This is a genomic window from Paenibacillus sp. FSL H7-0690 (genome assembly GCF_037980415.1).
GTDB lineage: Bacteria > Bacillota > Bacilli > Paenibacillales > Paenibacillaceae > Paenibacillus_AQ > Paenibacillus_AQ odorifer.
Genome location: NZ_CP150281.1, coordinates 6,859,790 through 6,914,259 on the forward strand (window position 1 = coordinate 6,859,790; position 54,470 = coordinate 6,914,259).

The 54,470-nt window shown below is 43.8% G+C and carries 52 protein-coding genes, 1 tRNA gene and 2 pseudogenes (1 of these 55 cut by a window edge); 4 read left to right on the plus strand and 51 right to left on the minus strand.

What is annotated here, in order from left to right; all coding sequences use genetic code 11:
• The 6 genes and pseudogenes from MHI32_RS30195 to MHI32_RS30220 all read right to left on the minus strand — a co-directional run.
• Positions 1-183, minus strand: a pseudogene (locus MHI32_RS30195) (HAMP domain-containing sensor histidine kinase) (its annotated part extends 656 nt beyond the left edge of the window); the annotation flags it as partial.
• Positions 180-326: pseudogene (locus MHI32_RS30200) on the minus strand (DNA-binding response regulator); the annotation flags it as partial. The pseudogenes MHI32_RS30195 and MHI32_RS30200, both read right to left, overlap by 4 nt.
• A gap of 95 nt (positions 327-421) precedes the next feature.
• The gene (locus MHI32_RS30205; RefSeq protein ID WP_340011667.1) at positions 422-2,665 is read right to left on the minus strand and encodes a DUF3656 domain-containing protein; all 2,244 of its coding nucleotides are present in this window, start codon (positions 2,663-2,665) and stop codon (positions 422-424) included.
• A 164-nt stretch (positions 2,666-2,829) separates the two neighbouring features.
• Complete coding sequence (locus MHI32_RS30210) at positions 2,830-2,970, minus strand: hypothetical protein (RefSeq protein WP_340011668.1); 141 nt, start codon at positions 2,968-2,970, stop codon at positions 2,830-2,832.
• A gap of 550 nt (positions 2,971-3,520) precedes the next feature.
• On the minus strand, positions 3,521-4,000 hold the full coding sequence (gene rlmH / locus MHI32_RS30215) for a 23S rRNA (pseudouridine(1915)-N(3))-methyltransferase RlmH (protein WP_036677839.1): 480 nt from the start codon (positions 3,998-4,000) through the stop codon (positions 3,521-3,523).
• A gap of 257 nt (positions 4,001-4,257) precedes the next feature.
• Complete coding sequence (locus MHI32_RS30220; protein WP_076124295.1) at positions 4,258-4,608, minus strand: helix-turn-helix transcriptional regulator; 351 nt, start codon at positions 4,606-4,608, stop codon at positions 4,258-4,260.
• A gap of 142 nt (positions 4,609-4,750) precedes the next feature.
• Here MHI32_RS30220 and MHI32_RS30225 point away from each other — a divergent pair, with 142 nt between their 5' ends.
• A complete protein-coding gene (locus MHI32_RS30225; RefSeq protein WP_340011670.1) occupies positions 4,751-6,163 on the plus strand; it encodes an MFS transporter in 1,413 nt (470 codons plus the stop codon).
• 98 nt (positions 6,164-6,261) lie between these two features.
• Here the strand turns inward: MHI32_RS30225 and MHI32_RS30230 are convergent, their stop codons facing one another.
• The 8 genes from MHI32_RS30230 to MHI32_RS30265 all read right to left on the minus strand — a co-directional run bounded on the left by MHI32_RS30230 (position 6,262) and on the right by MHI32_RS30265 (position 14,991).
• The gene (locus MHI32_RS30230) at positions 6,262-6,429 is read right to left on the minus strand and encodes a CxxH/CxxC protein (protein WP_063829780.1); all 168 of its coding nucleotides are present in this window, start codon (positions 6,427-6,429) and stop codon (positions 6,262-6,264) included.
• A 231-nt stretch (positions 6,430-6,660) separates the two neighbouring features.
• On the minus strand, positions 6,661-8,412 hold the full coding sequence (cydC, locus tag MHI32_RS30235) for a thiol reductant ABC exporter subunit CydC (protein WP_340011672.1): 1,752 nt from the start codon (positions 8,410-8,412) through the stop codon (positions 6,661-6,663).
• Positions 8,409-10,175, minus strand: coding sequence for a thiol reductant ABC exporter subunit CydD (gene cydD, locus MHI32_RS30240; RefSeq protein ID WP_340011674.1), 1,767 nt, complete (start codon positions 10,173-10,175; stop codon positions 8,409-8,411). Before cydD ends, cydC begins: the two co-directional genes overlap by 4 nt.
• On the minus strand, positions 10,175-11,191 hold the full coding sequence (gene cydB / locus MHI32_RS30245; protein WP_340011675.1) for a cytochrome d ubiquinol oxidase subunit II: 1,017 nt from the start codon (positions 11,189-11,191) through the stop codon (positions 10,175-10,177). Before cydB ends, cydD begins: the two co-directional genes overlap by 1 nt.
• Positions 11,178-12,581 carry a cytochrome ubiquinol oxidase subunit I gene (locus MHI32_RS30250; RefSeq protein WP_076105177.1) on the minus strand — a complete coding sequence of 468 codons (1,404 nt, stop codon included), beginning with the start codon at positions 12,579-12,581 and terminating at the stop codon, positions 11,178-11,180. Before MHI32_RS30250 ends, cydB begins: the two co-directional genes overlap by 14 nt.
• A gap of 222 nt (positions 12,582-12,803) precedes the next feature.
• On the minus strand, positions 12,804-13,031 hold the full coding sequence (locus MHI32_RS30255) for a cold-shock protein (RefSeq protein ID WP_036677829.1): 228 nt from the start codon (positions 13,029-13,031) through the stop codon (positions 12,804-12,806).
• 92 nt (positions 13,032-13,123) lie between these two features.
• The gene (locus tag MHI32_RS30260; RefSeq protein WP_019914582.1) at positions 13,124-13,324 is read right to left on the minus strand and encodes a cold-shock protein; all 201 of its coding nucleotides are present in this window, start codon (positions 13,322-13,324) and stop codon (positions 13,124-13,126) included.
• 419 nt (positions 13,325-13,743) lie between these two features.
• Positions 13,744-14,991 (minus strand): trypsin-like peptidase domain-containing protein, encoded by a 1,248-nt coding sequence (locus MHI32_RS30265; RefSeq protein ID WP_076124305.1) that lies wholly within the window; start codon positions 14,989-14,991, stop codon positions 13,744-13,746.
• Between the two features lie 388 nt (positions 14,992-15,379).
• Here MHI32_RS30265 and MHI32_RS30270 point away from each other — a divergent pair, with 388 nt between their 5' ends.
• The gene (locus MHI32_RS30270; protein ID WP_036677826.1) at positions 15,380-15,586 is read left to right on the plus strand and encodes a hypothetical protein; all 207 of its coding nucleotides are present in this window, start codon (positions 15,380-15,382) and stop codon (positions 15,584-15,586) included.
• On the opposite strand, the gene MHI32_RS30275 is transcribed toward MHI32_RS30270, so the two are convergent.
• The 21 genes from MHI32_RS30275 to rpsF form a co-directional block, all read right to left on the minus strand.
• Positions 15,555-16,361 (minus strand): MBL fold metallo-hydrolase, encoded by an 807-nt coding sequence (locus tag MHI32_RS30275; protein WP_036677825.1) that lies wholly within the window; start codon positions 16,359-16,361, stop codon positions 15,555-15,557. The two genes, MHI32_RS30270 and MHI32_RS30275, sit on opposite strands and share 32 nt — an antisense overlap.
• A gap of 14 nt (positions 16,362-16,375) precedes the next feature.
• On the minus strand, positions 16,376-17,116 hold the full coding sequence (gene yycI / locus MHI32_RS30280) for a two-component system regulatory protein YycI (protein WP_036677823.1): 741 nt from the start codon (positions 17,114-17,116) through the stop codon (positions 16,376-16,378).
• A 38-nt stretch (positions 17,117-17,154) separates the two neighbouring features.
• Entirely contained in the window at positions 17,155-18,447 is a 1,293-nt protein-coding gene (gene yycH / locus MHI32_RS30285) for a two-component system activity regulator YycH (protein ID WP_076124306.1), read from the minus strand.
• Positions 18,444-20,273 carry a cell wall metabolism sensor histidine kinase WalK gene (walK, locus tag MHI32_RS30290; RefSeq protein ID WP_340011678.1) on the minus strand — a complete coding sequence of 610 codons (1,830 nt, stop codon included), beginning with the start codon at positions 20,271-20,273 and terminating at the stop codon, positions 18,444-18,446. Before walK ends, yycH begins: the two co-directional genes overlap by 4 nt.
• Positions 20,273-21,004, minus strand: coding sequence for a response regulator YycF (yycF, locus tag MHI32_RS30295; RefSeq protein ID WP_076124308.1), 732 nt, complete (start codon positions 21,002-21,004; stop codon positions 20,273-20,275). Before yycF ends, walK begins: the two co-directional genes overlap by 1 nt.
• Before the next feature lie 191 nt (positions 21,005-21,195).
• Positions 21,196-22,743, minus strand: a complete 1,548-nt coding sequence (locus MHI32_RS30300; RefSeq protein WP_340011681.1) for a M23 family metallopeptidase — start codon at positions 22,741-22,743, stop codon at positions 21,196-21,198.
• Between the two features lie 316 nt (positions 22,744-23,059).
• Positions 23,060-23,704: a hypothetical protein gene (locus tag MHI32_RS30305; protein ID WP_076132908.1), complete on the minus strand. Its 645-nt coding sequence runs from the start codon at positions 23,702-23,704 to the stop codon at positions 23,060-23,062.
• A 190-nt stretch (positions 23,705-23,894) separates the two neighbouring features.
• Positions 23,895-25,181 carry an adenylosuccinate synthase gene (locus tag MHI32_RS30310; RefSeq protein ID WP_076105178.1) on the minus strand — a complete coding sequence of 429 codons (1,287 nt, stop codon included), beginning with the start codon at positions 25,179-25,181 and terminating at the stop codon, positions 23,895-23,897.
• Between the two features lie 211 nt (positions 25,182-25,392).
• Complete coding sequence (gene dnaB / locus MHI32_RS30315; RefSeq protein WP_036677807.1) at positions 25,393-26,754, minus strand: replicative DNA helicase; 1,362 nt, start codon at positions 26,752-26,754, stop codon at positions 25,393-25,395.
• A gap of 1 nt (position 26,755) precedes the next feature.
• Positions 26,756-27,202, minus strand: a complete 447-nt coding sequence (rplI, locus tag MHI32_RS30320) for a 50S ribosomal protein L9 (protein WP_036677804.1) — start codon at positions 27,200-27,202, stop codon at positions 26,756-26,758.
• Complete coding sequence (locus MHI32_RS30325; RefSeq protein ID WP_076181714.1) at positions 27,199-29,205, minus strand: DHH family phosphoesterase; 2,007 nt, start codon at positions 29,203-29,205, stop codon at positions 27,199-27,201. Before MHI32_RS30325 ends, rplI begins: the two co-directional genes overlap by 4 nt.
• An 11-nt stretch (positions 29,206-29,216) precedes the next feature.
• Positions 29,217-30,134, minus strand: a complete 918-nt coding sequence (locus MHI32_RS30330; RefSeq protein ID WP_076124314.1) for a DUF2232 domain-containing protein — start codon at positions 30,132-30,134, stop codon at positions 29,217-29,219.
• Positions 30,135-30,140: 6 nt separating this feature from the next.
• Positions 30,141-30,443 carry a MazG-like family protein gene (locus MHI32_RS30335; protein ID WP_170914153.1) on the minus strand — a complete coding sequence of 101 codons (303 nt, stop codon included), beginning with the start codon at positions 30,441-30,443 and terminating at the stop codon, positions 30,141-30,143.
• 223 nt (positions 30,444-30,666) lie between these two features.
• A complete protein-coding gene (locus tag MHI32_RS30340) occupies positions 30,667-31,092 on the minus strand; it encodes a CBS domain-containing protein (RefSeq protein ID WP_036677795.1) in 426 nt (141 codons plus the stop codon).
• Positions 31,093-31,286: 194 nt separating this feature from the next.
• Positions 31,287-32,312 carry an LCP family protein gene (locus MHI32_RS30345; protein WP_076099795.1) on the minus strand — a complete coding sequence of 342 codons (1,026 nt, stop codon included), beginning with the start codon at positions 32,310-32,312 and terminating at the stop codon, positions 31,287-31,289.
• 322 nt (positions 32,313-32,634) lie between these two features.
• On the minus strand, positions 32,635-33,579 hold the full coding sequence (locus MHI32_RS30350; RefSeq protein ID WP_036677789.1) for a D-alanyl-D-alanine carboxypeptidase family protein: 945 nt from the start codon (positions 33,577-33,579) through the stop codon (positions 32,635-32,637).
• Positions 33,580-33,663: 84 nt separating this feature from the next.
• On the minus strand, positions 33,664-35,382 hold the full coding sequence (gene opp4A, locus MHI32_RS30355; RefSeq protein ID WP_076278205.1) for an oligopeptide ABC transporter substrate-binding protein: 1,719 nt from the start codon (positions 35,380-35,382) through the stop codon (positions 33,664-33,666).
• Between the two features lie 193 nt (positions 35,383-35,575).
• Positions 35,576-37,525 (minus strand): DNA mismatch repair protein MutS, encoded by a 1,950-nt coding sequence (locus MHI32_RS30360; RefSeq protein WP_340011685.1) that lies wholly within the window; start codon positions 37,523-37,525, stop codon positions 35,576-35,578.
• Between the two features lie 510 nt (positions 37,526-38,035).
• On the minus strand, positions 38,036-38,308 hold the full coding sequence (rpsR, locus tag MHI32_RS30365) for a 30S ribosomal protein S18 (protein WP_036651767.1): 273 nt from the start codon (positions 38,306-38,308) through the stop codon (positions 38,036-38,038).
• Positions 38,309-38,329: 21 nt separating this feature from the next.
• Positions 38,330-38,836: a single-stranded DNA-binding protein gene (ssb, locus tag MHI32_RS30370; RefSeq protein WP_036677780.1), complete on the minus strand. Its 507-nt coding sequence runs from the start codon at positions 38,834-38,836 to the stop codon at positions 38,330-38,332.
• Between the two features lie 48 nt (positions 38,837-38,884).
• Positions 38,885-39,169: a 30S ribosomal protein S6 gene (rpsF, locus tag MHI32_RS30375; RefSeq protein ID WP_036677776.1), complete on the minus strand. Its 285-nt coding sequence runs from the start codon at positions 39,167-39,169 to the stop codon at positions 38,885-38,887.
• Between the two features lie 217 nt (positions 39,170-39,386).
• On the opposite strand from rpsF, the gene MHI32_RS30380 reads away from it, so the two are divergent.
• Complete coding sequence (locus MHI32_RS30380; RefSeq protein WP_036677774.1) at positions 39,387-39,584, plus strand: YjzC family protein; 198 nt, start codon at positions 39,387-39,389, stop codon at positions 39,582-39,584.
• Positions 39,585-39,951: 367 nt separating this feature from the next.
• Here the strand turns inward: MHI32_RS30380 and MHI32_RS30385 are convergent.
• The 4 genes from MHI32_RS30385 to MHI32_RS30400 form a co-directional block, all read right to left on the minus strand.
• Positions 39,952-40,042: transfer RNA gene (locus MHI32_RS30385), tRNA-Ser, on the minus strand.
• A 43-nt stretch (positions 40,043-40,085) separates the two neighbouring features.
• Positions 40,086-40,298: a DUF951 domain-containing protein gene (locus MHI32_RS30390; RefSeq protein ID WP_036677772.1), complete on the minus strand. Its 213-nt coding sequence runs from the start codon at positions 40,296-40,298 to the stop codon at positions 40,086-40,088.
• Complete coding sequence (locus MHI32_RS30395) at positions 40,298-41,341, minus strand: mechanosensitive ion channel family protein (RefSeq protein WP_076181708.1); 1,044 nt, start codon at positions 41,339-41,341, stop codon at positions 40,298-40,300. The genes MHI32_RS30390 and MHI32_RS30395 overlap by 1 nt, the downstream gene beginning before the upstream one ends.
• 21 nt (positions 41,342-41,362) lie before the next feature.
• Entirely contained in the window at positions 41,363-41,608 is a 246-nt protein-coding gene (locus MHI32_RS30400) for a DUF3343 domain-containing protein (RefSeq protein ID WP_076124321.1), read from the minus strand.
• A gap of 119 nt (positions 41,609-41,727) precedes the next feature.
• On the opposite strand from MHI32_RS30400, the gene yyaC reads away from it, so the two are divergent.
• Positions 41,728-42,336, plus strand: coding sequence for a spore protease YyaC (yyaC, locus tag MHI32_RS30405; protein ID WP_036677770.1), 609 nt, complete (start codon positions 41,728-41,730; stop codon positions 42,334-42,336).
• Here yyaC and MHI32_RS30410 read toward each other — a convergent pair.
• The 12 genes from MHI32_RS30410 to rpmH form a co-directional block, all read right to left on the minus strand.
• Positions 42,308-42,808 (minus strand): DUF4446 family protein, encoded by a 501-nt coding sequence (locus MHI32_RS30410; protein WP_036677768.1) that lies wholly within the window; start codon positions 42,806-42,808, stop codon positions 42,308-42,310. The two genes, yyaC and MHI32_RS30410, sit on opposite strands and share 29 nt — an antisense overlap.
• Positions 42,809-42,844: 36 nt before the next feature.
• A complete protein-coding gene (locus MHI32_RS30415) occupies positions 42,845-43,990 on the minus strand; it encodes an aminotransferase class V-fold PLP-dependent enzyme (RefSeq protein WP_340011686.1) in 1,146 nt (381 codons plus the stop codon).
• 197 nt (positions 43,991-44,187) lie between these two features.
• A complete protein-coding gene (locus tag MHI32_RS30420) occupies positions 44,188-45,030 on the minus strand; it encodes a ParB/RepB/Spo0J family partition protein (protein WP_036677764.1) in 843 nt (280 codons plus the stop codon).
• Entirely contained in the window at positions 45,023-45,784 is a 762-nt protein-coding gene (locus MHI32_RS30425; protein WP_036677762.1) for an AAA family ATPase, read from the minus strand. The genes MHI32_RS30420 and MHI32_RS30425 overlap by 8 nt, the downstream gene beginning before the upstream one ends.
• 178 nt (positions 45,785-45,962) lie before the next feature.
• On the minus strand, positions 45,963-46,778 hold the full coding sequence (noc, locus tag MHI32_RS30430) for a nucleoid occlusion protein (RefSeq protein ID WP_036677760.1): 816 nt from the start codon (positions 46,776-46,778) through the stop codon (positions 45,963-45,965).
• 414 nt (positions 46,779-47,192) lie between these two features.
• Positions 47,193-47,918, minus strand: coding sequence for a 16S rRNA (guanine(527)-N(7))-methyltransferase RsmG (gene rsmG, locus MHI32_RS30435; RefSeq protein WP_094903359.1), 726 nt, complete (start codon positions 47,916-47,918; stop codon positions 47,193-47,195).
• A 3-nt stretch (positions 47,919-47,921) separates the two neighbouring features.
• Positions 47,922-49,808 (minus strand): tRNA uridine-5-carboxymethylaminomethyl(34) synthesis enzyme MnmG, encoded by a 1,887-nt coding sequence (mnmG, locus tag MHI32_RS30440; RefSeq protein ID WP_036677754.1) that lies wholly within the window; start codon positions 49,806-49,808, stop codon positions 47,922-47,924.
• A gap of 39 nt (positions 49,809-49,847) precedes the next feature.
• On the minus strand, positions 49,848-51,224 hold the full coding sequence (mnmE, locus tag MHI32_RS30445; protein WP_340011690.1) for a tRNA uridine-5-carboxymethylaminomethyl(34) synthesis GTPase MnmE: 1,377 nt from the start codon (positions 51,222-51,224) through the stop codon (positions 49,848-49,850).
• Positions 51,225-51,333: 109 nt separating this feature from the next.
• The gene (jag, locus tag MHI32_RS30450; RefSeq protein WP_036677749.1) at positions 51,334-52,068 is read right to left on the minus strand and encodes an RNA-binding cell elongation regulator Jag/EloR; all 735 of its coding nucleotides are present in this window, start codon (positions 52,066-52,068) and stop codon (positions 51,334-51,336) included.
• Positions 52,065-52,934, minus strand: a complete 870-nt coding sequence (locus MHI32_RS30455) for a YidC/Oxa1 family membrane protein insertase (RefSeq protein ID WP_036677747.1) — start codon at positions 52,932-52,934, stop codon at positions 52,065-52,067. Before MHI32_RS30455 ends, jag begins: the two co-directional genes overlap by 4 nt.
• Positions 52,935-53,020: 86 nt before the next feature.
• A complete protein-coding gene (gene rnpA / locus MHI32_RS30460) occupies positions 53,021-53,371 on the minus strand; it encodes a ribonuclease P protein component (RefSeq protein WP_036677842.1) in 351 nt (116 codons plus the stop codon).
• A 289-nt stretch (positions 53,372-53,660) separates the two neighbouring features.
• Positions 53,661-53,795 carry a 50S ribosomal protein L34 gene (gene rpmH, locus MHI32_RS30465; protein WP_036677745.1) on the minus strand — a complete coding sequence of 45 codons (135 nt, stop codon included), beginning with the start codon at positions 53,793-53,795 and terminating at the stop codon, positions 53,661-53,663.
• Positions 53,796-54,470: the final 675 nt, after the last annotated feature.

The following is a 54,470-nucleotide window of genomic DNA, read 5'->3' on the forward strand; positions in this document are numbered from 1 at the left end:
ATCGGTCAGTTGAAGCTTATCCTGCTGCAATAGAGAACGATGCTCGGAGAGCATGCGTGTCACCTTGTAAATATCATTCTTTAAGATGCTAAGCTCACCTTCTTGATTATCGCGAGGGTCAAGGGAGGCCTGGCCGCTGCTAATCTCCCGTAAATAGATGGACAGCTTCTCTAGCTCGTAATAGTGAACTGATCGATGTCTTCGGCGAGCACCTTTCGGGCTGAAGCGGCATTATGGCAGAGAACAGTCCAATAACCCTCTTGCTGCAGCGAATATTCCAGTCCCGACGCGATCGTCTTATCATCTTCAACTAATAATATTTTCATCTGAAGTTCATCCTTATGATTGGATTGAATTGCACCTGTCTCGGATTTACTTATAGTATTCCCCAAGATTTTAGAACATTTAATGAATTCCACGACTACACAATCTCTTTATTAAAATGTCCTCTTGTGTCTGTTTCCTGATTAAAGACAGCATTATTCATAGAGCCATTTAATTTGCCTGACGCCATATTAATGACTTTCACAACCTGCTCTTTTGATTCAACTGTGAAGTTTAATCTGAGCGCCTCGATTCCTTTGATGTTTTGTAGCTCATCTAAAAGATTAAGCGTCTTCCCATTAAGGAGAGTCGTTGTACAATCATTATGGGAAATTATAGGGAACGTTCCGTGCTCATCTTTTAACTCATAGCTCTTCGTTTTGCAAATTTTGCATTGATTCATTTTTTTCATCGGACAATATTTTGTAAACATCAAAGGAACCTTGCCATATACAATCATTTCCAGTGCAGGATAGCCGTCATTTTCTTCATAATAGGCATTCCTTAAATCTTCAATTTGGCTCTTATTCAATTCATAAGATAAAGTGACTCGTTTTGCACCTAATTTATATAATTCATAGCAACTAGTAGCATTAACAACATTTAGAGAATAGTCCGTAACAAACGGATTCGTTTCTCTGTAGTGATAAATTCCGCCATATCCTCCGATTAGTAGCTGCCCTTCTTTTTCCTTATAACGATTCTGATTTCTTCTAACAACATTTTCATAATAGATTTCCTTAATTCCACAGCTCACGCAAGCATCATACTGCTCCTTAGTCGTTACAGAGGCCGTAAAGTATGGTTTTTCAGGGGCAAAGCTTATTTTTTCTTTTGCTTCCAAAGCCTTGGTTCTTTTCTTCTGGCTGTTAAGCTTTAAGTCATATAAGCCCAGTACAATATCTCTTCTTGCTGCATTTAACAGTTTAGCTGGAATAAAAGCATTGCATTCCTCAAAATCCACATGATTAAGTTCGAATATCGTATCATTTAATCTTGAAAATTGCTTGATTACCTGGTCTTTTGTTGTTGGATTATTAATGGCTTCGCCTAGTATTTCCTCGCTTTCATATGAATAATGACAGCCTAAGCCCTCCGCATCTATGACAAGCTTTGAATCTGGACGTGCATATACTCTAATATCGAGGTTAAACCGCTTAAATTCTTTTTCCAGTGATAATTCTAATTCTTTGTTATAGAAATAATCCTTCGTTTTATATACTAAATCTCCCGTAGACATCTTTTCTTTGATTTTGATATAGCAGACATCCTCTGCTTTGTTGATTAATTCGCCCTCTTTATCGTACAGTTTTGCAACCGTTAAATTAACATCTTCATTGTTGTGACTTATTCGAATGGTATCGTTCTGATTTAAAGGTCGTGTAAGTGTTATTTCATACCTATCTTTAACAATCTTGCTGATTGTTCCAATTTCATAACCAAAGTGATTAGGTCTTAAAATGTTTGTAATATTTCTCCTATCTTCGTGAAACAAATATCCTTTAGTAAATGTTCGATTGAATGTTTTTTTCAGATTTTCTTTGTCTTCTTCGGTTATTTTATGATCTAAGGCCTTGCGATATTTGGATACAACATTAGCAACATACGTAGGCACTTTCATTCGGCCTTCTATTTTTAAAGAATCGATTTCTTTTAAATCCTCGATATAGTCGATTGTGTTTAAGTCCTTGGTAGATAGAATATGGTTTTTCCCTAAAGATGTACCTGTTGTCTTATCCATGAGTTCATACTCCTTACGGCATGAACCCACACATCTTCCGCGATTTGCGCTTCGATTACCCATTAATCCTGACATTAGACAGTTTCCCGAGTAAGATACACATAAAGCACCGTGAACGAAAATTTCTAAAGGTATCTCAGCTTTTCTTTTGATCTCTTTTACTTTTTCAATCTCAACCTCACGGGACAGAACAACTCTTTTGGCACCAAGTTCTTTTAATAATAAAGTTCCGTCTAAATCGTCTATTCCCATTTGAGTTGAACAATGTGCTTCCATATCAAGAAAGTTTTTAACGATATAATCGAACGCAGTCAGATCCTGGACGATAATGCCATCCACACCGATTTTATTTAATTCGTGGATCTGCTCTTTCATCTCTTCAACTTCGTTTTCAAAAACGATGGTATTCATTGTAACATAGAGTTTAACGTCCCTCAGGTGCGCATACGTAACCGCCTCTTGTAACGATTCTAGATCAAAATTAGATGAGTATGCACGCGCACCAAATTTTTGCATTCCTAAGTATATGGCATCACAACCATTAGAAATTGCAGCTTTTAAAGCTTCCATATTTCCTGCTGGAGCTAGTAATTCAGTCATTTCTTCCTCCTTATGACCCAAAAATTAATAAAATTTGTAGTTACTTGTGATACGGTTCAGCGCTTTGTCTGTAACGGCAAGTTTGCATGCTAGTTTGTCCAAAGGTGTTCTTAAAAGTACATCGTCAGGACTGCATGTTATTGAAGAACGGTTAAAGGTCGTTTTCACGCTTTTGTTATTGCTTTTCTTAACAGCAGGTTTCCGCTTGCCGTACTGCGTCCTCTCTTCTTCTTAGTCGCCTGCTTCATCCCAGTTAAGATGGATAATACGATAATAACTACTATAAATCCGATAAATGACGACATGGCCGCTCCCGTTTAAATTAATAAGATTATTAGAAAATCAAATTTCAGACTATTACCATTAATCATAAAATAAGAACTATACTTAAGCTGCAGCAAAACGCACAAGCCAATGGCTTGTGCGCTTGTTTTAAATGACCTCATTTGCTCTGAGGGACGTATCTCATAATAATTCTTTAAGTACATTTTTCGCCACGCGTATCTTCTCATCATTAGCGTCACGAAGCATACCTACAATATCCTGAATATCGCTCTCAGCTGAGGTAACCATAAACTCTTCACTCCTCATGTATAGAGAATTATTTGGCTCCTGGAGCCAAAATTGAGCAGGAATTATGGGTGCCTATCATTGCCAAGTAGCAAACATTTAATTTTACATAAGTATGAGCGAGCATCTGGCGCATTGATTAGCAGCCTTAAAAGAGCCTCCACTAAAATCGAAGTGGAGGCTCTTTTTACATTTTTGTTATTTCAATTGTATTGGCTTTCAACCGTTATGCCGTGCAGTTCAAGTCATTTAAACTAATATTGAGTTCTGTTCTCCGCTTTACCATCATTTGTGATAAGGTTCCCCCCGATTGATCTTCACCGCGCGATACACCTGCTCCACCAGCACCAGGCGCATGAGCTGATGAGGCAGCGTCATGCGCCCGAAGCTCATGCGCTGCTGCGCGCGGCGCATGACCTCGTCGGAGAGCCCGTGGCTCCCTCCGATGACGAACACGACATGGCTCGTCCCGTAGGTGCCGAGCCGGTCAATTTCTGCGGCAAGCTCTTCCGAGCTCCACAGCTTGCCGTCGATCGCGAGCGCAATGACATGCGCCTCGCTCTTAATCTGCGCGAGGATGCGTTCGCCCTCGCGTCCCTTCACCTGCACGACCTCTGCTTCGCTTAGAGAATCGGGTGCTTTTTCATCTGCCACCTCAATGACCTGAAACTTCAGGTATGGTGTCAGCCGTTTTGCATACTCCGCGATGCCATCGATCAAGTACTTTTCCTTCAATTTTCCTACGCCAATAATTTGAATAAGCATAAGTGCCTCCTGTCATAATCCTCTATAGAAATAGCAAAAGGACGCGCACTGGGCGTCCCTTGTAGTTTTAGTAAGTACCTTCTGTTCTATCACATATTTGGTGGAAAAGAAACGACAATTAAAACGGCCTACTCTTGCGCATTCTCTAAATGTCCTATTTTTTATGCAATCCCTGGATCTCCTGATCCCCAGTATTCCTAGATTTCCTGAATCTAGAATTTCATGTATTCCTCGTCCTCAGCAGGTTCAATCCATCCCTACTTACTTTCTTCCTGCTCCTCCATCACAAAATCCGGTTTCCCCCCAGCTTCATAAGCGCTCAATATAGAGTCCAGCAAGCCTGGGAAACGTGCATTAAGATCCTCAGTCCGCAGGGACAACATGCGCTGTGTTCCTTGAACTCGTGTAAAAACAACCCCTGACTCGCGCAAAGTACGGGCATGGTGAGACATGGTGGATTTTGCGATCGGGACGTTGAAGCAGTTGCAAGCCTGTTCTCCATTTAAGTGAATATCCGATACGATATGTAAGCGAATCGGATCGCTAAGTGCATACAATACGGAGGCAAGCTGAATGTCCTTGCGGTCCGGATGAAATAGTATTTTCACGGATGATTATCCCCTTTTGTCGTACGATGAATGCGAAAAAAATATTGGTGTTCCTAATTGCATTTTATATCAACGCATGCTATATTTCAATTGTTCGTAAGTAATCGAACTATTAAACAATAATAAAAGGAGTGCTTCGCACATGACTTCTGTAAATAACCTCTCCGCGAATGCGGATCATGAAGCCTCCGTTCCGGAAGCGCCTCTTCCACGAGAAGGCCTGCTGACCCTGCTGTTCAGTGTCGCTGTGGTTCTCGTCATCATGAATACGGCTATGTTCAATCTGGCGCTGCCTGATGTGACCGAAGCCTTTGGGATTACGGCTGCGTCCGCTTCTTGGATTGTCACCGGGTATTCCATTATGTTCTCGATTACCTCAATCACGTACAGCCGGCTTTCTGATTTTCTGCCGATTCGCCGTCTGTTGGTTATAGGCTTGTTGACGCTGGGCCTCGCGGCTGTTGCCGGCTTTTTCAGCACCAACTTTATCTTCCTGCTTATCGTTCGCATTCTCCAGGCCTCGGGCGCGGGCGCGGTAATGTCCTTATCTCTTGTCCTGTTTACCCGCTATATCCCGCAAGCCCGCCGCGGCAAAGCAATGGCGACAATTATGTCAGCCGTCTCGCTGGGTCTAGGGCTTGGTCCGGTCGCGGGCGGAGCCATCGTCGAATATCTCGGTTGGATTTGGTTATTCTCTGTAACGGCAGCTATTCTGCTTCTAGTGCCGCTGTTCCTTATTCTGCTGCCCAAAGAAGTACCCACCCGTGGCTCCTTTGATGTGCTTGGCGGGCTGTTCTTGGGCGTCGGCACGACCGGGCTGCTGCTGTTCCTGACCAGCGGGCTGTGGATTGCCTTGATCGCCGGAATTGTCGCCATTGCTTTATTTGTTGGCCGTATCCGCAGCACACCTGATCCATTCGTGATGCCGGAGCTTTTCCGTAACCGCTCATATCTCGTGTTGACTCTGATCGGAGTTGCCTCCTACCTGTGCAGCTTTGCCACGTTATTCCTGCTGCCGCAGATTTTGACTCACCGTTTCGGCTTCAGCGCAAGCCATGCCGGGCTTGTGATCTTTCCGGGTTCGCTGCTCGCCATCTTTGTCTCCCGCTCCGTGGGACGAATCATTGACCGTTATGGCAATGCGGGGATTTTACGTTTTGCACCATTGCTCGTATTGACCGCTACCATCCTATTCGCTTTCTTTGCTGGGCGGTCATGGATTGCCGTCATGTTCATCTATATGATTATGAGTCTGGCCTTCACGACACTGTCCAGTAGTGTATCCAATGAAATCTCTCGGATTCTGCCTTCTTCGCAAATCGGCTCTGGGATGGGCCTGTTCCAGCTGCTGCAATTCTTTAGCGGCGCCTTCAGCGTAGCTATGGCCGCAAGCGCTCTGGAATGGCAGCGCGGACTGCCGCTTTCTGCAGCCTACTCCAATATCTACTGGGGACTCTCTATTGCAGCATTGATCGCCATCATCTCAGCTATTCTCTACCGCCGAGGTAACCGAAGTAGCTCGCTGACCGACATAGTAGATGCAGCAGATGCATAAGACCTAATCGGCTAACACATATATTATTTCATGCAAAAAAACACCCTGCGGCCCATTTCCGGGACTGCAAGGTGTTTTTAATAAATTTTAACAGTCCTTTAGACCACTAAATATTCCGCATTCTTCTCACATTCCGCACATTTGGCCGGCGGGTCCCAGTCCGAGAACTCGGTCTCCTTCAAGTCCACAATATCAGGTGCATCCTCATACTCGTCCACAAATTTGTCGATGGCTAACTCTACATGTTCTTTACATACTACATACATTCAACCAAGCATCCCTTTCTGTGCCGCTGCGGCCTAATACTCCTTCTATTGTTCTACCATACTTCCCACGAAAATGGAACTCCTATCTATCCATTCCAGCAATCTGTTCATCCATTGTCTATATTCTTGCCCTACCGAAAAAAAAGATTCCTCCCACCCCAAACGGGCAAAAGGAATCTCTTCACTTATCTTTCTCTAATTTCTATAAATGTTATCTGCAAATTCTCCATCCTACCCTAGAAACTCCACTGGACGATCCAGCTCATACAATCTGCGGTAACGTGGTTCTTTTTCCATCAGCTCCGCATGGGTTCCACGCATTTCTACCGAGCCATTTTCCATAAAAATCACTTCATCCATCTGCTCCGCACCAACCAAATGATGCGTTACCCAGATCAGAGATTTACCGTCCATAGCTTCAAACATCGTCTGCAAAAGATCACGCTCCGTGCTTGGGTCCAACCCTACGGTCGGTTCGTCAAGAATGACGACAGGTGTATTTTGCAGCAAAATACGAGCTAACGCTATCCGCTGACGCTCTCCACCGGAGAAACGTTGCCCTGCTTCACGGACAAAGGTATTGTATCCATCTGGTAACGAGGAGATCAGCGTATCCATTTTGGCTAATGCGCCAGCTTCTTTAATCGCTTGTTCGGAAGCCTTCGGATCACCCATGCGAATATTGTTCGCTACCGTAGTATCAAATAAGTGTGGGCTTTGATTTAGCACCGCTATAATAGAAGGAATATTATCGCCATAGGCAGCAGCCGCGATTCCATTAATCATAGCCGAACCTGCAGAAGGTTGGATAACCCCTTGAATAGCCTTTAACAACGTCGATTTCCCTGCCCCGCTACGGCCAATGATGGCAATTTTTTTACCTTGTGGGATGTCGAGGCTGAGATCACGAACCGACCAGTTATCCTCTGATCCATAGCGGTAACCCACATTTTCGAGCTTGATATGAGCACTTTTTATGGCCTGAGGTAGAACATCGACTACAGATGCCTGTTCGGAAACTATATTCTGCTCTTCTCCGACCACTCCAGACAACCGCTCCAGCGAGTTACGGTACTGCGGGATTTTCTCCACCGCTTCGGATACTGGCAAAAAAGCATCTGCTACAGGAAAAACAACCAAGACAAACGCCGCAATCAACGTACCTGCAATAGCACCATCCGCATACTCCCCGGCGGCCCAATATAACATCGAAAGTACACCAACCCCAACGACTGCTTGCCCGATGAACGCACGTAGACGCGCCCAGCTGCGCAGCGCTGCATCAGTTTTGGCCACTTTTTTCTCATCTGCTTCATAGGTCTCCACGAACTGACTTTGCCGTCCACTAATGACCCAATCGCCCATACCAAGAACGGCGTCCGTCAGCTTTTGATAGAGGCGATTACGCTCTACCTTCACTTCACGTTGACGTTTCTGGGTGAACAACAAAGATATAAGCGGCAATACCACGACCAACACCAAAATATACAAAGCCATTAATAACGCAAAACTGATATCAAAGGTGCCCATCGCAATCACTGCAACCCCGTAGATCAATAAAGCAATAACACTTGGAAATACGGTTCTCAGATATACATTTTGTAAATATTCGATGTCATCAGCTAACATCCCGAGAATATCCCCAGTACGGAAACGCGACGACAGGAACAAGGCCTGTGGCTCCAAAATATTGTACAGGCGCACACGCATTTTAGAAAGAATCCGTAAAATGGTGTCATGCCCAATCAGCCGTTCCACGTAGTGAATGACTGCCCGGCTTGTTCCGAACGTACGTACACCAACAATCGGCACGTAGATCATCAGGATATTTTCGACCGGTGTAGACGCTTTTGAGATCAGAAATCCTGAAGTATACATCAATGAAGAGGCAGTAAAAATCGTCAACGCCCCAAGCACAATAATTAGCACAAAACGCCAAAAATACGACGATACATAGGGAGCAAACCATCCTTCACGTTTCAATGGATTCCCTCCAATTGCGACCCAATCAACTCATAATACGCACCCTTGCGGGCAAGTAACTCCTGATGGGTACCGATTTCTGCCACTTGGCCTTGCTTCATTACTACAATAATGTCCATATCGAGCATCCAGTGCAGGCGATGGGTAGCCAGAAAGACCAGCTTTCCTTCAAAAAGCGGCACCATCGTCTCCTTCAGCTCATATTCCGTTTCAATATCCAGATGCGCCGTTGGCTCGTCTAGAAGCATAATCGGACGGCTGCTAAGCAGTGCCCGTGCTAATGCCACCCGTTGCTCCTGACCACCGCTGAACGAACGGCCGCCGCTACCAATCATCTCATCTAAGCCATGCGGAAGAGTATCCACCAAACCCGATAAACCAGTAGCTTTCACTGCCGCGGCAACAGCCTCCATAGAAGCCTCAGGGTAATAAAAACGTATATTATCAGCTAACGTACCGCTAAAAATATACGGATGCTGCGGGATATACGAGGTCTGTTTTCGCCAAGCCTCATCCGTTAATGCACTAACCGTAGTACCGTTAACCGTGATACTTCCTGAAGTAGGGTGTAAGAAGCCCCCTAATATATCCACTAAAGTAGATTTACCGGCCCCGCTCTCTCCGATAATCCCAATTTTGCTAGCTCCTTTAAATTGCAGGTTCAGCGCTTCCAGCGAAGAAAGCCCTGCTTCCTCATACTTCAGGCTAACGTCATTTAATGTGAGCACGCTATTCTCATGCCAAGTGAATATTTGTTCCGATGTTTTTGCTGCAGAACCGACAGATAGATCACCGTTAGGGACGATTACTTCAGCCTTCACCTCATCTTGATCTATAATGCTCTTCATTGCTTCAGCGGCTTCTTTCCCATCCAAAGTAGCATGGAAATCTGAACCTACCAATCTGACAGGCAGGAAATATTCCGGAGCCAAGATTAGAATCGTTAAGCCCGTAACCAATGTCATTTGTTCATTTACAAGCCGCAAACCAAGACTTACCGCTACAGAAGCTACAGACAGCATAGTGAAGAAATCCAGGGCGAACGATGACAAAAAGGCCACTCGCAGCGTACGCATGGTCGCCGAGCGATAACGATCGCTGACAGCAGCAATGCTGTCGCTATGACTACGACTGCGTCCTAGAAATTTTAATGTTTCTAGCCCACGTAATGAGTCTAGGAAATGATTAGATAATGTGCGATACGATTTCAATTGCCGATCCATTTGCTTACGGGCCGTCATCCCAATCAAAATCATAAAAACAATAATAATCGGCATAGTTACCGTAAGAATAATCCCGCTCGTAGTGTCCATCGTAAAGACGTATATAAGCACCAAGATCGGTGTAACAGACATCCCTACCATTCTAGGAATGATCGCTTCCAGATACGTGCGGAATTTAGTTACCCCTTCCAGCACCAGTGTAACAAGATCCCCGGTTCCACGCCCGCCCACCATTCTAGGGCCTAGCTGGAAGAGCTTGTCCATCATTTCCCTCCGCATAGTGCTGCCCGTTGCTTCCGCGAAGCGGTAAGAGACACGGCTCATCAGCATAGCACAAGCATGGCGCACAAGAAATGCAAGAAGGAACAATAGCGCAGTGCCCCATTGTTCCTTCAGAGGTTCTCCCGCAAATAGCGCAGAGATGACTTCTGCCAGCGATTTAGCCAGCAGAAGTATGGACAAGCTTTGCACCAGGGTAAGGAAGCCTACAATCAGAAAGACTGGCTTAACTCCTTTATACCCAAGCAAGTTTTTATCCATTAGTATTCAAGATGCTCCTTCTCGTGAACCCGTTTATGAAAGACAAAGTAACTCCAAATTTGATATCCCAATACGAACGGAAGGATGGTCAGTGCCACAATCGTCATTACCTTCAAAGAGTAATGGCCCGAAGCCGCATTAGTGATCGTCAAATTAAAAGCTTGATCAATTGAACTAATCATAACACGCGGGAACAATCCTACAAAGATAGAAGTTACCGAAAGCGCCATAACTGCTCCTGTCATTCCAAAAGCGTAGCCATCCTTCTTCTTCGTCATGAAGTAACCGGACAGTACAAAGGCGATAACTCCCAGGGCTACAATAATCATAAGAATCGTTCCACGTTGCTCGAAAATATCCGTCATATTATAAGTCATAATCACAAAAGCAGTAAATAAAGCTGCGAGTGGGATTAGCAATTTTTGAGCCAACTTGCGAGCGCGAACCTGTAGATCACCCACTGTACGCAGTGTTGTGAACATGAGACCATGCACCAGGCACAGAAGGACAACAGTAAGCCCTGCTACTACAGTGTACACATTCACGATATCTGTGAACCCTGCATACATTTGCATCTCCCCATCAATAGGCAACCCTTTGATAAAGCTTGCAAACACTACAGCCAAGAGGAATGGTGGAAGGAAGCTGCCGATAAAAATACAGGCATCCCAAGTTCTTTTCCAAGCCAATGAATCACGTTTACCTCTGAATTCAAAAGCGACACCACGCGCTATCAGAGCTAATAAGGCAAATACAAAAGGAATATAGAATCCACTAAACAGCGTTGCATACCACTCGGGGAAAGCCGCAAACATTGCACCCGCAGCTGTGATAAGCCATACCTCATTCCCATCCCAGAAGGGTCCGATCGAGTTAATCAGAACACGGCGCTCTGTATCATTTTTAGCGAGAATTTGTGTTTCCATCCCTACGCCGAAATCGAAACCCTCCAGGAAGAAGAACCCTATAAACAGAACTGCAATCAGCACAAACCACAATTCATTAAGAGATATCATGGGAACCCTCCTCGTTATATGGATCATTCGAATCGCCGTGATCGTTATCCATTGCATAAGGACCTTTTTTAATCACTTTAATAAACAATCCGACCAACACTAATCCTAGAATTAAATAAATCGTTGTAAAAGAAATCACGGAGAACAGAACTTGACCACTTGTAATATTAGGCGACACACTGTCTTCCGTTGTCATTAGTCCGAATACCGTCCATGGCTGACGCCCGAATTCGGTCATAACCCAACCGGCTGTATTCGCAATCGGAGGAAGCAACAAGCCCCATAACATAAACCGCATAAACCAAGTGTTCGGACGGTCCATTTTTTTGCGCCACATTAAGTACATAGCGTACATTCCCAATACAATCATTAACGTTCCTGCTAGAACCATGATCCGGAAACTCCAGAATGTCGTACGTACAGGTGGAATATAGTCACCGGGGCCATAGGTTTGCTCATACTCCGCTTGCAGCTCAAGCATACCTTTAACTTCACCGGAAAATTTACTGTATGAAAGGAAACTCAGCATATAAGGAATTTGAAATTCTCCAGTACTGATTTGATTCTCTGGATCAATGTTTGCCCATACGGTCCAAGGTGCCGGGTCACCACTCTTACCCCACAGTCCTTCGGAAGCTGCCATTTTCATTGGTTGAGTTTCAACCAAATATTGCGCTTGGGCGTGACCAGCAACAGCTACACCAATAGAAGAAATAATCCCTACGATGGCTGCAATCTGAAAAGACTTCTTAAAGAAAGAAACCTCTTGTTTCTTCAATATTTTATAAGCACTAATACCTGTTACAAGAAAAGCACCTGTTGCATAAGCAGCCAGTACGGTGTGTGGGAATTCAACCAGCAATTGTCCGTTCGTAATAAGCGCGAAGAAATCGTTCATTTCTGCACGTCCATTATTTATCGCAAAACCCACAGGATGCTGCATAAAAGAGTTAGCCGCTAGAATCCAGAATGCAGATAACATCGTACCGAATGCTACCAGCCAGATGGACAGTAAATGTACTCGCTTGGACACTTTATCCCAACCGAATATCCATATCCCAATAAAAGTAGACTCCAGAAAAAAGGCTGCCAATGCCTCAACTGCAAGTGGAGCCCCGAATACATCACCAACAAAACGTGAATAATCGGACCAGTTCATCCCGAACTGAAATTCCTGCAATATCCCTGTAACTACCCCTACTGCAAAATTGATGAGGAATAGCTTTCCCCAGAACTGCGCCATTTTTTTGTACTCTTCATTACCTTTTCTAACGTACATTGTCTCCATGATTGCAATCAAGAGCGCTAGTCCGATTGATACCGGTACAAAGAAATAGTGGAATATTGTCGTCGACGCAAATTGTATACGCGACAGCATTACTGTATCCATATTTGTCCCTTCCTTCTCCCCTTTTCGTTAATTATATTCTGTCAAAAATTTAAACTTCTTTTTGTGATAAATGTCACATAAAGATAGTCATTTAACGGTGAAATTCAAATGATTTGTGACAAAGATCACAATTTAGCATAAAGAAAGCAAAAAAAATAAGACGGTTTACCCGTCTTGAGTGGTTCGTCGTTCTATTAAATGCTTGACTCATTTAGGTATTGGTTAGATGGAAATACCCTTCTTCAGCGATTTGAGATCGCCATTCGAATTAAGCAATTGGGGTAGCATCTTCGTGCTGCGAACCATTGGAGAGTCACATAGACGGCAAGAAGGCGCATGTTCAAATGCGAAATTATCCCTCATCCATCCGTTGCATCCCTCATTGGTACATGCCCAAATTGCGGTATTTTCTTCCGGTATTTCTTCCAAAGGTTTCTTCCGGTAGTTCATTGCCGTTCCTCCCATCCTGTAAGTCAATAGTGAGTAACTAGATATAAAAAGACCGTCCCAACTTTCACAAGCTGGGACGGTTTCTTCTATTATTACAGTTTTACAACGTTTTCGGCTTGTGGTCCACGGTTGCCTTGAACAACGTTGAATTCAACGCGTTGGCCTTCGTCCAAAGTTTTGAAGCCGTCGCCAGTGATTGCGCTGAAGTGAACGAATACGTCGCTTCCGCCTTCAACTTCGATAAATCCGAATCCTTTTTCTGCGTTGAACCATTTAACTGTACCTGTTTGCATGTGTGTTACCTCCACAAATTTAAATTAATATGTTCTTTTTATCTTCAAACAAAGAAAAAATTCACACATTGAAAAAGGTTGTATTACCAAATATGACAGCCCTTTTCAATGCGAGAATTAGGGACTAAATGTATGATTGATATCATATTACCACACCTGATTAGCAAAGGCAAGCAAGCATCCGAATATATCCCTTTTTGCCCTAATAAGTATTACCTTCCAATGTAAGGGCTGCCACTTAGTGTTTATTCCCTAAATAGATCCTTTTTCTGGCATAATTATCATGGTTTTAGAAAAATAGCTTTTCCAAAAACGTTACTTTTATCCGCTTTTTCAAGAAGGTACCCCCTCGGAATCGAAGGGGTAGTCCGCTCTACTTGTCGTAACTGCTATATCATTATATACCGACTTCCAGCATATTATTCCTGTGGTTTTTCAAGAAGTTTAACTGTTGCCTGTTTGGCCTCGCCGTTTCGATAGTAAGTAATTTTCAGATCATCACCGATCTTCGTATGATTATATAAGTACTTGCGAAGAGAAAGGGTAGATATGATTGATTGATCATTAAATTTGGTAATGACATCATTGAATTGCAGTCCAGCTTCCTTCGCAGGGCCAACGGCTTCTAGAACAACTACTCCATCCTTAACACTGTTCGGCAGGTTCAATTCATTGCGTTGATCTTCTGCTAGTGGAACGTACGGATTGTTCAAATCAACTGAATATACACCCAAGTACGAACGGGCAATATGTCCTTTTTCAGCCAGCTCATTAGCGATATCTATCACATGATTCGCAGGAATTGCAAAACCCAGACCCTCTACACCCGTATCTGAAATCTTCATTGTGTTAATTCCAATGACCTTGCCATCCAGATCCACTAATGCGCCGCCACTGTTTCCTTCATTAATCGCCGCATCGGTCTGTATCACTTCTTGTTCCCAGTCATATACTCCATCCTGATTAAGGGATACGGGAACCATCCGTTCAGTATAGCTAACAATCCCCGAGGTCAATGTATCACCAAGTCCTAGCGGATTACCGATAGCAATGACCGTTTCACCTAGACGAAGCTTAGAGGAATCACCGAGCTGCGCGATGGTATCGATTCCTTTGGCATCAATAGAGAGTACCGCAATGTCGCTTACTTTATCCGTTCCAACGAGTGTTGCCTTACGAGTCTCTCCGTTCACTGTAACTACTTCGAGATTACCGGAGTCTTCAATGACATGATTATTGGTAATGATAAATGCTTTATTCCCTGTCTTTTTATAGATCACTCCTGAGCCTAGTGCAGACTCATCCAGAATGTTTAATTCTTCATTATCTTCTTTATGATTGATAATACTTACTACTGCAGGGCGAACCGTGGCAGCAGCTTGAATAATCCGGTCAAATGGATCACTACTGCTTGGGGCAACATTTCCAGTTGCTACAACCGGCTTCTGAGCAGTCTCATGACTCATCTGGCCTGTAAACATACTGAATAACAAAACTGCCACCACAGCGCTGACTAAGGAGCAAACGGCGGATATTTGCCAAGTAGATAAACCCTTACGCGATCTGCGTACAGAATGTCTACGATTAGCAAACGATCCCTTTGATGCTTCATCCCCTCTGGACCGCGAAACTTTAGTTGAATAGAAATCATCATCAAACAATCCCACCGAAAATCTCCCCCTTCTATTGCCAAGCGTTCACTGTTGGTAAGACCTGAACCTATAGCAACCACGTCCGAACCAAACCTCTGTAACCATTAGACTCCAAATATCACTAAAAAGTTTCACTTTATCCATTAACCCCACAAGAGTTTCGATCAATCGTTAGATTATGATAATCTTTTAATATATCTTCTCTATTAGGAATATTTTGCAACTTAAAAGACTACAATAAAATAGAAGTGTCCCTAAAATTTTAGCTTTGCTCATCACGCTTTTAATTGTATCACAGGCAACCTGCAATTCGGGATTTTCCTCAGCTAAAACACCTGCGAATTTTTTACAGTTTTCAGTTCTAATTACACTATATATTCACACTATTAAAGGAGGATTAATTATGAGTTCTTTTTCAACAAGTATGGATTTAGTCGAGTTTATCGGTAAGCTTGGTGACTTAAAGGATGAACACTACCACATGACCCTTGCCTTTAGCGCAATGATCGAATTGATGATTGAAAAAGGCCTAATCTCCCGCCAAGAATTAGATCGCAAGACCGCTGAACTTGATCAGCTTATGACTGGCTCAGCTTATCCCATGGCGTAGGTTGATCATAATACGTATCACACAGTCTGAACTCACTATCTTTGAAAAAACAGCCCCGATCCTCCATTGCGCCGCGTACCGACATTTTTGCCAAATCCATCATATTGTGATCCCGGCTTAAATGCGCCAAATAGGTCCGTTTGGTCCGCCCTGTAAGAATTTCGCTAAGCGCAGCTCCAGCTGCCTCATTGGAAAGGTGACCCATGTCGCCTAGGATGCGCCGTTTCGTATTCCACGGATAACGTCCCATTCTCAGCAATTCGATATCATGATTTGCCTCCAGCACCAATACATCTGCATCTGAAATTGCATCTCTTACCTTATCACTAACATAGCCCAGGTCTGTAGCTACACATAACTTCTCTTTTCCATCATAAAAATTGTAACCCACTGGCTCCGCCGCATCATGAGAAATCGCAAAGGATTCTACTCGCATACTGCCGAAATCCTTGTGCTGGCCAGACTCCATGATCATACGGTTATACTCCGGTATTTTACCAATTCCCTTCTCGATAGCTCCCCAGGTATTGGTGTTCGCATAAATCGGAAGATCGTATTTACGGGCCATGGCCCCGAGTCCCTTGATATGATCGGAATGTTCGTGTGTAACTAGAATCCCGTCTATATCATTACCCGTTAGTTCACGCATGGCCAACAGCTCATCGATCCGCTTGGCACTAAAACCTGCGTCAATCATAAGTGTTGTCTCCCCGTTTCGTACCACCGTTACATTGCCGGTAGACCCACTGGACAGTACTGTAAATGAAATCCCCATTTTCCTTACTCCTTCTACTCTGTTGTCTTAGGACTGATGATGTCCGCACTAATAGCATCCACATAATAGGCATTGCCGTTCTCCAGCATAAACCGCCACATCGGCGAAGCTACCTGACTTTCCGAGTTGAACAGCTCACCGTAATACCCCAGCTCAATCTCCTTCACTACGGAATCTGCCGGGAAATACTTCTCTATCAAACTACTAAGTGCTTGCGATGCTGGAAGCACCTTCTGTTCTTTATCGCTGCTGCTTGTCCCTATTTCAATCTTCGGCCAGCGGTAAGCTACGATTTTTTGATCACTGTTAATCAACTCTAGCCTAACACGGAACAACGACCACTGATTTTGAACCAGCGGATGAAGAACAAACTTTCCAACCTCACTTTCCTGTGAATCAAAGCGATAATTGGAAATGTCAGGAATCTTATCCTCAAGTGCCTTGCTAAGCTCTGAGAAGGAAGAATAGATCAGCTTGCTGTCTATAGGTACATCTAATTTAATTGGTGGTTCAGTCTGCTCTTCAGCAGAATAACGATAAGTAATGTTAGGAAGCTGCGGGGTAGAGGCCGGAATGGGACACAATACACGAATCCCTTTCTGCTCCATTACGGCTTGGGTCTCAGCAGACAGGGAAGTAAAATCAAGATTAGCACTAACCTGATCGCGCAAATCGACCCACAGCTGGTAACATAGCAGCAGATTCAGACCTAAAAAGGCGCAAATCAGTACATTTTTAGCTCTTCCCCAATCCATACCCGAACCTCCTAAATGTTATATGAACCACTTGCCCATTAATTCAAAGTAAGCACGCTGCCATCACTAAGTGTAACTTTCCAGACAGGTATCAGCTCCAGATGATCTTCCTTCACCTCAGGCACATAAGCAGGCGTTAAATCCTTCACTGCCGAAGTTTTACTGACCAGAGACAACCTATACTCCAGATCCGCACCTCCAGATAGCTCCACTACCTTTTTTACGGCCTTACTTTCATCTATATAGATTAGAGAACGTTCATAAGAGGATACTGTTCCCTGCTGCAGTTCCAGATTTATTACACCATACTGTAATGATGAATGGCTCATTATCGGATAGGAGCCGTACGGATAGGAGCCATAATATTGTTGAAAAGAGACCTTTCTCTCCTGTCTCCCTTCCTCTGTAGCCTCCAAACGGTAAGTCCCATTCCATCCGCCATGCTGGTTCACAAATTCTACAGCTTCCAAAGCATCCTTGGCAGGGGTACTTTCTCCAGCTGGAAGCGCCGCAGGGTCGCTATAGCTCATCCAGTTCTTACCCTGGTCCACCTGAAGGCTTCGTTTGCTGTCCGTATAAATCTCCGAGCCGTTTTTCTCCCGGATATATCTAGTACTTCCAACATCGAAGAAAAGATTACTCTGCATTTGCTCTATGGTGTACATCCCGGAAGGCATGTCTACCTGAACCAGAGAAATCTTACTGTCTGGCACATAATAATCCCCGCTTACGGTCTTGTAAGGCGTCCAATTCTTACCAAAATCGACATGCTGCTGCACATCCTGAACCGTTAAATCCGCTTTTGCCGCTTCGTATATGATGTCGCCTCTCGTACTGAAGAAAATAGCATGGGCCTTGGAATCGTTCTTAATGTTATAGATCCAAATGCGATCGATGCTTTCTCCTTCAAAAAGGGAATCTGGCGATAACTGCATCACCCGCTGCAATAACGTTACCGGAATGCCCGCTCCGAACGAAAGCTCAATCCCAGGATTCTCATTGCGGATCTTATCCCAATCATAATCCTGTACCGAGTGCCGCTGAAAGCTTTCGAAGCCACGACCTTTTAAGCGATTCATGATCAAGCTATAGAACGTAGAGTCCGGATAAAAAAGCGTATGCTTGCCTTCCCCCATATGGATGATCATTTTGTCAGGGTATAACAGGTTCTCTACCTTCTCTTCCGGACCCATATTATCTGTCTTCACATACAGGTTCTCAGAAAGCACCGCAGAATCAGCACCAGGCAAGCGGTAGATCAAATAATAGCTTTCAACCAGGCTTCCGAGCACGAGCAAGGCTAGAATGCATGATTTGATTCGTTCCTTCACGCCTCACTCCCCCTTTGCTCGTTCAAAGGCAGGGTAAAGGTTACCTTTGAACCTTCATTTAGCTCGGATTGCAGGGAAATGGAGCCTCCATGTGCCTTCACAATTTCCCGGGCAATGGAAAGGCCAAGTCCAGTGCCTCCCATGTTCCGCGAACGTGCCTTATCCACGCGATAAAATCGTTCGAAGATCCGCTCGATATCTTTTTTCGGAATCCCTATCCCCGAATCACGTACAGAAATGGAGAGCATTCCATCCTCATTCTTCAACGCTTCCAATTCAATTGTACCGCCTTCTGGCGTATATTTTAGCGCATTGGAGACCAAATTCCCCAAGACCTGGTCGATTTGATCACGATCAAGCCACGCCGTAGTAACATCTTTGCGGACCCTTGTACTGATATCGATACGCTTTTGCCGAATTTGAAAAGAAAAACGATCCGCAACATCCTCCAGCATCTCGGTAATATCTGTCTGCTGAATTCGAAGAAGAGCTTCCTTGGAATCCAGACGGGAAAGATGCAGTAAATCCGTAACCAGACGAATCATCCGTTCCGTTTCGTTGCGAATCACCCCAACAAACCGAACCGCCAGCTGCGGATCTTCAAGTGCTCCATCATCCAGTGCTTCAACATAGCTTTTAATAGTGGTAAGTGGTGTTCTTAGCTCATGCGAAACGTTCGCCACGAACTCCCGGCGTGATTCCTCCAGATTCTCCTGTTCGGTGACATCCTGCAACACAGCAATTGTGCCGGCAATGCCACCCTCTCGACGATGAATCGGAGTAAACGTCACTCTTACGATATTAGAATCTTCTCCACCCATATGGGTCAGATGAAGCATTGCAGATTGGGCATTACCTTTAGCCAGAGATCCGCTTTGTTCGTAATCTAAGCCCAACAGTTTATCTAGAGGAGCACCTTCCGGCAACGGACCTTCATTTCCGAGCATCAATGCTGCCCGCCGATTCATCAGAATCACTGCTCCGTTCTCATCTGTAGCCACAACACCATCACTCATGTTCGTCAGAATAGAGGTCAGCTTCTCCTTCTCTTCTTCATTCTGCGAGAGTGCCTCACGCAATCTACCGGTCATATAATTGAACGCCTGACTGAGTTGTCCAATTTCATCATTGCCCAATACGGGCATTTTACGATTGAATCGGCCTTCAGCGACCGCCGTAGCATGCCTCGTCATTTCCTTAATAGGCTGCGTGATAGTGTGCGCCAGAATGACGCATAAAACAACCGTTAACGCTAGAGCTAACAGCAAACCTGAGATAAATACACTATTGATCCGGCCCATCGTGGCGTATAGATCCTTCATGTCAGCAGCAATATAGATTGCGCCCACTACCTTGTCCCCCGAGAGCACAGGCTTAGCCACAACCTTTTTCCGCACATTATCATCCGCAATAATATATTCCTCGTTATCACTGATGCCCTGCAAGGCCCGATTCACAACTGTCTGGGTGTTACGCTGCCCGACATAGTCATTCTGCGAGGGAACGGAAGTGGTGATGATTTTGCCGCTGGCATCCAGTACCTGAATCTCAGCCCCGTTAATGTACAGATTATTGACCATCCCGCGCAGACTTTCCACAGCCGTTTCCTCATCTGCCGTTCCAGCCTCACTACCAAATTTATCAGCAGTCAGGATAGACAACATCTCAGCACGTGCTTTAAGGTCCTTAGTGAAATTATCTGTTAACGAGTTCTTCATCGAGCTGACAAAATAAACCCCGATCAACTGCATAGCTATCAGAATCAGCAATACGTAAATAATAATAAGTTTTGCCTGAATTGTCCGGATAAAGGACCGCCACTTCATCACAGTCCTCCATTTTTAGGGCTATGCATCAAATAGCCAAGTCCACGCCGAGTATAAATATATTCGGGCTTGCTGGGGTTCTCCTCAATTTTCTCTCTTAGACGACGGATCGTCACGTCAACGGTCCGCACATCACCGAAATACTCAAATCCCCACACTGCCTGCAGCAAATGCTCCCGAGTCATCACCTTACCGGCATGTTTGATCATATAGTAGAGCAGCTCATATTCACGATGGGTCAAGTCAAGCGGCTCCCCGCCCTTATAGACCATATACATGTCTGTATCTATAAACAGATCAAAATGATAAATGCCCTGCTTATTCTCTGCAGGTTCACTCGCCATCCCCTGTGGTGACGGTTTATGCTGTCTCCGCATCTGGGCTTTAACTCTGGCCAGCAATTCACGTGTACTAAAAGGTTTGGTCACATAGTCATCAGCACCAAGCTCCAGGCCAAGTACCTTATCAATCTCTCCGTCCTTGGCTGTAAGCATAATGATAGGAATGTCCAAGTGCGCAGAACGCACCTCGCGGCAGACGTCCATGCCATCTTTGCCGGGCAGCATAAGATCAAGCAGCATAAGATCGGGCCTTTTGGACAATGCCAGCTCCACTGCACTGTTGCCATCAAAAGCACAAATAACCTCGTAGCCTTCTTTTTCTAAATTAAATTTCAATATATCAGCAATAGGCTGTTCATCATCTACTACCAGAATCGTTCCCATCTGCATGTCCCAGCTTCACCTTCCTATCCTTACTTAATGATCATTCCTTTATTTTAACATACCTGTCTAACCGTCACATCCTACGAAATAAGCAATCCCCCTGCCCAGCAAAAAGAAACGGCTTTGCCGTCACTCGTAGATTAAAAAAAATAAAAACCGCCCGATTAAAATCGAGCAGTTAAAGGATAAAGTATGAATTATTGCAAGTACTTCATTGGATTTACAGCAGTGCCATTCTTCCGAATCTCAAAATGCAGATGTGTACCCGTCGAACGTCCGGTGCTGCCCATTACACCAATCTTGCCACCCTGCTCCAAGCGTTGGCCTGTAGAAACCGAGATGCTTTTTAAATGACCATAATAGGTCTGGTATCCGTTGCGATGATCCACAATAACTACATTCCCGTATCCATTCTGCACCCCTGCAAAGATTACGGTCCCGGCATCAGAAGCTTTTATATTCCGATTGCTAGATACCATATCAATACCCTTATGGGCACGGCTCCAACGCTCACCGAAGCTACTTGTCAGGGTTGCCCCGCTTACCGGCCAACTGAACATGCCTGTTCCTTCACCAACAACCTTCGTTCCCCGATAAACAACTTCTGGCAGCGAGGCTTTTATAACGGTCTGGCCTAACCATTCTTCTTGAACAACCGTGCCATTTTCCTTTGTTACCCGATACTCCATTTCTTTAAGTCCAGTTTGTCCTGGACGAACCACTTTGCTTTTGCCTGCCGCTAGCTGATCGCTCGAACGCACAACCACTTCCGGCTCAGTCACTATCTGCTCAGTCACTTTTTCCACAGTTACTACTGTAACATCTGGTTGGGGTACCTTCAGCTTCAGTGTATCTCCAATCTTCAACGTCAGCTCTTTCACGTTAGGGTTGTTACTATAAATCTCTTTTTGGGTGATTTCAAACCGTTTGGCAATCCCCGAAATCGTATCACCCTCTTGAACGGTATAAAGAAGAGGCGCCTCTTTACCTTCAGTAAGTGTCTGGACCGCTGCCTCCACATCCAACACTTTATTAGGATCTGCTTTGATAGGAACGATAGAAATATCTTCACTAATCTCTACCGACTCTACTTGCTCTGGAGCCTTCGCTTTTGCAGCAGATGAGCTGGAAGCAGCCGTTCTTGTTAGCTTACTAGCCGTCGTTGCTACTTCTGCTTGTGGGACATAATGATTTTTTACCCCTTCGAGCACAGCATTAGCAGTTTCCTGATCCTTAACTATGCCAACGGCCTTGCCATCTACCATCAATTGGACGCCTACCGCATAAGCTTTCAGCATTCCATCTAGTTTAGTAAGTGTCGCCTCACTATCAACTTCTGGCTTGTATGCCTTCTGCTCTTCTATTGTTATGCCCTCTGTTTGCAGCACCATGGTTGAATTCGGATATTTCTCCTGATATTCTCGTTGTTTCTTATCGTATAGCTGGTTAAGCTGCGTCTGATCGGTAAGTCTTCCGACTTCTTCGCCCTTCACCAACACTTGATAATAGGTAACCGTGTTAGCGGCTACATACTTTTTCTCTGCTCCAACCAAAACCGTAGCTAGAAGCACAAGGCCGACAGATCCCAAAATCCAAGCACGCCGAAATCTGCGAGTACCTTTCTCTTGTTGAAAGTGTTTGGAGTCGTGATCGAAATTGTGGCTCTGTTGAACATTCGCCTCGGATGCTGCTGGATGTCCATCCTGCAGCTTGCTCATCCGACGCATGAACTTAAATCCCTTCATGAAACTCTCCCTTTCAGTCCGCTTTTACTTCCGACAAAAGCGGCCAAGCTAATTGTACGACCTCGATTATATAGATTACGTCCATGTAAATTTCTGCGTATACTAGTGCTTAATTCCTGCTTCTAATGAACCTATAAAAAGGCTGTTAAGGAGGTTACAAAAATTTAACCTCTTGAGGTCCTTGTTTACTGTACCATAGCTTAGAGAAAAATTTCAACTTTAGACATGACAAAAAACCCGCCAAATACGCGGGTTTTTTGCGCAAATATGAAATTTTAACCTTTTTCTTGTGTCTATAAAGTGACAATTATAAAAGCTATTGCGTAGATTCTGTAGTTGGTGTAAGCATTTTCATTATGCTCTCATATTCGTCTGCATCAACATATTTTGCAATTACCTGTTGCAGCTCTTTAACCTCATCTTCTGTTAATCCATCCTCCATCGCTGTTGAAATTTTTGCCATCTCATCCTGGGGTAGTTTGGACATCAAAATATTGAATATATTTACCTTCTCTTCCGATGGAAGATTATCTTTGAAGTCACTGAGTGCCTCAGGTGTCATTACTAATTGTTGGTCACCAACACTTCCACTTCCGTTATCAGCTGAACTTTCGGTTGTAACTTGCCCCATAACTGGTAAGGCATCAGTCGGAGTATTATCATCTACGGGCTCGCCCTTGCCTTTAGCTGGCGAATCCGTGCTTTTGTCGGTCTCCTTGCTAACTGTACTCCCTGTGGTTACTTCTTTATTGGCTGTATCCGAGTCAGATTTGTTATCCATGCCAATGATGCTCCGAATCATTCCTCCAAATCCCGGACCGGGAGTATTCACTTTAATATCGAAGCTAGCCAGTACCGACTGAATATAAGCATTTACAACCACGCCCGTTGTTAGAATTGAAAGAGTGCTGGCAAGTACCACAATCAGACATACGCTAAGTGCTCGCTTCACGATCTTCATCTTCATTTCTCCTCTCACCTATGTTCAAGACTATCTGGTAGATCATGTACATGTTCTTCTATACATCCAGTATTGACTAGAACCGGCCTTGGGAAACGTCTAGGTATAAATCTAGGCCCCAAAAGAGAGAGAGATAGTCCTCAGAACAAAAAAAAGAGCCTCTAACGAGGCTCCTTAGTATAACTAGGTTTTAGATATAAATTGGCAATACTTGATTCGTCTGCTCACGGTTACGACCCACTGAGAAGATAGCAATCGGAATACCTGTAAGCTCAGATACACGTTCAACATATCTGCGTGTATTTGCTGGAAGATCATCCAACGTTTTTGCAGAAGTAATATCTTCGCTCCAGCCTGGAAGTTCCTCATATACCGCTTCACATTCTGCCAGCATTTTGAGGCTAGCAGGGTAATGAGTAATTACCTCACCACGGTATTTGTAGCCTGTGCAGATCTTCACAGTCTCAAGTCCGCTAAGTACATCCAGCGAGTTAAGAGATAGCCCTGTGATTCCACTTACCCGACGAGCGTGACTCACAACTACACTGTCGAACCAGCCTACACGGCGTGCACGTCCGGTAACTGTGCCATATTCATGACCTGTTTCACGGATATAATCACCTGTTGCATCATTCAGCTCTGTAGGGAACGGGCCATCTCCAACACGAGTGGTATAGGCTTTTGCAACCCCAATAACCTGTTTGATTTTGGACGGTCCCACACCAGAACCTATGCATACCCCACCGGCAGATGGGTTGGATGAAGTAACAAACGGATACGTACCTTGATCGATATCAAGCATTACTCCTTGCGCACCTTCAAACAACACTTTGCGATCCGCATCAATGGCATCATTAAGAATAACAGAGGTGTCTGTTACATAATTACGCAGCACTTCTGCATATTCCAGGTATTGAGTCAGAATCTCTTCTACGTTAAGAGCTTCAGCACCATAGACCTGCGTAATCACTTGGTTCTTCTCTTGCATCAAGGGGCGGAGTCTCAGTTCGAATTCCTCAGCGTCCATCAAGTCAGCAATACGGATACCGTTGCGTGCTGCCTTATCCATATAACAAGGACCGATACCTTTACGTGTAGTACCAATCTTGTTCGGACCCTTACGGTCTTCTTCGAGAGCATCCAGCACCATATGGTATGGCATAATGACATGAGCACGATCACTGATCACTAAGTTCTTAGTATCAAAACCGTTCTCGTGAATATAATTTATTTCTTGGATCAAGGCAGCCGGATTAATAACCATTCCGTTACCAATTACACAAGTTTTCTCTTTATAAAATACACCCGAAGGGATCAAGCTGAGCTTAAACTTCTCACCGTCAATCAGAATCGTGTGACCGGCATTATTGCCCCCTTGATAACGGGCGACCACATCTGCACTTTCCGCTAGAAAGTCAGTGATTTTCCCTTTACCTTCGTCTCCCCATTGTGTTCCCACGACGACTACCGTTGACATGTTCATTCCTCCGTAGGTGCTACTTAGCACCATTATTTTTCATAATATGGACCCTATACGTCATTCTTATGTACGTGGCCCTCCGGACGCCAAGCAGATTTAACCCGCTAAAGGACAATTCTCAGTGTAACAGCGGTTTTTTTCAAAGTCAAATAAAACGAACGATTACACAAAGAAATGTGCAATCGTTCGGGAATTATACATGTCAGGTTTAACCAGCAAATGGTTCCGCATGTGCTCGCTCGTAGTTAACGAACTTGTTGAAATTTTTAAGAAAGACCAGTTCTACCGTGCCTACGGGACCATTACGCTGTTTAGCTATAATGATCTCAATAATATTCTTCTTCTCCGTATCCGCATTGTAATAATCATCACGATACAGAAACGCAACAATATCGGCATCCTGCTCGATAGAACCCGATTCACGCAAGTCACTCATCATTGGACGTTTATCCTGGCGCTGCTCTACACCCCGGCTTAACTGCGACAGGGCAATAACCGGCACATCCAACTCACGGGCAATCTGCTTCAGTGTACGAGATATATCCGATACTTCCTGCTGACGGTTCTCTCCGCCTTTACCGCGGCCCTGAATGAGCTGCAAGTAGTCGATGACGATCATGCCAAGTCCTTTTTCCTTCTTCAGTCTCCGGCACTTTGCACGAATATCGGTTACCGTGATACCTGGTGTATCGTCGATATAAATCTCCGCTTCAGATAGAGACTGAATACCCATCGTCAGCTTGGACCAATCATCATCACTCTTGAAGTCACCGGTACGCATAATATTGGCATCTAAGTTGGCTTCAGCACAAATCATCCGCTGTACCAGCTGTGGCGCTGACATTTCCAGACTGAATATCGCAACAGTTTCTTTAGCGCGTACTGCCACGTTCTGTGCAATATTCAGGGCGAATGCAGTCTTACCAACAGATGGACGAGCCGCAACAATGATCAGATCGTTACGTTGGAATCCGTTAGTCATATGATCTAAATCCACAAATCCGGTTGGGATACCTGAGGTACCCCCCTTATTTTGATGAAGCAACTCAACCTTGTCGAACACTTCCATCAAGACATCGCGGATCGCAATAAATCCACTGCCGCTCCGCCGGTTGGAGATTTCAAGAATGCGCCGCTCTGCATCACTAAGCATATCGGCTACATCTTCACCGCCAGTATAACCTTCGCTCACAATTTGCGTGGCTGTGCGAATCAAACGGCGCAGCATGGCTTTCTCTTCGATAATCTGGGCGTAGTATTCTACGTTAGCAGCAGTAGGCACGGCATGCGCCAGCTTAGCTAAGTAGCTAACCCCACCAATATCTTCAAGCTCTCCTTTGTCCTGCAGTCTGGACGTAAGTGTAACAAGATCAATCGGCTGGCTCTCTTCTCCGAGCTGCACCATCGCCTCAAAAATCATTTGATGCGCTTTATCGTAGAAGTCTTCGGTATTCACCCGTTCCATTGCAGTAATGAGCGCTTCATCCTGCAACAGAACCGCACCAATTACCGCCTGCTCGGCTTCAAGATTCTGCGGGGGAACCCGATCGAAAAAGAGATCTCCACCCATGTTACTCCTCCGTTACCTCAACCTTAAGTGTGGCCTTTACTTCAGTATGCAATTTTACGCTTACTTGAAATACTCCTATATGGCGAATTGGCTCACCTAATTCAATCTTGCGCTTATCAATAGTAATTCCTTTGGTGGAAGCCAGTGTCTCAGCAATCTGTTTGCTTGTAATAGCACCGAATAAACGTCCGCCTTCACCTGATTTTGCTTTCATTGTCAGTGTTAGCTCGTCAAGCTTCTTACCCAATTGCTGTGCTTCTTCTTTTTCGTTATCTTTACGGCGTTGTTCAGCAGCCGCTTGATTCTCCAGCGTCTTCACGTTACCTTCCGTTGCCGGACGAACCAATCCACGTGGCAATAAGAAGTTAGAAGCATAACCTTCGGATACCTCTTTAACCTGACCTTTTTTACCTTGACCCTTAACATCTTTTATGAATATGACCTTCATTCGAATAACCCCTCTTTCGATTCGATTTCAGCCAGCACCTGCAGTAATCTGGCTTCTGCTTCTTTACATGTTCCTTCAAGCTGTACCGCGGCATTGGACAGATGCCCTCCGCCGCCTAATTTCTCCATCACGACCTGTACATTCATACGTCCTAGTGATCGGGCACTAATGCCAATCAGGCCGTCAGGCCGCTCGCTGATGACGAATGAAGCAACTACGTTGGTCATCCCAAGCAGCGTGTCCGCAGTCTGAGCAATAAGAAGCTGCGGAATTTTCATGCCTGGTGCCGTAACTACAAGCGCGATTTGGTCATACACCATCCGCGCATGTTTGATAATTTCGGCTTTGGAAATATACTCCTGTAAATCCTCCTTGAGCATGCGCTGAATAAGTACGGTATCGGCACCATTCCGGCGCAGGAAGCCTGCGGCCTCAAAGGTACGCGACCCCGTATGAAGCGCAAAATGCTTCGTATCCACCGTGATCCCCGCTAACAACATTGTAGCATCCAGCGGACTGATCTTTACCTTCTCATGAATATACTGAAGCAGCTCTGTCACCAGCTCACAAGTCGATGAAGCGTAAGGCTCCAAATACACCAATACAGCATCGTTAATGAACTCTTCACCTCTTCGGTGATGATCCACCACTACAATTCTGCTGGCATATTGCACTAGCCGCGGCTCCATCGTCATAGACGCCTTATGTGTATCCACAACAATAAGCAGGGTATGCTCTGTCATGATCTGTAGGGATTGCTCCGTTGTGATGAATGACTTATACAACTCATCATCCTTACGAATCTGCTCCATCATGTTAGTTATCGATGGATTAGGAGTCTCCATCACAATGCTAGCCTCTACATTATACATCTGCGCAGCCCTTAACAGGCCGATTGCAGCACCCACAGCGTCGATATCCGGTGTCCGATGACCGAGGATCAGCACACGATCGCTCTCCTGCATCAGATCCCGCAAAGCATGCGCAATGACCCGCGCCCGCACTCGGGTACGCTTCTCAGCAGCATTACTCTTGCCGCCGTAGAAGGATAACCGTTGGCCTGCTTTTACAGCTGCCTGATCACCACCTCGGCCAAGCGCCATATCTAGACTGGATTGGGCCAATGCCCCTAATTCACTTGCTGAGTCTGCGCCAAAGGCCAGACCAATACTCAGTGTCATGGGTACCTTAAGATCAGCAGTCATTTCTCTGACTTCATCTAGAATCACGAAGCGGCTCTCTTCCAACGCTTGCAGGCTACGATGATTAAGCAGCATTAGATAACGTTCCGAGGACAACCGCCGCAGATAAACCTCAAACTGCTTACTCCATTCAGTGATTTCACTCGTCACTTTAGCAATCAGCGAGGTTCGCTGTTGATCATCCATCCCTTGAGCGGATTCATCCAGGTTATCCATCATCACTATGCCGATTGCCAGCTTCTCATCCTCATACCGCTCACGTAACACCACAAGCTCAGTGATATCATACAAGTAAAGAATACGCTCACTCGGAATAATGACAGCTTGATAAAATCGTTCATCCACGGTGATCTCAAGGCGGGTGTCATGGAGCACACCCTCTTTGGCGACCTCCCGCTTACCCGCTGCAGCACCTGTGAAAAAAGACTGCATATCAGGCAATAATTCTTGCAGTGATTCCCCAACTAAAGACTTGCGTGCAAAAATATCGCCGGCATAGCGGTTATTCCATTCCACCGTTCGATCCTCGCTAAACAGAATGATTCCAAGCGGCAGCATGCTGACTGCTTCGCCCTCTACCCGCTTAATGCGGAAAGATAGTCCATTAATATATTCCACCAGATTACGGCGGAACGAGATCTCCGCTTTCAACATATAGAAGCATAAAGTACCTGACAGAAACAGGCCGGCGACCCCAAGCGCCCAGTTATAAATACTGACAATTATAATAAGGACCAACAGCAGCATGAACGCCCATACGGTATGATAGCCGTGCCAGCGTCTTTGCAGAAATTTAGGCATGAACTCTCACCCTATCGTTTCGATTTGGTCACATACTCCCGCAGTGGGAACGCAAGATCAATAATACCAATAATGCGCAGCGGCGGCAGTAAAATAACCGGTATCGCTAACAATACGGCAGACATCTTGTTCCATTTGCGTTCATGCGCCAGGAAGAAGAAAAATCCGATGGCCTGAATCATAAAGCCAATTCGCAGCAGTGGCAGAAGATTGGCAGAAATCATGAGGATGAAATTGTTCTCCGACCCTGAGAAGAAGAGCTGTAGAACAACACCAATCAGATAGTACCAAATAAACGATCTCGAAAGTCTCCATTCACGTGCAGGCTTCATCTTAGGTACTGCATAATTCATACTGTTCAGAATCGGGCGGGCAATAGAATGCGTAATCACAGCAATCATGAAGGAGCTTACGATTAGAGTCATAGGGATCATTTGAACCGTCATATGACTTATCTTGTTTACATCCTCAGTTGAAAATCCAATATCAGTGAGCAGAGGATTGGTAGTTCCGAGCTCAGACAGAGGTGAATTAACCATTTGCAATACATCGTTCACATAGGTAGACAGGTCAAAATTAAATAATGCCGTACCCAGCAGCAAAAGCAGCAGGAACTGTGCAAGAATCGTAACCGTACCTGCGATCACGGTAGACATGGCCGGGGCATGTCTTTTATACCAGCGCCCCATAACCAGAGCCGGTATTAAGAAATACGCAGCTATCAACAGATAAATTGGTGTAATCAAGCCTACAATCAGCAACACCGGCAATACATGCAGTACAAATTGTCTCGTGTTCAGTGTAGTAAACAACACTACTGCCGGAACAATCATAAACAGGGTAGTGATGATGAGGAGTGGAGTCGTTAAACTAAGCAGCAAAAGTAAGTATGCTACGCTCCAAGCCACAGATGACCAGCGAAATTTCAACAGTATTCACCTCTTACGCATATGTTCTTCTAAAGCAGATATATCTTGGTACCAATCTTCCAGTTGATGCCCTTCCTGCTTGTGCTTTCTAAGCTTCTCCAGTAGCAAGTCATCTAAAGAACGATAAGGAATCCCTAGTCTGCGGCCCAAAATATAAGAGCTCATAATCAAGCTAGCCAGACTGTCACCGACACGGGTAGTACTGCCTTCCCATAACGCTTTAAATAACCTTGAAACTTGATCAATCACTTCGGTTTTCAGCCATTCAATTACCTTGGCGCGCTTGGCTACATCCAGATCCTTCGGCACATTGGACACGTCTCTCTACCTCCGGCAAAAAGCTTTATTCTCCATTATAGCATAAAAAATTCGGTGTCACACTGGACGCCCCGCGCCCCTTAAGTATGCTTCAATCCATGCTGACTATGCCTCTTTTTGGAGAGGAGCTTTCTTTAAAAAAGACCCGCATTCCGTTATCGCCGGAAATACAGGCCTTGTTCCGATAGCTTCTATAACCGCGAATACACTGGGACTATAATGATTCCTGTGATTGTCTTGTTACAAATTTCTCGCAATATTCTATGACTTGACTCCGGCGAACAATTCCAATAAACCGGTTCATATCATCGACCACAGGTACAAAGTTCTGCACCTTAGCCAAATTAATTAGATCTTCCATATCCGCATCAATCGAGACCGGCTTGTTATTCATACGTAATGGAACGTCCTTCAGCAAAAATTTTGAAGCGTTCTCAAACGAAACCTTACCCTCCGACTCTTTCATGTACCAGAGCAGATCACCTTCCGTTACCGTGCCGGCATACTCTCCATTACGGTTAAGAATCGGGACTGCTGTATAGCGGTGAAACTCCATCCTCTCAAGCGTTTGGCGCAGCGTAGAATCGAGCGTTACGCAGGCCACCTCCTGTTTCGGAAGTAAAAAAAATGCAATATTCATCTCTTGATCCTCCTCAAAGAGTTCCGAAGGAATTACGGTTCTTTAACTTCCTTTTACTGCCATGCCAATGTGATTATACGTAGCAGCTAAATAATAGTTCCAACTCATTATAACATGAAGACAGTAAGCAGCAGCCATGAGAATGTGTATGGCTGCTGCAATTTATTTATATGAGTTTAGCTTTCCAATTAGAATTACTGCGTAACTGCTGTTGCTTTGGGCTCGAGTGCATTACTTGCTTTTCCCGGCTCAATCAGTTGATCTACAGGTGTTCCTGCATTCATCCAATTATCAATCAGCGCCTTAGCTTCGCGCAAGTCCTCTTCATCAACGATATCATAATAAAGTCCGTCAATACGTTTTCCTTCGCCCATTACCGTAAAGCTTGAGATATCCATATCTTTGCCGCCCATAAATTTCTTGGCCAGACTAATAATCATTGAAGGCTCAATATCGGTCTTAAAATTATCGCCCATAATATCCAGCAGCTTAGGAATATTGCCGATTTGGCTGATCGATAACATTTTATTAGCTACGACATCAATAAAAACCTGTTGGCGTTTGGTCCGGTTAAAGTCACTATCTTCACGGTAGCGTGTATAGTTGAGTGCTTCTTGACCGTTATAATTCGACTTTCCACCCTCGATCGTAAACTTTTCATGGTCCTTACCCTTGTTTACAATATCCTTCTTGATTGGCAGCGGAACGCCTCCAATAGCATCAACGGCATCCTTGAGCCCTTGAAAGTTAATGGTGGCATAATACTGAATATCATGCTCCAGCAGTGCTTCCAGAGTATCCTTAGCCATTTGCTGCCCACCAAAAGCATAAGCATGGGTAATCTTATCTTTTTTATTATCGTTATGCCCAATAATCTCGGTATACGTATCACGTGGAATAGAAATAAGCAGAATTTTGTAATCCTCAGGGCGAACAACAGCATACATCATAGTGTCCGAACGTGCGGTTTCATTGTCGCGTTGATCAGTCCCGAGCAGCATCAGCGAGAATGGATCGCTTTTGTATACAACCGGCTCTGGCTTAACCTTATTCTCATCCTTAAGTGGCTGGTAAGATTCTTCTTTCAGCTTGCTTTCTACCCGATCGGACAAAAAGAGGTCAAAGGCTAATACGGCCAAAGAATTCCGAAACAGAAAGCCTCCCGCTATAACAACGACGAGAACAATTAGCGCAATGTATCTTTTCTTTATTTTTTTCATCTTTGATTCCTTCTTTATTGTAGAATAATTACAAATACCATATATTTACAATGCCTCCTGATCGTTCTCAGGCAGTCATGGTTTTATTTCTCTCGGCGGCGAATTTACTGTCCCTTATTCCATTATCTTATTGTCCCCCCTTTCAGGAAATTCGGGTCATTCTAAATTATAGAAAAAAGTTTTTTTGCGTTTCTAAAATAATATGGGATAAAACAATATTTCTATTGTAATCACTAAATGGATAAAAAGAAACAACAAATACCGACATGAATAGGGAAAAAGCACCATACCAAGTAATAATTACTGGTATGATGCTCCAAATTTAACTTCGAATTCCAAGGGCATGTATAATATGTTTTACCCGTTCTCCATAATGTAAACCGCGGAAAAACCCATAATCGAACAATTTAGCAGCACCCTCAAATCGGCTGCCATAGGTCTCTGCCCCCATAACGACCGCAATAAGCCGGTGCCCCTCTCGCTGGGCTGATCCCGCAATACAATATCCCGTCTGGCTATCATATCCAGTCTTCAACCCATCTGCTCCATCGTATGCGTAAGCGCCGCCCATACCTGGAAGCATAAGGTTGCTATTACTAACATATAACCCTTTATCCTTTAATTGCATCTGTGTACGACCGGAAATATTCAGTACATCAGGATGATTATGGATTAGAGCAGCTGCCAATTTGGCTGTATCCCTCGCTGTCATCATCGTCTGGCCACCGATATGCGTAGGCTGACGAATGATACCAAGATCCTTGCTCGACAATCCAGAGGCGTTGGTAAATACCGTATTAGGAGATAAACCTAAACTACGTGCTCTATCATTCATCATAAGTACAAAAGAATCCTCTGATCCTGCCATATATTCTGCCAATGCAACTGCAGCATCATTAGCAGAATAGATGGTGATGCCTTCGAATAGCTCCCTTACTGTATAGAAATCTCCTCGTTTTAATGAGAGACTCATACCTCCCATTTGACTGGCGTAAGCACTAATAGGGACTCTATCCTCCCACCTAAGGGTTCCAGAGGTTATGTGATCCAGCACAATCATTTCAGTCATTAATTTAGACACACTGGCCGGTGGCATAGGCACATCGCCGTTTATATTGACCCATATGTCTCCACTATCCATATCTAGCAGCACTGCTGAACCCGCGTCAATATCCGGTTTAAAGCCCAGCTCGATAGGCCTCCACACCGTAATTAAGACAACGACTATCAAAGCTGCACCAGCCCATATCAATATCCGTCTCTTCATCGTTGTCATCCTCCATAATATATATGACGAATGAAACAGCAATTTGATTTCACTTTTTGCGTAATTTTTTTTATTTTTTTTAATTTAGTCCTTTATCCACCATTTATTAGGCTCAATTATGGAGCCCAAAGAATCAACACGCACACCTTGTAGACGTTTATTAACAGCAGTAATGCTTTCTCTTTCCGCAAAAAAGATCATTGGAACCTCTTCATTCACTAGCTTCTGCCATTCATAATAGATTTGTTGTCGATAATCTCTATCATATGCCTTCATACTTGTGCCATCGCGAATCAATTCTTCATTCCGCTCCGAGGACCAACGTGGGTAGTTCCACAAATCATTCTCCCTCCAGAGACCTGAAGGATCAGGATCATTAGCTAATCCCCATACCCCGTTAAACAACTCAATGGACGGATCATCAGCCTCTACTGCTTCATAGAAGGTGTTGAGCTCTTTTAACGCCCCACCATTAAGCTGCACATCGAGTCCCACATTTCGCCAATCCTCCAGAATAGCAGCAGTTCGTAACTCCGCTGAATGACTGCCTAGCATAGAATCATAATGAATAACTAACTTTTCTCCTTTTTGATCCTCACGCAGCCCATCTCCATCAACATCTACAAAACCAGCCTCATCAAGCAGCTGCTTCGCTTTTTCCGGATCATAGGGATACGTATTAATCTGACTGTCAGGGATCTTCGCCCAGCTTGCACTGGAAACCGGAGTTTCTATAGGCTTGCCTAACCCATGAGAAAATGATTGAATGATCCCCTCCCGATCAAGTGCATAATACATCGCCTGACGTAATCTTTTATCCGCAAATTTAGGGTTATCCATTACGATTTTTTCAGCTTCACTATCCCAATACCCAAATTTAAACCCTATATACTCATAAGCAAGCTCATTTGATTGTAAAATATTAATATTATCGAGTTCGCTCAGCTTTTCATAAGTATCTCGTGGGGCATTCTCTATATCAATTACGCCTTGTTCAAACAGGCTGATGATTTCCTTGTCATCAAATACCTTATACAACACACCATCCAATAAAGCCTTACCTTTATAGTATTGATCAAAGCGCTTCATCTCGACCCGCTGGCCAGGTTCAATAAGGCTCACCTCAAAGGGGCCAATCCCAATCGGATTTTTTCGCATCTGATCACTCTCAGGCATATCCTTAACAGCGACTCCAGTATAATATTTTTTATTCATCGGATACGGCCATAGATTATCAATCGTATTTACGCGGGCAGCTGTCATTGTTATTTTCAAAGTATAAGGATCTATAACCTTAAGACCTGTTATATTCTTCGCCTCACCCTTATGATAGGCTTCTGCACCTTGAATCATTTCCACACTATAATAACGCGATCCGGTGTATTCTGGACTAGCAATAGTCTCCATCGCAAATTTCCAGTCCTCTACGGTCAGTTCATCTCCATTATGCCAACGGATTCCCGGTTTAATTTTAAAGGTAAATATTCTATGATCCTCGGACTCCTGCCAAGTGGCGATATTAGGAACCGTTGATAAATCATCATCTATCGTAAACATGGCCTCAGTAATAAACTCCAGCACATGAAAGTCATCTTCACCTTCATAAAAAGCAGGCTCAAAGAAGCCCATAAACGGCGATGAGTATCCATAAGTAACTACTCCGCCAGTCTGTGGCTTTTCGACCACCTCATTGTGATGTAAAGATAATGAATTACTGCTGGTACCTGCTCTGCTGCATGCTGACAATACAGTAGTCATCACGAGCATTGTTAACAAGAACCCGCATATCTTCTTATTCTTCATGTGTTCCTTCCCTTCTCTAGTTGAACGTATATCTACATATAAGCTATGGAATAAATATTTACTGTAACAAAGTTTTAGAATGGTTACAATAACTTCTAAGCTTTAGGCCTATACTCCTGCTTGAATTTACGCATATTTCATAGTATTTATAAAAAAAGAGGGACCTACCTCATAGGCAGATCCTTTTATTACATTATTCTTCATCCTTATGCGTAATTCTCAGGCCTTCGACATGCTTACGCTGCATCAATTTCCGCTTTTTACGGGTATCCTTGCTCTCAAAAATTATATCAAAGTCATATTCCTCAGGATACAGCTCATCTTTGGATAGATATGGTTTTAAACGTTTATGATTAATCCGCATTTTTTGCTTCTGGATCATCACTCCGACCATTCCTAAGTGATCTCTTTTCTCATAAACAATGCCTATCCGCCCTAGTGAAGTTACAAGAACAGCATCACCAATTTCATATTGGGTCTGCTTCTCCTTATCGCTCAGTGATTCAACAGACTTTTCTTCTTTTTCAGAATCCTCTATAACAGGTGCAGTCTTCCCTTTCTCTCCCTCTTTGCTAAAAAGACTTGCCCATGCCGACCCATCACCTTTCTGCAGCCTTTGCTGCTGCGCCTCAACGATCTCCCACGATCGCTTGATAACGTTATCCTGGATACCCAGCTTTTTGGCAATTTGCAGAGCGTAACTCTCCCCCGCTTCTCCGATAGTCAGACGATACAACGGCTGCAGCGTTTCTTTGTCGAATTCCATTCGTGCATTTTGAAAACCGGCTGTCGCAGCGGCAAAGGCTTTTAGCTCATTAAAATGGGTTGTGACGATAATATTGGCCCCTTTACGGTTCAGCTCTTCCAGAATGGCGATTGAGAGGGCGATTCCTTCACCAGGGTCTGTACCTGCCGCCAGCTCGTCAATGAGCAGCAGCACCCCTTTAGAGGCATCTCTCAGCATTCCCTCAATACTCTTCATTTGTGCCGAAAATGTACTGAGTGATTGGGCCAAACTTTGTCCGTCTCCGATTACACTGATCACATCCGTAAAGACCGTAAACTCACTCCCCTCCTCGACCGGAATCAACAACCCGGATTGAGCCATGAGGGTCAGCAGCCCGAGGGTCTTGAGCACCACCGTTTTCCCGCCTGTATTTGGACCTGTAATGATTAGGGATTTATATCCCTTCCCTATCTCCAGGCTAATTGGAATCATGCCCTGCAGCATGGGATGTCTGCCTCCGTTCATCCTTAGAAAACCCCTATCATTTAGAGTAACCTCAGATGCTCCCAGCGTTCGTGCATACTTTGCTTTGGCAAAAATAAAATCATAGGTACCTGTAACCTCGATATTTAGGCGCAGTGCAGTTTGTTCCTGTTCTACCATGCTGGTCAGCATACTGAGGATCACAGCTTCTTCACGCGCCTCTTCTCCTAATAACAAATCCAGCTCAATCTGCATGGAGGCGATCTCATCTGGTTCGATGAACACCGTCTGTCCACTTGTGGATTGATCAAGTACCGATCCCTTTATTTGCTTATGATACTCGCGCTTTACGGGGATAACGTAACGTCCACCACGCTGACTATAAATATTCTCTTGCAAAATCGATTGATGGCGCGTCATGATCCCGTCAATTTTTTTATGAAGACGTTCTTTAGCTACGGCAATCCGTTTACGAACCCGCTCTAACCCCTTACTAGCTCCATCATCAATCGCCCCAAAGCGGATACAACGATCAATTGCTTCCCGCACATGATTTAATTCCAGTAGCGAGGAAGCATAAGCAGCAATCCGGGGAGCACTTTGCTCTTTAGAAGCCATATATTTGCGCAATTGACTACAGCTCTTTAGAAATGTAGCCACTGCAGTGAAGTCTTGCTCACTGTACAAATATCCAGTCCCCATTAGTGACATGATCCACTCAATCCCCTCTAATGAAGGAATCGGTACACTGGACCCCCGCTCGAGCAGCTCTTTAGCTTCAGACGTTTCCTCCATCGCTCTTTGAATCGAAGGCAAATAGGTCATAGGCATAAGCTCTTCTACAGTTTTCTTTCCTACATAAGATACCGCATGACGGCTAAGCTCGGTTTTAATAATTTCGTATTCCAACGTGTTTAGACTTTGTAAATTCACAGCAAATCCTCCTTATTGATCTAACTTTTTTTGGAACTAAATCTCCCTAACGCAAAAAGGACAAAGAATGCCACTATGGCAGTCCTTGCCCTTCTTTTTATGCTATTGTTCTCTGGCGTCTTAAGGTCCCCATAAAAGCCAGGGTGGCCGAAAAACAAAAAAACCGTGCTCTAAGAGCACGGTTAATTACAAAGAGAACAACAGCCGTAAAGAGGCCATATGACGCTTCGTGTGTTCTTAACTAAATCATCCACTGTTAGGAACAACAGACCTCTGCGCGAAACGAACTCAAATAGAGCACGTAAACGCCAAAAGACGAGCCTGCTAAAGCCTTCCTACTCCAGTGTTATGAAATTGCTAGTTAAGAACGGTCACCAACATCAATATTTCCCCTTTTGTTATAGGATAGCTGTAATTTAACACATTCCAGATGGAACGTCAACGTAATCCACACGCTGGTTTTTCACAACAAAAAAGCAGCCGGTTTCCCGACTGCTTCTATAAAACGTCCTATTCCGTTGTGTAAGGAAGCAACGCGATTTGACGCGAGCGTTTTACAGCAATGGTAAGAGCGCGTTGGTATTTTGCACTTGTACCTGTTACACGACGTGGCAAAATCTTTCCACGTTCGCTGATGAACTTCTTAAGAAGTTCAGTATCTTTATAATCAATGTGAGTAATCTTGTTCACAGTGAAAAAGCAAACTTTTTTACGCTTGTTGCGTCCACCACGACGTGCTGGTCTTTTGTCGTTGTCAGCGCCTTCTCTTGGTTTAAAAGCCATATTCTTTTCAGTCCTTCCTAATTAAAATGGCAAATCATCATCCGATATATCAATCGGTTTACCATCGCCCGAAAAAGGATCTTGAGTATTGTTGTTACGCGAGAAATTATTGTTGTTATTTCCGCGTCCAGCGTTACCACCGCCACCATATGCTGGCTCTTCAGGCATACTACTTGCACCACTTGAAGTATTTCCACCTTCACGGCTTTGTGAAGATTCCAGGAAACGAACATTATCAGCAATAACTTCAGTTACGTATACACGTTTACCTTCGTTATTCTCATAGTTCCGCACTTGGATGCGTCCTTCCACTGCTGTCAGACGACCTTTGCGCAAATAATTGGCACAGGTTTCTGCTAGCTGTCTCCAGGTAACAACCGGGATGAAGTCTGCCTCACGTTCACCGTTCTGGCCCGTAAAGTTACGATCTACGGCAAGCGTAAATTGAGTTACGGCAACACCAGCGGGAGTATAACGAAGTTCCGGGTCACGGGTCAACCGTCCGATCAAAATGATACGGTTCAACAATTCTGGTCCCCTCCTTTAGAGCGATTCATTACAAAGCTTGTCAAGATCTTAAGCAACGTCGTTCGTAATGAGATAACGAATAACTTCGTCAGAAATCTTCATAAGACGTTCTAATTCAGTAACTACTGCAGGTTCTGCATTGAAGTTAACCAAAACATAAACGCCATCACGGAATTTCTTGATCTCATACGCAAGACGGCGTTTACCTTGCACTTCGTGCTTTGTAATTTCCCCGCCATTGGAGATGATGCCTTGGAATTTATCGACTGCTGCTTGAACAGCTTCTTGTTCAATGTCAGGACGAATAATGTACATCACTTCATATTTGCGCATAATTTTCACCTCCTTATGGTCTGAGGCCCCTAATCACGTCAGGAGCAAGGAACGAGCACAAACATAGACTCGCACCTGATTAATATACCAAAACGAGCAGCAGAGTGCAAGCAATATTAATACCGGACAACCTTCCACCCTCTTTTTACATGAAAAAAACCCTACCTGCGCACAATAATCGGTGAATTCATCTGCACTTAAGGAAGGAGCGATAATGATGGGCGAAAAGACAGAATATGAAAAAGGCGACAAGGCCCCCAATCCAGGCATGTATACAGAGGTAGGTGAAGCGCGAAGCTTCCATACCGAAATTCAGAATCCACAGCATATTAAAATGGAAAAAGGGGACACCTTCCCCGAGACCAGTAACAAAAATCGGAAGTGGAAAAAGGTTGAAAAAGCACGTGTACATTAAATAAAAATAAATGTGTATAAAAAAAATGACATTACACATACTATACTCAGGCAGTACAAAAGAGAGGTGTGGTTCCGTTGGCCGTCGTAGACGAACACAATCACAGGATATCTGATTCAGCATCTATTGTTAGCTGGGAATAGTAGTGGGTTATTGTCTAAAAAGCAGTAACCTCAGCAACGCCTAAATCACTTTAGTCGCTATATACAGAGAAATTCCAACATCATTGATGTACTGCCTCTTGAAGAAGGACCCGAAAGGGCCCTTCTTTTTGCATGTTATGATCTTTTGCAAACAGCTCAGTGGACACAAAAAAACCTCCGTTACAGGAACGAAGGATTCATTAAAATGTTATATTATGCTGAAGTGGCGGAGAGGGTGGGATTCGAACCCACGCACGCTGTGACACGCCTAACTGATTTCGAGTCAGCCCCCTTGGGCCTCTTGGGTACCTCTCCGCAGCAAAAATAATTGTATCATGCAGACATGCCATTTGCAAGCTTAATTATTGTCTGTATTTCCCTCTGCTGAACGCAGTACCTTCTTCATATTCTTCTCGAATTTCGCCCGGGGAATCAGAACACTATGCTGACATCCTGTACACTTAATGCGGATATCCATCCCCATGCGAATGATCTCCATCTCATTAGAACCGCAAGGGTGCTGTTTCTTCATCTGTACAATATCTCCAAGCTGAAAAACTTTACGTTCCACTACCCTTCCCCCTTTTTCCCCTCTTGTGTCGCTGCGATTTGGCGTCTTGATCCAGTGTCAGGCGTATCCGATACTTCCTGCTCATTTTCTGCTTTTGCCAGTTCAATTTCAGCCTTTGCTTCTTCTTCTTCTGCCTTCAAACGCGCTTCCTCTTCGGCTTGAGCAGCTTGGGCCTGCTCTAGACTGCTTAGTTTCTCTAGTGCCTGCTTAATATCATTCTGAATCTGTCTCTCCGCAACCTCTTTTGCATTAGGTAAACAGCTAGCCGCTATACGAATTACATATTCCGAAGTACTCATGGACTGTATACCGAGCACATTAGGATAAGCAAGAACATTAGAGTTACGCTCTTCTATTCCTTTTAGCGCTTCTCCAATCAAACCTAGCGTGGCCTCCAAGCTCCGCTCCATTTTTACAGGAACATCAACTACAGCCAATGCATTCGAGAGAGAATAATTGGTTACGTTCGTGATTAATCCATTCGGGATAATAAATACTTCTCCAGTTGTGCTTAACAGTCTGGTTGTTCGCAGTCCGATTAATTCTACCGTTCCTTTATAGGTCCCCGTTTGAATTACATCACCCACTGCAAATTGATCCTCTAAAATAATAAAGAAACCTGTAATAACATCCTTCACCAAACTTTGTGCCCCAAAACCCACTGCTAAACCAAGCACACCCGCTCCAGCCAACAATGGTGCCAAATCGAAGTGGAACTCAGAAAGCACGAGCATGATCATCACAAAATTACAGATAACTGTCACTACATTTTTCATCAATTCCCCAACCGTAGTAAACCTTCGTGTGTTGGACAGAAGTCTGCCACCGGTTTTACGCTCAAGCGAACGATCAATAATATTAGAAACAATTTTAATAATAACCCGGGTTAAGAGAAAAATAACAAGAATCCGTAGACCCGCAAATAATACATCCGCCCACATATCAGCATCGGTAAACCAATTCCACACCTTATCTTTAAAGCGAATGGCATCTTTTAATGTATCCGCACCGGGTGTATCAGCCTCCAGTATCCACATATTCATCGCATGTACTCCTCCCTACCCCTAAATCAGTATGTAGTTCTCGTTGTGTTTTCCGTAGATGCCGCGTATTTCTATTTCTTGCTCAACTATAATTCTTTTTACCTCTTCCAGCGCATTTTGAAAAAACTGAATTGAAATTGCACAGCCTGCGGTGATCTCCTTCGGAGTTGGAAATATATCAATTTCTATTTCAGCATACTCAAGCAGCATTTCAGCACGAAGCGCCTGCTGGGTGGAGTCAAACGCTATTAACATCTCATCCTGCATATACGTCAAGCCTCTCCATAGGTTTATCGTCCTATCTCTTGCTGCTGGAGTATAAAACCCCTCTTCTATCCATATACTAGATACCAACAAATAGAATCACCCTTAGAAAGGAAGATGGTATGAACTCCTCATCCAAGGCTACAGCAGCGCAAGAAACGTCCTGTTTAAAAATATCACATACAGATCCCGATATCTATTCCGCAATTACTCATCGGCTACTTTTTCACTTTTCACGCACGCGTCCAGAGACTCAAATTATCGTCATCTGTGTAGGCACTGATCGCTCCACCGGAGATTCTCTCGGTCCTCTTGTTGGTACTGCATTATCCCGTTTTCATAGTCCATTGTTTCATTTATACGGTACCCTTGAAGAACCGGTTCATGCCGTCAATCTTGAAGAGACTTTGTCTCTAATTAATGAAAAATATAATAACCCGTTTGTCATCGGAATAGATGCCTGCTTAGGTCACTCTACTAGTGTTGGCTGCATCCAAGTCGTTGAAGGTCCCCTCAGACCAGGGGCTGGCGTAAATAAACAATTGCCGCCGGTTGGAGATATCCATTTGACTGGAATCGTTAATGTCGGCGGCTTTATGGAGTATTTCGTATTGCAGAATACACGGCTAAGTCTAGTCATGCGATTATCTGATATTATCGCTACAAGTCTATATTCTGCTCTAAAACAATGGAACCTGCATGCTACTTCTGCTGCAACGCGAGAGTTATAACTTCTTTTTCTTCAGGCGATAAGGCATATTGTGATTCCCCATTTTGCATAGGCTTGGAGTAAATATATGAGTTCTCACGATTATGAAGGCTGGTTAATACAATGCCACTGCTATTGTCATCCAGAATAGCCACCGAGAAGCTCAAATCATTACCACGTTCACCGAAGGCATTATAACGCTTCAGAGCGATATTTGACTTCATGCCGCGGATTTTGACTTGGGTAGCTTCTATCAACGCTTTTTGCTCACGTTGTTCTTCTTCCAGCATGTCGCTTTGGTTCTTCAGATCAACCAGAAGGCCTTCCAGATCCTCCACACCGCTTCCTGCCATCATGGCCTCATATTTGCGCCGTATAGTCCGCAGCTTAGCTCCCTGGGCGATTACAGTCACTATCAATACTAGCATAATTACTACGAAACCAAACACAAACCACTGCAACTGTTCATTAATTAATTGATTCATTTCAGACATGAATGGACCATCCTTTTTATTTATCTGCTGCGGGCATCAGCCATATAACTCATCCATAGCAGCTAGCATTCTGCTTATATTATGCTCTGTTGTATCTACGCCTACACTCGCCCGAACAGCACCACTTTCTAGTGTATCAACAGCCTTATGTGCCAGTGGGGTACAATGCATACCCGCTCTGACGGCTATTTTATACTCACGATCTAGACGGTGGGCTATATTCGCCGATTCTTCCCCATCCACTACAAACGACACAATTCCAGTTCTCGGAGCCCCTAATGTGGGCCCTAACAGTTTAATGTTTGGAATATGGGACAAGCCCTCCATCAGCAGTTGAGTCAGCTTCCACTCTCTTTCGTGGATAACGTTTGTCCCTATCGATTTTACCTTTTGAACACCGGCTAGTAAACCAGCAATTCCTACCGCATTTTGCGTTCCCGCTTCATACCGATCTGGGCGAACAGAGGGTTGTTCACTATTCTCAGATTGACTGCCTGTCCCTCCATGCATTAAGGGCTCGAGATCCAATTCAGGTGATATATAGAGCCCACCAGTCCCTTGTGGTCCAAGCAATCCTTTATGCCCGGGAAAAGCTAATAAGTCAATATTCATCTTTTTCACATCAATATCAAGCGAGCCTGCACTTTGAGCAGCATCCACTAGAAATATAGCACCCTTTGCTTTAGCTAGATCCCCGATTTCACCAATGGGAAGTATACTACCTAATAAGTTGGAGCTATGATTACAAATTACCATTTTAGTGATTGGTCGAAACGCTTTGTCCAATTCGTTCAAATCCAATTGCCCTTCTCGATCCACCTTCAGATAATCAACACTTATCCCTAGTGACTTACGTAAATATTCCAAAGGTCTCCGCACAGAATTGTGTTCAGTCATTGTAGAGATTACATGATCCCCTGCTTTGAGTGTACCTCTAATCGCCATATTTAATGCCATCGTAGTGTTTTGGGTAAACGCTATGTCTTGTGCATTAGAAACCCCAAACAACTCCGCCAGCAAACTCCGGGCTCTCACCAACACCCGTCCGCTTCCCATGGCCAACGAATAATTCCCTCTACCAGCATTTGCTCCCGACTGCAAAGCATTCATCATCGCAGCTGCCACCTCTGGAGGTTTAGGCCAGGACGTAGCCGCATGATCCAAATATACGAAGTCTTCCATAACCCCGCTCCTCGTCTCATACTCTTTTTCATTAAGAAGAAACAACGTTGTCGCCCTTTATTGATAATAACCTTATTTGTAGAAAATATAAGAATAATATTCAGCTGCACTTTATACATCCTTATATTTTGAAAAAACATACCCCTACTCATCCGATTACGGATAGCTCAGGATATGTTCTTGGCATAGATACCCATTTAGTTACCCAATAATTCTAACAATCTTTCTAAGTCCTGCGCACTGTAGTAATTCAGTTCAATCTTCCCTTTTTCCTTACCTTGTTTTATCTTAACCGTTGTTTTAAACCGTTCACGTAATACTTCCTCTACATTATCAATATAGGGATCACGTTTAACAACTTTAATCTTTGTACCGTTCGTTGGCTTTCGATCCAGATTTTTCACTGTTTCTTCAAGCTCTCTTACGCTCCATTGCTGTTCCACGCATTGTTCAGCCAATTGTTTAATAACTTCCGGATCTTTCAGGGCAACAATAGCTCGTGCATGTCCCATAGACATTGTTCCACGTGAAACATATTCTTTTACTTCTTCCGGTAAAGTAAGCAATCTTAGGAAGTTAGCGATGTGTGATCTGGACTTTCCAACTTTAAGTGATAGCTCTTCTTGTGTGAGTGAAAATTGATCCATCAAACCTTGATAAGCAACTGCGATTTCCATTGCATTTAAATTTTCACGTTGCAAGTTCTCAATCAGGGCGATCTCCATGACCTGTTGATCACTTAGATTTCTTACGACTGCTGGAATCGTAGGTTTACCACAATATTGCGATGCCCTGAATCTGCGTTCACCGGCAATGATTTCATACCCCTTCAAAACACTCCGTACAATGATCGGTTGAATCACGCCATGTTGTCTGATGGACTCAGCCAATTCCTGGATTGCTTCTTCATTGAAATCCTTGCGTGGTTGATAAGGGTTAGCCCGTAATTGAGCTAATGGGATTTCTACTACCTTATCATCTTCATTAATAGATAAAGAAGGAATCAGAGCATCCAGACCTTTTCCTAAACGTTTACTCATAAGAAATCACTTCCTTTGCCAACTCTAAATACACTTCTGCTCCCTTTGAGCGAGGATCATAAGTAATAATGGATTGTCCATGAGACGGTGCCTCACTTAAGCGGACATTCCGAGGAATGATAGTTCTGTAAACTTTTTCCTGAAAATACTTTTTAACCTCTTCGATGACTTGGATCCCTAGATTCGTACGGGCATCCAACATGGTTAATAGTACTCCCTCTATTTTTAAATGCGGATTAAGATTTTTTTGTACTAGACGCACGGTGTTTAAAAGCTGACTCAACCCTTCGAGCGCATAATATTCACATTGAATCGGAATGATTACCGAATCAGCAGCTGTAAGGGAATTGATCGTCAAAATCCCAAGGGATGGAGGACAATCAATGATGATATAGTCATAATTATTTTTAACCGCATTTAGGGCTTTTTTCAATTTCAACTCTCTGGAAATCGTTGATACTAATTCGATCTCCGCCCCCGCTAATTGAATGGTTGCCGGGATGATGTGAAGTCCTTCATTTTGAGTTTCAAGTATCGTTTCTAGAGGATTTACTTCATTAATGAGAATGTCATATATACAATTCGCTACGTCCGCCTTGTTGATGCCAACGCCGCTGGTAGTGTTACCTTGAGGATCGATATCAACTAGAAGCACTCTTTTTCCTAATGTAGCCATACCGGCACCTAGGTTCACAGAGGATGTTGTTTTACCGACACCGCCTTTTTGATTTGCTATGGCAATAATCTTGGACACTAATTTCACCTCGAATAGTTAGGAAGAATCTTCTCGTAGATCGCAAGTATAAACGGCCAAACTATGTTACTTTATATGAGCTAAAACTCTAAAATGCAGGACTGAGCAATACATCCTGGTTTAAGTCACACAAAAGGCGGCCAATCACTTTAAGGCCGCCTTCAGCTTTTGAAACAATTTATCTTTTGGGGATCTGGATTACAATCTCGTAATGGTCACCACGGTCATTTTCTGACGTTTTGATTTCCATACCTGAGCCTGACACCATATCAATAGATTGACGAATTGTATTAAGAGCTAGACGAACATCCTTGGTATAGGAGACCCGTTTTGACTTTTTAGTTTGCGAAACTTGTTTATAGAAAGCAATACGAGCTTCCGTCTGTTTAACATTTAATCCTTTTGCAATAATCTCTGCCAAAACTTTTAATTGCATTTCCACACTATCCAGTGATAAGAGTGAACGCGCATGTCTTTCGGAAATCTGACGTTCCATCAACGCTGTCTTAACCTCTTCAGGTAAGTGGAGTAAACGAATCTTATTCGCAATAGTCGACTGACTCTTGCCTAAGCGTTGTGCTAAGCTTTCTTGTGTTAATTGATGAAGATCAATTAACTTCTGATAAGCGACAGCTTCTTCTATGGAGGTCAAACCTTCACGCTGTAGATTTTCTATGAGCGCAATAGATGCAGCCTGAGAATCATTGAACTCACGGACAATAGCAGGGATCGTCTCTAAACCAAGCTTTTTAACTGCCCGCCAGCGCCGTTCACCTGCGATGATCTCATATATGGAATCTCGCATACGTACAACAATAGGCTGAATGACACCATGAGTTTTAATTGTCTGACATAACTCATCAATTTTGTCATCATCGAATATAGTCCGTGGTTGGTAAGGACTGCTAACGACCTCATGAACTGGTATTTGTTTGATTTCTTCTCCGCTGCTCCGCTCGTTAAACCCAAATAGCTTGGTAAATTGTTCTTTCATTCCGTTCATAACCACCTAATTTCGTTATAGTACGATCTTCTTGACCTTCTTCACGGAAAGCATATCGTACAGCAATCTAAAACATTCTGATATTATGGAATTACCTGTAATGAACAGGCATCATAATCTCTCCTTCTTTCGAACAAGAGTACAGAGAAGGAGTTATATACAAAATTAAAGTCTACTATGCTATTCTATCACTTTTCTCCACATAATCATATTCTCCGTAAAGACCTATTTTTCCTGCATTTTTACAGGTGCAACAACCAAATCAGCTTATAAATCTAATTTTCATCTAATTTGATATTTATCGATTTTTGTTATCATCATCTTCATAAAAAAAGAGCATCCCCTTTGTTCAAAGAGAATGCTCCTAAAGGAACTTTGAGTATCGGCAATGTTTCACGTGAAACATTATTTCATCAATGGCATTTTGGCAGGAATTCCCGCTTTTCTTGGGTATTTAGCTGGTGTTGCTCCTGTCTTCCGGATCATAACAATATGTCGATCCGACTCCTCCACTGGTAAGCTGAACGACTCCACTTTGCTGAGTTCAGCACGAAGCTCTTTTAAGCTGTACTTAGCTTCGCTTAATTCCTCTGAGGGATCGCTGCCCTTCATTGCAGCGAACACCCCATCTTTGCGTGTGAAGGGAAGACAAAATTCATTCAATAAAGACAGTCTTGCTACCGCACGTGCTGTAACCAAATCATAGGCATCACGATGAGTGAACTTGCGCGCGACATCCTCTGCCCGCCCATGGATCAATTGTACATCAGTTAATCCCAATGTCGTACTTACATGCTGCAGAAATGAAATTCGTTTATTGAGCGAATCAACAATCGTTAGCTTCAAATGAGGAAAACATATTTTAAGTGGGATTCCTGGAAACCCAGCTCCTGAACCGATATCTGCGAGATTGGTGATCTCGTTAATATCAAGGAAAAAAGCTAATGAAATAGAATCATAGAAATGCTTCGTATATACCTGCTCTCGCTCAGTTATACCCGTGAGATTCATTTTTTCATTCCAGGTTACGAGTTCCTTATAATACAGATCAAATTGTGCTAACTGTTCTGCTGTAAGGGATATGCCTCGTTCCTGTAATAGTTGTGTGAATTGAACTTCCGTATTATCCATAGCTTATCCTTTCGCCGCGGTTACCCGGTTGTAATGCTCAAGATATACAAGAAGAATGGAAATATCAGCAGGTGTAACTCCCGCAATCCGAGAAGCCTGCCCGATAGAGATCGGGTGAATCTTAGTCAGCTTCTGCCGCGCTTCCATCGCTAATCCATGGATTTCATTATAATTAATGTCATCTGGAATTTTTTTCTTCTCCATCTTTTGCAGGCGCTCCACATGTTGAAGTTGTTTTTCTATATATCCGGCATATTTAATTTGGATTTCTACTTGCTCCTTCATTTCTGCATCCAGCATCTCTGGTGATGGTGATACTTGATCAACAAAACTATATACAAGCTCTGGGCGCCGCATCAGAACAAGCAAATTACTGCCATCTACAATAGGTGCCGATTCATATTGCGCTAGTACTTGGTTTACATCAACAGGTTTAACCTTTGTTTCTTGCAGACGAACAATTTCACGCTCCACCCGTTCTTTCTTATCTGTGAAGTTATCGAAACGCTCCTGTGTGATCAAACCAATGTCATAACCGATAGGTGTAAGTCTTAGATCTGCATTGTCATGGCGAAGCAACAAACGATATTCTGCACGTGAAGTAAGCAGACGGTAAGGTTCATTCGTTCCCTTAGTCACGAGATCATCAATGAGTACACCAATGTATCCCTGTGAACGATCTAGGATTACGGGTTCTTTGTCTTGCACTTTGCGTGCTGCATTAATTCCAGCCATAACCCCTTGGCCTGCTGCTTCCTCATAACCGGAAGTGCCATTGATTTGTCCAGCAGTGAACAGACCTGGAAGACGTTTGGTTTCAAGAGATGGCCATAGCTGTGTAGGAACCATTGCATCATATTCAATAGCATAGCCGTTACGCATCATCTCTACCTTTTCCATACCAGGAATGGAACGTAAGATAGCTAGCTGTACATCCTCAGGAAGACTAGTGGACAGACCTTGTACATAGTATTCCGATGTATTTTTTCCCTCTGGCTCTAAAAAGATCTGATGCTTAGATTTATCACTGAATCTTACGACCTTATCTTCTATAGAAGGGCAATAACGTGGGCCAGTTCCTTCGATAATACCTGTGAACATCGGCGCACGATGAAGGTTATCATTAATAATCTGATGAGTAACCTCAGAGGTATACGTTAACCAACAAGGAAGCTGTTCGTTATCGGATGATTTCGTTTCGAACGAAAAGAATTTCGGTTCATCGTCCCCTGGTTGAATTTCTGTCTTAGAGAAATCGATCGTATCACGATGTACACGTGGTGGAGTACCTGTTTTAAAACGAACCAATTCAAACCCAAGCTCCCGTAAGTTCTCAGAAAGCTTCACGGATGGCTGTTGATTGTTAGGTCCACTTTCATATGTTAGCTCACCCATAATCACTTTACCACGCAGGTAAGTACCTGTTGTCAGGATAACAGTCTTACTATGGTATTCGGTTCCGGTCTTCGTAACTACACCTACACAACGTCCATCCTCAACGATTAAACGCTCAACCATCCCTTGACGAAGTGTCAAATTAGGCGTTTTCTCCATAGTTTCCTTCATTGTATGTTGATAAAGGAATTTATCAGCTTGTGCACGTAAAGCATGTACAGCTGGTCCTTTACCTGTATTCAGCATACGCAGTTGAATGAATGTCTTATCTATATTGCGGCCCATTTCTCCGCCAAGCGCATCAATTTCACGCACTACATGTCCTTTGGCAGGTCCGCCTATGGACGGATTGCAGGGCATGAATGCAACCATATCCAGGTTAATTGTGATCATTAACGTACTGCAACCCATCCGGGCTGCAGCCAGTGCTGCTTCACAGCCAGCATGACCAGCGCCAATGACGATAACGTCATAGTTGCCTCCATCATAACTCATGTCCTGTTTCCCCCTTGAAATTATATTAAATCGTGAATCTTATTTTCCTAAACAAAATTGTGAGAATATTTGGTCTAACAAAGAGTCAGCTGCAGTATCGCCAATTATTTCCCCAAGCTGTTCCCATGCGAGCCGTACATCGATTTGAATCATATCAATCGGTATATACTGTTCTGCAGCATCGTATGCATCTTGAAGTGATTTATAGGCTTTTTTGAGCAGGGCTATATGTCTCACATTACTCACATATGTCAAGTCACCCGATTCCAGCTTTCCACCAAAAAAGAGTGTCGAAATGGCATCTTCAAGTTTGTCTAGACCTTCCTCTTCCAGAACGGACATCGGTACAATGTTAGACTCTTCAAAAAATGAGTGCAACTTATCCTTATCCAGTTTGGGCGGTAAGTCCATTTTATTCATGATTACTAGGCACTGTCTACCGTGGATTTGTTCCATCAATGCCAATTCATCCTCATGCAGCTCTTCATTAGCATTCAGCACAAGTAGAATCAGGTCGGCGTCACTAACTGCCGCTTTGGAGCGCTCCACCCCAATTTTCTCAACAACATCCATCGTTTCACGAATTCCCGCTGTATCGAGCAGCTTAAGCGGTATATTATTTATCGTTATAAATTCTTCTATTACATCACGTGTTGTTCCTGGAATATCTGTTACAATCGCTTTGTTATCACGCGCTAATGCGTTTAGCAATGATGATTTACCAACGTTCGGACGTCCGACAATAGCTGTCGTAATCCCTTCACGAAGTATTTTTCCTTCATTAGATGTCTTAAGCAGCTTTGTTATTCCCTCCATAACCTCACTGCTTTTATCTTTAATAAATTCAGCTGTCATGGATTCTACATCATGTTCTGGATAATCTATATTCACTTCAATATGAGCCAGCATCTCAATAAGTGTATGGCGTAAAGCATGAATTCGATCCGATAAGGATCCGCTAACCTGTTTTAAAGCTACAGAAAAAGCCCGGTCAGACTTAGAGCGAATCAGATCAATAACAGCCTCAGCCTGCGATAAATCGATACGTCCGCCCAAGAAAGCACGCTTGGTGAACTCCCCCGGCTCGGCTAACCTTATCTCCTGCTGCAGAAGTAAGTCCATCACTCTTCTTACAGAAATTACACCGCCATGAGCACTGATCTCTACTACATCCTCTGTCGTAAAAGAACGTGGTCCTTTCATAACGGTTACCAACACTTCTTCCATCTTCTCTCCGTTATCAGGACTGACGATATGTCCGTAATGAACGGTATGCGATTCCGCTTCAGTTAATGGAACTCGGCTACGAAATAATGGTGCCACTTGGGAAATAGCCTGTGGGCCACTTACCCGAATAATAGCAATTCCTCCCTCGCCTAATGCCGTCGATACGGCAGCAATGGTGTCACTAAGCATGCTGTTTTTCACCCCAAAACTTATATTTTTTGAATAGAAACGTTCTTTTATTTTTAAAAAAACAATGACCCCTTACATTGGTCAAGGAGTCATTGCATCCATATAGTCTTTACTTCAAGGTTATAACGACGCGGCGATTTGGCTCTTCGCCTTTACTGAGGGTACTCACTTGCCGGTGATCCTGTAACCTGGAGTGGATAATCTTGCGCTCCTGAGGAGACATTGGCTCCAATACAACCTCTTTACGAGTGCGAATTACACGTCCGGCTAAACGATCAGCCAGCTCTTCAAGCGTTTTTTTACGGCGCTCACGGAAGTTCTCTGCATCTAACACAAGCCGTATAAAACTGTCGGAATAACGGTTAGCTACAATATTAGCCAAATACTGTAGAGCATCGAGAGTTTGTCCTCTTCTGCCAATTAACAGTCCCAAATCTGGACCGGAAATTTGCAGAATCGTGGATTCCTTGGTGTGGACGATTTCTACCTCCACTTCGAGCCCCATGCTCTTAGCGACATCCACAATGAAATGAACGGCTTCTTGGTAAGCTTCCTCCACCGGTTGTCCGGAATCTTGGCGTGGCACACCGCCGATGGCCTCCTGTTTGCTCTCTCTTGCTGACTGTTGAGGCAGTGACGGAGCACTCGCCGCTGATGCCGGTGCGGCTTCGGCTATCAAGGTTAGTTCAACCTTGGCACCTTTCGCACCGATCAATCCCAGGAATCCTCTTGATGGCTGCTCAAGTACGTTGACCGTTACCCGGTCCTTTTGAACTCCAAGCTGGGTTAGTCCCCGTTCTACAGCTTCTTCAATGGTTTTCCCTGTTGCGACGACTTTGCTCATTTTGACTTTTTGGCTCCCTTCGATGACTTGTTGCCGCCTTTGCTCTTCGGAGCAGGACTGGAGTCATCTGTACTTTTTACAGCACTTGCGATTGCCAATTTGTGTTTATCGTTGTTGCGGTATAAGAAGTAGTTCTGAATAATAGTGTAAAGGTTACTATACACCCAGTATAGTGGCAAGGCTGCAGGGAAATTGTACGACATAACGAAGATCAGAACTGGATAGATCATCATCATGAACTGCATTGGCCCTTGTTGTTGCACTGGGTTCATTTTGGTCATCATTCTAGTTTGAATAAATGTTGTTAATGCTGCTAGCACTGGCAAGATAAACAGATGATCCGGTTTACCTAGCTCCAGCCACAAGAAGGTGTGCTCCCGTAGATGTGGATTATAGTAGATCGAGTTGTAGAGAGCGATAAAGATAGGCATTTGTACGATCAGCGGTAAACAACCCGCCATTGGGTTAACCTTATTTTCTTGGAACAAACGCATTGTTTCTTGCTGCACCTTTTCAGGTGTGTCTTTATATTTTTTCTGGATCTTTTGGAGTTCCGGTTGAATGGCTTGCATTGCACGCGAGCTCTTCACCTGTTTAATAGTAAGCGGAAGAATCAACGTGCGGACAATTATAACCATCACAAGTACGGCTAAACCATATTCTCCGTTAAACCAATCTGCAAACTTGTCCAAGGCAATGGCGAAATAATACACTACATTACTTTGCCAGAAGCCTCCATTCTTCAAATCCTCCGTAGTGTGCGTGACAGCAGTCGACGGAGCGCATCCCGACAGAACAGCTAACGACAACACCATTACCGTGATGAGGAGAAACCATTTTCCTCGTCTAGTCTTCATTAGAGACACTTCAAAACCCCTCTCTTAAACATTCCATTCCACCGTAAATCATACCATAATTATGAATACAAATAAACAAGCCTCTTAAGCACCCTTTATTTGCGGGAAGCCTTGAGTAGCTTGGCTTTACGAAGCACATGCAGCACACTTTTTTCGAGCTCTGCATACTCCATGGAAAGCGCTCCTTTTCTTACGATAAACACCATGTCTAAGCCACCTGCAATCTCAGGTTCATGGTGACGGACGATTTCCTTAACTAATCTTCTCATACGGTTACGGACAACCGCGTTTCCGACCTTTTTGCTAACAGACACACCTACTCTAAATCGCTCTACCTCTTTTTTGCCAAACCAATACACTACAAATTGATGATTCGCAAATGACTTCCCATGGCGGTATACACGACTGAAGTCGGCACGGTTTCGTAAACGTAACTTTTTGTGCACGGGAATCTCCTTCATAAAAATCCGGTTTAAGTGTCCCTCCGAATTTTTTCTTCTAATAGTATAGGCATTTGCAAGCAGCCATAAACGACCACATTTGCTGTGCTGAAATTAAGCTTCTATATATAGTAGGAAAAATAATTTCAACTTCTCACAAAATATTTCTCAATATACGTTAAATAGCCCCGCAAAGTGTAGCTAGCGCATTAAGCGAGATCCTAGACTTTTGCAGAGCAATAATAATAAAAAGCAGTAAAAAAAGACCACCGCAGTGGTCCCTTAGTGGCCTAACTTACGCACTCAAAACTTTTCTGCCTTTCAAGCGGCGAGCTGCCAGCACTTTACGGCCGTTTTTCGTGCTCATTCTTTTACGGAAACCGTGAACCTTACTACGTTTGCTCACATTTGGTCTAAATGTCGGTCTCATAATTGCACCTCCCTTACAGGAACTTAATTACTGTCATATAAGCAGAAACGGACTAAGCCGTCCTTATAGTAGGGACAGTATCTACAAGAATTATCATTTTTATATATCGAGACATATCCTTACAGAAAACACCTTTATATATTTAAACATATTTTATGAGCAAAAGTCAACCTAGTAACCGGCTTGTTCCTCCCCCTCAAGCTCAGGTGTTTATCCACAACTCTCCCCAGGAAAAAAGTAATCCACAAGATATGACAGTTATCCACCTGTGATCAAAAAATAAAGTCGACTACTCACAGTTGAGCACAACCTGTGTATAAAATTATCGAACCTTTGGCGTAAAGTGTCGAACCGTAAACAAATTATCAACAATATGTAGTGGTGTTCCTAATAATTGTACACAAGTGCTTGAATTTGTGGATAAAATAGCCCTGCTCATTGAAAAACAAGGGGCGTTTTGCTATGATGGTATTACTTTTGAATGTGAATAGATTTGTTTGTTCTCTTAATTATCAACAAGCTGTGGATAAAGTTGTGAACAAATCAAATTTATCCATATTTTTTTGTCTCTTCATATTGCCTACTGGGGATAAATATCAGCACCAACCTATTTTCTTCGACATTTCCACTTCATGGCTGATGCCACATTTGGAAGATTTAAAGGAGTGACAGTCT

What these genes read in the sequence shown, in the direction of transcription:
- MHI32_RS30205 (WP_340011667.1), bottom strand. Translation starts at nt 2,665, where the DNA reads ATGACTGAATTACTAGCTCCAGCAGGAAATATGGAAGCTTTAAAAGCT.
- MHI32_RS30210 (WP_340011668.1), bottom strand. Translation starts at nt 2,970, where the DNA reads ATGTCGTCATTTATCGGATTTATAGTAGTTATTATCGTATTATCCATC.
- rlmH (WP_036677839.1), bottom strand. Translation starts at nt 4,000, where the DNA reads ATGCTTATTCAAATTATTGGCGTAGGAAAATTGAAGGAAAAGTACTTG.
- MHI32_RS30225 (WP_340011670.1), top strand. Translation starts at nt 4,751, where the DNA reads ATGACTTCTGTAAATAACCTCTCCGCGAATGCGGATCATGAAGCCTCC.
- MHI32_RS30230 (WP_063829780.1), bottom strand. Translation starts at nt 6,429, where the DNA reads ATGTATGTAGTATGTAAAGAACATGTAGAGTTAGCCATCGACAAATTT.
- cydD (WP_340011674.1), bottom strand. Translation starts at nt 10,175, where the DNA reads ATGGATAAAAACTTGCTTGGGTATAAAGGAGTTAAGCCAGTCTTTCTG.
- cydB (WP_340011675.1), bottom strand. Translation starts at nt 11,191, where the DNA reads ATGATATCTCTTAATGAATTGTGGTTTGTGCTGATTGCAGTTCTGTTT.
- MHI32_RS30250 (WP_076105177.1), bottom strand. Translation starts at nt 12,581, where the DNA reads ATGGATACAGTAATGCTGTCGCGTATACAATTTGCGTCGACGACAATA.
- MHI32_RS30255 (WP_036677829.1), bottom strand. Translation starts at nt 13,031, where the DNA reads ATGAACTACCGGAAGAAACCTTTGGAAGAAATACCGGAAGAAAATACC.
- MHI32_RS30260 (WP_019914582.1), bottom strand. Translation starts at nt 13,324, where the DNA reads ATGCAAACAGGTACAGTTAAATGGTTCAACGCAGAAAAAGGATTCGGA.
- MHI32_RS30270 (WP_036677826.1), top strand. Translation starts at nt 15,380, where the DNA reads ATGAGTTCTTTTTCAACAAGTATGGATTTAGTCGAGTTTATCGGTAAG.
- MHI32_RS30275 (WP_036677825.1), bottom strand. Translation starts at nt 16,361, where the DNA reads ATGGGGATTTCATTTACAGTACTGTCCAGTGGGTCTACCGGCAATGTA.
- yycI (WP_036677823.1), bottom strand. Translation starts at nt 17,116, where the DNA reads ATGGATTGGGGAAGAGCTAAAAATGTACTGATTTGCGCCTTTTTAGGT.
- walK (WP_340011678.1), bottom strand. Translation starts at nt 20,273, where the DNA reads ATGAAGTGGCGGTCCTTTATCCGGACAATTCAGGCAAAACTTATTATT.
- yycF (WP_076124308.1), bottom strand. Translation starts at nt 21,004, where the DNA reads ATGCAGATGGGAACGATTCTGGTAGTAGATGATGAACAGCCTATTGCT.
- MHI32_RS30300 (WP_340011681.1), bottom strand. Translation starts at nt 22,743, where the DNA reads ATGAAGGGATTTAAGTTCATGCGTCGGATGAGCAAGCTGCAGGATGGA.
- MHI32_RS30305 (WP_076132908.1), bottom strand. Translation starts at nt 23,704, where the DNA reads ATGAAGATCGTGAAGCGAGCACTTAGCGTATGTCTGATTGTGGTACTT.
- MHI32_RS30310 (WP_076105178.1), bottom strand. Translation starts at nt 25,181, where the DNA reads ATGTCAACGGTAGTCGTCGTGGGAACACAATGGGGAGACGAAGGTAAA.
- dnaB (WP_036677807.1), bottom strand. Translation starts at nt 26,754, where the DNA reads ATGGGTGGAGATCTCTTTTTCGATCGGGTTCCCCCGCAGAATCTTGAA.
- rplI (WP_036677804.1), bottom strand. Translation starts at nt 27,202, where the DNA reads ATGAAGGTCATATTCATAAAAGATGTTAAGGGTCAAGGTAAAAAAGGT.
- MHI32_RS30325 (WP_076181714.1), bottom strand. Translation starts at nt 29,205, where the DNA reads ATGCCTAAATTTCTGCAAAGACGCTGGCACGGCTATCATACCGTATGG.
- MHI32_RS30340 (WP_036677795.1), bottom strand. Translation starts at nt 31,092, where the DNA reads ATGAATATTGCATTTTTTTTACTTCCGAAACAGGAGGTGGCCTGCGTA.
- MHI32_RS30345 (WP_076099795.1), bottom strand. Translation starts at nt 32,312, where the DNA reads ATGAAAAAAATAAAGAAAAGATACATTGCGCTAATTGTTCTCGTCGTT.
- MHI32_RS30350 (WP_036677789.1), bottom strand. Translation starts at nt 33,579, where the DNA reads ATGAAGAGACGGATATTGATATGGGCTGGTGCAGCTTTGATAGTCGTT.
- opp4A (WP_076278205.1), bottom strand. Translation starts at nt 35,382, where the DNA reads ATGAAGAATAAGAAGATATGCGGGTTCTTGTTAACAATGCTCGTGATG.
- rpsR (WP_036651767.1), bottom strand. Translation starts at nt 38,308, where the DNA reads ATGGCTTTTAAACCAAGAGAAGGCGCTGACAACGACAAAAGACCAGCA.
- rpsF (WP_036677776.1), bottom strand. Translation starts at nt 39,169, where the DNA reads ATGCGCAAATATGAAGTGATGTACATTATTCGTCCTGACATTGAACAA.
- MHI32_RS30380 (WP_036677774.1), top strand. Translation starts at nt 39,387, where the DNA reads ATGGGCGAAAAGACAGAATATGAAAAAGGCGACAAGGCCCCCAATCCA.
- MHI32_RS30395 (WP_076181708.1), bottom strand. Translation starts at nt 41,341, where the DNA reads ATGAATATGTGGATACTGGAGGCTGATACACCCGGTGCGGATACATTA.
- MHI32_RS30400 (WP_076124321.1), bottom strand. Translation starts at nt 41,608, where the DNA reads ATGCAGGATGAGATGTTAATAGCGTTTGACTCCACCCAGCAGGCGCTT.
- yyaC (WP_036677770.1), top strand. Translation starts at nt 41,728, where the DNA reads ATGAACTCCTCATCCAAGGCTACAGCAGCGCAAGAAACGTCCTGTTTA.
- MHI32_RS30410 (WP_036677768.1), bottom strand. Translation starts at nt 42,808, where the DNA reads ATGTCTGAAATGAATCAATTAATTAATGAACAGTTGCAGTGGTTTGTG.
- MHI32_RS30415 (WP_340011686.1), bottom strand. Translation starts at nt 43,990, where the DNA reads ATGGAAGACTTCGTATATTTGGATCATGCGGCTACGTCCTGGCCTAAA.
- MHI32_RS30420 (WP_036677764.1), bottom strand. Translation starts at nt 45,030, where the DNA reads ATGAGTAAACGTTTAGGAAAAGGTCTGGATGCTCTGATTCCTTCTTTA.
- noc (WP_036677760.1), bottom strand. Translation starts at nt 46,778, where the DNA reads ATGAAAGAACAATTTACCAAGCTATTTGGGTTTAACGAGCGGAGCAGC.
- rsmG (WP_094903359.1), bottom strand. Translation starts at nt 47,918, where the DNA reads ATGGATAATACGGAAGTTCAATTCACACAACTATTACAGGAACGAGGC.
- mnmG (WP_036677754.1), bottom strand. Translation starts at nt 49,808, where the DNA reads ATGAGTTATGATGGAGGCAACTATGACGTTATCGTCATTGGCGCTGGT.
- mnmE (WP_340011690.1), bottom strand. Translation starts at nt 51,224, where the DNA reads ATGCTTAGTGACACCATTGCTGCCGTATCGACGGCATTAGGCGAGGGA.
- jag (WP_036677749.1), bottom strand. Translation starts at nt 52,068, where the DNA reads ATGAGCAAAGTCGTCGCAACAGGGAAAACCATTGAAGAAGCTGTAGAA.
- rpmH (WP_036677745.1), bottom strand. Translation starts at nt 53,795, where the DNA reads ATGAGACCGACATTTAGACCAAATGTGAGCAAACGTAGTAAGGTTCAC.